At 60.0% G+C, this 56,430-nt stretch carries 58 protein-coding genes and 2 pseudogenes; 31 read left to right on the top strand and 29 right to left on the bottom strand.

Translation table 11 applies throughout. From position 1 onward, the window contains the following. Window positions 1–463: 463 nt before the first annotated feature. On the top strand, window positions 464–649 hold the full coding sequence (locus GJB56_RS31175) for a hypothetical protein (RefSeq protein WP_154606768.1): 186 nt from the start codon (window positions 464–466) through the stop codon (window positions 647–649). A 144-nt stretch (window positions 650–793) separates the two neighbouring features. On the opposite strand, the gene GJB56_RS31170 is transcribed toward GJB56_RS31175, so the two are convergent. The 10 genes from GJB56_RS31170 to GJB56_RS31125 form a co-directional block, all read right to left on the bottom strand. Next, a complete protein-coding gene (locus GJB56_RS31170; protein ID WP_162793462.1) occupies window positions 794–1,660 on the bottom strand; it encodes a 3-oxoacyl-[acyl-carrier-protein] synthase III C-terminal domain-containing protein in 867 nt (288 codons plus the stop codon). Window positions 1,661–1,743: 83 nt separating this feature from the next. Continuing rightward, a complete protein-coding gene (locus GJB56_RS31165; protein ID WP_113684326.1) occupies window positions 1,744–3,459 on the bottom strand; it encodes a non-ribosomal peptide synthetase in 1,716 nt (571 codons plus the stop codon). A gap of 90 nt (window positions 3,460–3,549) precedes the next feature. Further along, window positions 3,550–5,028 carry an AMP-binding protein gene (locus GJB56_RS31160; protein WP_113684325.1) on the bottom strand — a complete coding sequence of 493 codons (1,479 nt, stop codon included), beginning with the start codon at window positions 5,026–5,028 and terminating at the stop codon, window positions 3,550–3,552. Next, complete coding sequence (locus tag GJB56_RS31155) at window positions 5,028–6,182, bottom strand: acyl-CoA dehydrogenase family protein (protein ID WP_113684324.1); 1,155 nt, start codon at window positions 6,180–6,182, stop codon at window positions 5,028–5,030. Before GJB56_RS31155 ends, GJB56_RS31160 begins: the two co-directional genes overlap by 1 nt. After that, window positions 6,179–6,448 carry a phosphopantetheine-binding protein gene (locus GJB56_RS31150; protein ID WP_162793461.1) on the bottom strand — a complete coding sequence of 90 codons (270 nt, stop codon included), beginning with the start codon at window positions 6,446–6,448 and terminating at the stop codon, window positions 6,179–6,181. Before GJB56_RS31150 ends, GJB56_RS31155 begins: the two co-directional genes overlap by 4 nt. A 99-nt stretch (window positions 6,449–6,547) precedes the next feature. Then, window positions 6,548–7,747, bottom strand: a complete 1,200-nt coding sequence (locus GJB56_RS31145) for an aminotransferase class I/II-fold pyridoxal phosphate-dependent enzyme (RefSeq protein WP_113684322.1) — start codon at window positions 7,745–7,747, stop codon at window positions 6,548–6,550. After that, the gene (locus GJB56_RS31140) at window positions 7,744–9,072 is read right to left on the bottom strand and encodes a peptide ligase PGM1-related protein (RefSeq protein ID WP_154606766.1); all 1,329 of its coding nucleotides are present in this window, start codon (window positions 9,070–9,072) and stop codon (window positions 7,744–7,746) included. Before GJB56_RS31140 ends, GJB56_RS31145 begins: the two co-directional genes overlap by 4 nt. A gap of 702 nt (window positions 9,073–9,774) precedes the next feature. After that, window positions 9,775–10,650 carry a 2OG-Fe dioxygenase family protein gene (locus GJB56_RS31135; protein WP_205318862.1) on the bottom strand — a complete coding sequence of 292 codons (876 nt, stop codon included), beginning with the start codon at window positions 10,648–10,650 and terminating at the stop codon, window positions 9,775–9,777. A 107-nt stretch (window positions 10,651–10,757) separates the two neighbouring features. Continuing rightward, window positions 10,758–11,978, bottom strand: a complete 1,221-nt coding sequence (locus GJB56_RS31130) for an aminotransferase class I/II-fold pyridoxal phosphate-dependent enzyme (protein ID WP_113684320.1) — start codon at window positions 11,976–11,978, stop codon at window positions 10,758–10,760. Window positions 11,979–12,079: 101 nt separating this feature from the next. Continuing rightward, window positions 12,080–12,517 (bottom strand): GFA family protein, encoded by a 438-nt coding sequence (locus tag GJB56_RS31125; protein ID WP_113684319.1) that lies wholly within the window; start codon window positions 12,515–12,517, stop codon window positions 12,080–12,082. A 555-nt stretch (window positions 12,518–13,072) separates the two neighbouring features. Here GJB56_RS31125 and GJB56_RS32185 point away from each other — a divergent pair. Both GJB56_RS32185 and GJB56_RS32180 read left to right on the top strand, forming a co-directional pair. Further along, window positions 13,073–14,602 (top strand): annotated as a pseudogene (locus GJB56_RS32185) (indolepyruvate ferredoxin oxidoreductase family protein); the annotation flags it as partial. Window positions 14,603–15,005: 403 nt separating this feature from the next. Next, window positions 15,006–16,664 carry a DUF6537 domain-containing protein gene (locus GJB56_RS32180; protein ID WP_442792735.1) on the top strand — a complete coding sequence of 553 codons (1,659 nt, stop codon included), beginning with the start codon at window positions 15,006–15,008 and terminating at the stop codon, window positions 16,662–16,664. 520 nt (window positions 16,665–17,184) lie between these two features. Here GJB56_RS32180 and dnaE read toward each other — a convergent pair. Beyond that, window positions 17,185–20,721, bottom strand: coding sequence for a DNA polymerase III subunit alpha (gene dnaE, locus GJB56_RS31115; RefSeq protein ID WP_154606765.1), 3,537 nt, complete (start codon window positions 20,719–20,721; stop codon window positions 17,185–17,187). Window positions 20,722–20,997: 276 nt separating this feature from the next. On the opposite strand from dnaE, the gene GJB56_RS31110 reads away from it, so the two are divergent. After that, on the top strand, window positions 20,998–22,326 hold the full coding sequence (locus GJB56_RS31110) for an AlbA family DNA-binding domain-containing protein (RefSeq protein WP_162793465.1): 1,329 nt from the start codon (window positions 20,998–21,000) through the stop codon (window positions 22,324–22,326). Between the two features lie 314 nt (window positions 22,327–22,640). Further along, a complete protein-coding gene (locus GJB56_RS32175) occupies window positions 22,641–22,784 on the top strand; it encodes an SOS response-associated peptidase family protein (protein WP_442792737.1) in 144 nt (47 codons plus the stop codon). A 133-nt stretch (window positions 22,785–22,917) separates the two neighbouring features. Here the strand turns inward: GJB56_RS32175 and GJB56_RS32170 are convergent, their stop codons facing one another. After that, window positions 22,918–23,022 carry a hypothetical protein gene (locus GJB56_RS32170; protein ID WP_442792736.1) on the bottom strand — a complete coding sequence of 35 codons (105 nt, stop codon included), beginning with the start codon at window positions 23,020–23,022 and terminating at the stop codon, window positions 22,918–22,920. Here GJB56_RS32170 and GJB56_RS31095 point away from each other — a divergent pair. Together GJB56_RS31095 and GJB56_RS31090 are read left to right on the top strand one after the other, a co-directional pair. Then, a complete protein-coding gene (locus GJB56_RS31095) occupies window positions 22,989–23,792 on the top strand; it encodes a hypothetical protein (protein ID WP_195849661.1) in 804 nt (267 codons plus the stop codon). The genes GJB56_RS32170 and GJB56_RS31095 overlap by 34 nt on opposite strands. Continuing rightward, window positions 23,789–24,127, top strand: a complete 339-nt coding sequence (locus GJB56_RS31090) for a hypothetical protein (RefSeq protein ID WP_113684380.1) — start codon at window positions 23,789–23,791, stop codon at window positions 24,125–24,127. The genes GJB56_RS31095 and GJB56_RS31090 overlap by 4 nt, the downstream gene beginning before the upstream one ends. Window positions 24,128–24,205: 78 nt before the next feature. Here the strand turns inward: GJB56_RS31090 and GJB56_RS31085 are convergent, their stop codons facing one another. Beyond that, window positions 24,206–24,580, bottom strand: coding sequence for a hypothetical protein (locus tag GJB56_RS31085; RefSeq protein ID WP_154606764.1), 375 nt, complete (start codon window positions 24,578–24,580; stop codon window positions 24,206–24,208). Between the two features lie 762 nt (window positions 24,581–25,342). Here GJB56_RS31085 and GJB56_RS31080 point away from each other — a divergent pair. The 13 genes from GJB56_RS31080 to GJB56_RS31030 all read left to right on the top strand — a co-directional run bounded on the left by GJB56_RS31080 (window position 25,343) and on the right by GJB56_RS31030 (window position 31,608). Next, complete coding sequence (locus tag GJB56_RS31080; RefSeq protein ID WP_113684378.1) at window positions 25,343–25,540, top strand: hypothetical protein; 198 nt, start codon at window positions 25,343–25,345, stop codon at window positions 25,538–25,540. A 33-nt stretch (window positions 25,541–25,573) separates the two neighbouring features. After that, window positions 25,574–25,780, top strand: a complete 207-nt coding sequence (locus tag GJB56_RS31075; protein WP_113684377.1) for a hypothetical protein — start codon at window positions 25,574–25,576, stop codon at window positions 25,778–25,780. Between the two features lie 33 nt (window positions 25,781–25,813). Then, a complete protein-coding gene (locus GJB56_RS31070) occupies window positions 25,814–26,068 on the top strand; it encodes a hypothetical protein (RefSeq protein ID WP_113684376.1) in 255 nt (84 codons plus the stop codon). An 86-nt stretch (window positions 26,069–26,154) separates the two neighbouring features. After that, window positions 26,155–27,717: a ParB/RepB/Spo0J family partition protein gene (locus GJB56_RS31065; protein WP_113684375.1), complete on the top strand. Its 1,563-nt coding sequence runs from the start codon at window positions 26,155–26,157 to the stop codon at window positions 27,715–27,717. A 564-nt stretch (window positions 27,718–28,281) separates the two neighbouring features. Next, the gene (gene nrdH / locus GJB56_RS31060; protein ID WP_113684374.1) at window positions 28,282–28,512 is read left to right on the top strand and encodes a glutaredoxin-like protein NrdH; all 231 of its coding nucleotides are present in this window, start codon (window positions 28,282–28,284) and stop codon (window positions 28,510–28,512) included. Between the two features lie 32 nt (window positions 28,513–28,544). Further along, window positions 28,545–28,865: a hypothetical protein gene (locus tag GJB56_RS31055; protein ID WP_113684373.1), complete on the top strand. Its 321-nt coding sequence runs from the start codon at window positions 28,545–28,547 to the stop codon at window positions 28,863–28,865. 6 nt (window positions 28,866–28,871) lie between these two features. Further along, the gene (locus GJB56_RS31050; protein ID WP_113684372.1) at window positions 28,872–29,447 is read left to right on the top strand and encodes a DnaB-like helicase N-terminal domain-containing protein; all 576 of its coding nucleotides are present in this window, start codon (window positions 28,872–28,874) and stop codon (window positions 29,445–29,447) included. After that, window positions 29,444–29,638 carry a hypothetical protein gene (locus GJB56_RS31565; RefSeq protein ID WP_162793460.1) on the top strand — a complete coding sequence of 65 codons (195 nt, stop codon included), beginning with the start codon at window positions 29,444–29,446 and terminating at the stop codon, window positions 29,636–29,638. The genes GJB56_RS31050 and GJB56_RS31565 overlap by 4 nt, the downstream gene beginning before the upstream one ends. After that, window positions 29,635–29,883 carry a hypothetical protein gene (locus GJB56_RS31045; RefSeq protein ID WP_113684371.1) on the top strand — a complete coding sequence of 83 codons (249 nt, stop codon included), beginning with the start codon at window positions 29,635–29,637 and terminating at the stop codon, window positions 29,881–29,883. Before GJB56_RS31565 ends, GJB56_RS31045 begins: the two co-directional genes overlap by 4 nt. Further along, the gene (locus GJB56_RS31560) at window positions 29,873–30,043 is read left to right on the top strand and encodes a hypothetical protein (protein WP_195849660.1); all 171 of its coding nucleotides are present in this window, start codon (window positions 29,873–29,875) and stop codon (window positions 30,041–30,043) included. The genes GJB56_RS31045 and GJB56_RS31560 overlap by 11 nt, the downstream gene beginning before the upstream one ends. A 92-nt stretch (window positions 30,044–30,135) precedes the next feature. Beyond that, a complete protein-coding gene (locus tag GJB56_RS31040; protein ID WP_154606763.1) occupies window positions 30,136–30,480 on the top strand; it encodes a hypothetical protein in 345 nt (114 codons plus the stop codon). 226 nt (window positions 30,481–30,706) lie between these two features. Continuing rightward, the gene (locus GJB56_RS31035) at window positions 30,707–31,069 is read left to right on the top strand and encodes a hypothetical protein (protein ID WP_113684369.1); all 363 of its coding nucleotides are present in this window, start codon (window positions 30,707–30,709) and stop codon (window positions 31,067–31,069) included. A gap of 50 nt (window positions 31,070–31,119) precedes the next feature. After that, window positions 31,120–31,608 carry a hypothetical protein gene (locus GJB56_RS31030; protein ID WP_154606762.1) on the top strand — a complete coding sequence of 163 codons (489 nt, stop codon included), beginning with the start codon at window positions 31,120–31,122 and terminating at the stop codon, window positions 31,606–31,608. Window positions 31,609–32,209: 601 nt separating this feature from the next. Here GJB56_RS31030 and GJB56_RS31025 read toward each other — a convergent pair. Then, window positions 32,210–33,214, bottom strand: coding sequence for a hypothetical protein (locus GJB56_RS31025; RefSeq protein WP_154606761.1), 1,005 nt, complete (start codon window positions 33,212–33,214; stop codon window positions 32,210–32,212). Window positions 33,215–33,558: 344 nt separating this feature from the next. On the opposite strand from GJB56_RS31025, the gene GJB56_RS31020 reads away from it, so the two are divergent. The 3 genes from GJB56_RS31020 to GJB56_RS31010 are packed head-to-tail and all read left to right on the top strand — an operon-like array spanning window position 33,559 to window position 35,257. Then, entirely contained in the window at window positions 33,559–33,780 is a 222-nt protein-coding gene (locus GJB56_RS31020; RefSeq protein WP_154606760.1) for a hypothetical protein, read from the top strand. Continuing rightward, the gene (locus GJB56_RS31015; RefSeq protein WP_113684366.1) at window positions 33,777–34,685 is read left to right on the top strand and encodes a Fic/DOC family protein; all 909 of its coding nucleotides are present in this window, start codon (window positions 33,777–33,779) and stop codon (window positions 34,683–34,685) included. The genes GJB56_RS31020 and GJB56_RS31015 overlap by 4 nt, the downstream gene beginning before the upstream one ends. Then, the gene (locus GJB56_RS31010; protein WP_113684365.1) at window positions 34,682–35,257 is read left to right on the top strand and encodes a recombinase family protein; all 576 of its coding nucleotides are present in this window, start codon (window positions 34,682–34,684) and stop codon (window positions 35,255–35,257) included. The genes GJB56_RS31015 and GJB56_RS31010 overlap by 4 nt, the downstream gene beginning before the upstream one ends. Before the next feature lie 31 nt (window positions 35,258–35,288). Here the strand turns inward: GJB56_RS31010 and GJB56_RS31005 are convergent, their stop codons facing one another. From GJB56_RS31005 to def, 5 genes and pseudogenes are all read right to left on the bottom strand, one after another. Beyond that, complete coding sequence (locus tag GJB56_RS31005; RefSeq protein ID WP_113684364.1) at window positions 35,289–35,945, bottom strand: hypothetical protein; 657 nt, start codon at window positions 35,943–35,945, stop codon at window positions 35,289–35,291. A gap of 25 nt (window positions 35,946–35,970) precedes the next feature. Further along, window positions 35,971–36,225 (bottom strand): hypothetical protein, encoded by a 255-nt coding sequence (locus tag GJB56_RS31000; protein ID WP_113684363.1) that lies wholly within the window; start codon window positions 36,223–36,225, stop codon window positions 35,971–35,973. 143 nt (window positions 36,226–36,368) lie between these two features. Then, on the bottom strand, window positions 36,369–37,040 hold the full coding sequence (locus tag GJB56_RS30995) for a hypothetical protein (protein ID WP_113684362.1): 672 nt from the start codon (window positions 37,038–37,040) through the stop codon (window positions 36,369–36,371). Beyond that, entirely contained in the window at window positions 37,037–37,396 is a 360-nt protein-coding gene (locus tag GJB56_RS30990) for a hypothetical protein (protein WP_154606759.1), read from the bottom strand. The genes GJB56_RS30995 and GJB56_RS30990 overlap by 4 nt, the downstream gene beginning before the upstream one ends. Before the next feature lie 479 nt (window positions 37,397–37,875). After that, window positions 37,876–38,450: pseudogene (gene def, locus GJB56_RS30985) on the bottom strand (peptide deformylase). Window positions 38,451–39,786: 1,336 nt separating this feature from the next. On the opposite strand from def, the gene GJB56_RS30980 reads away from it, so the two are divergent. The 4 genes from GJB56_RS30980 (at window position 39,787) to GJB56_RS30965 (ending at window position 42,716) form a co-directional block, all read left to right on the top strand. Beyond that, window positions 39,787–40,689, top strand: coding sequence for an ArdC-like ssDNA-binding domain-containing protein (locus tag GJB56_RS30980; RefSeq protein ID WP_113684359.1), 903 nt, complete (start codon window positions 39,787–39,789; stop codon window positions 40,687–40,689). Between the two features lie 88 nt (window positions 40,690–40,777). Continuing rightward, complete coding sequence (locus GJB56_RS30975) at window positions 40,778–41,116, top strand: hypothetical protein (protein ID WP_113684358.1); 339 nt, start codon at window positions 40,778–40,780, stop codon at window positions 41,114–41,116. Continuing rightward, the gene (locus tag GJB56_RS30970; protein WP_113684357.1) at window positions 41,110–41,427 is read left to right on the top strand and encodes a hypothetical protein; all 318 of its coding nucleotides are present in this window, start codon (window positions 41,110–41,112) and stop codon (window positions 41,425–41,427) included. The genes GJB56_RS30975 and GJB56_RS30970 overlap by 7 nt, the downstream gene beginning before the upstream one ends. Before the next feature lie 317 nt (window positions 41,428–41,744). Further along, window positions 41,745–42,716: a DUF4192 domain-containing protein gene (locus tag GJB56_RS30965; RefSeq protein WP_113684356.1), complete on the top strand. Its 972-nt coding sequence runs from the start codon at window positions 41,745–41,747 to the stop codon at window positions 42,714–42,716. Between the two features lie 145 nt (window positions 42,717–42,861). On the opposite strand, the gene GJB56_RS30960 is transcribed toward GJB56_RS30965, so the two are convergent. The 3 genes from GJB56_RS30960 to GJB56_RS30950 all read right to left on the bottom strand — a co-directional run bounded on the left by GJB56_RS30960 (window position 42,862) and on the right by GJB56_RS30950 (window position 44,232). Beyond that, complete coding sequence (locus GJB56_RS30960; protein WP_113684355.1) at window positions 42,862–43,059, bottom strand: hypothetical protein; 198 nt, start codon at window positions 43,057–43,059, stop codon at window positions 42,862–42,864. Between the two features lie 20 nt (window positions 43,060–43,079). Continuing rightward, window positions 43,080–43,589, bottom strand: coding sequence for a hypothetical protein (locus GJB56_RS31875; protein ID WP_230091278.1), 510 nt, complete (start codon window positions 43,587–43,589; stop codon window positions 43,080–43,082). 196 nt (window positions 43,590–43,785) lie between these two features. Further along, complete coding sequence (locus GJB56_RS30950) at window positions 43,786–44,232, bottom strand: hypothetical protein (protein ID WP_154606758.1); 447 nt, start codon at window positions 44,230–44,232, stop codon at window positions 43,786–43,788. Window positions 44,233–44,553: 321 nt separating this feature from the next. On the opposite strand from GJB56_RS30950, the gene mobF reads away from it, so the two are divergent. After that, window positions 44,554–49,119 carry a MobF family relaxase gene (mobF, locus tag GJB56_RS30945; protein ID WP_162793464.1) on the top strand — a complete coding sequence of 1,522 codons (4,566 nt, stop codon included), beginning with the start codon at window positions 44,554–44,556 and terminating at the stop codon, window positions 49,117–49,119. Window positions 49,120–49,167: 48 nt separating this feature from the next. Here the strand turns inward: mobF and GJB56_RS30940 are convergent, their stop codons facing one another. Further along, on the bottom strand, window positions 49,168–49,965 hold the full coding sequence (locus GJB56_RS30940) for a DUF5710 domain-containing protein (RefSeq protein ID WP_205318863.1): 798 nt from the start codon (window positions 49,963–49,965) through the stop codon (window positions 49,168–49,170). A gap of 180 nt (window positions 49,966–50,145) precedes the next feature. On the opposite strand from GJB56_RS30940, the gene GJB56_RS30935 reads away from it, so the two are divergent. Genes GJB56_RS30935 through GJB56_RS30925 form a run of 3 tightly spaced genes read left to right on the top strand, consistent with a single transcriptional unit; the run spans window position 50,146 to window position 51,469 of the window. Beyond that, the gene (locus GJB56_RS30935; RefSeq protein ID WP_162793463.1) at window positions 50,146–50,418 is read left to right on the top strand and encodes a BrnT family toxin; all 273 of its coding nucleotides are present in this window, start codon (window positions 50,146–50,148) and stop codon (window positions 50,416–50,418) included. Then, window positions 50,415–50,984, top strand: a complete 570-nt coding sequence (locus GJB56_RS30930; protein WP_154606756.1) for a CopG family antitoxin — start codon at window positions 50,415–50,417, stop codon at window positions 50,982–50,984. The genes GJB56_RS30935 and GJB56_RS30930 overlap by 4 nt, the downstream gene beginning before the upstream one ends. Next, window positions 50,984–51,469: a hypothetical protein gene (locus tag GJB56_RS30925; protein ID WP_113684351.1), complete on the top strand. Its 486-nt coding sequence runs from the start codon at window positions 50,984–50,986 to the stop codon at window positions 51,467–51,469. Before GJB56_RS30930 ends, GJB56_RS30925 begins: the two co-directional genes overlap by 1 nt. A gap of 94 nt (window positions 51,470–51,563) precedes the next feature. On the opposite strand, the gene GJB56_RS30920 is transcribed toward GJB56_RS30925, so the two are convergent. From GJB56_RS30920 to GJB56_RS30895, 6 genes are all read right to left on the bottom strand, one after another. Then, the gene (locus GJB56_RS30920) at window positions 51,564–51,800 is read right to left on the bottom strand and encodes a hypothetical protein (RefSeq protein ID WP_154606754.1); all 237 of its coding nucleotides are present in this window, start codon (window positions 51,798–51,800) and stop codon (window positions 51,564–51,566) included. Between the two features lie 221 nt (window positions 51,801–52,021). After that, window positions 52,022–52,648 (bottom strand): hypothetical protein, encoded by a 627-nt coding sequence (locus GJB56_RS30915; RefSeq protein WP_113684350.1) that lies wholly within the window; start codon window positions 52,646–52,648, stop codon window positions 52,022–52,024. Beyond that, window positions 52,648–52,920, bottom strand: a complete 273-nt coding sequence (locus tag GJB56_RS30910) for a hypothetical protein (protein WP_113684349.1) — start codon at window positions 52,918–52,920, stop codon at window positions 52,648–52,650. Before GJB56_RS30910 ends, GJB56_RS30915 begins: the two co-directional genes overlap by 1 nt. Beyond that, complete coding sequence (locus GJB56_RS30905; protein ID WP_154606753.1) at window positions 52,917–54,680, bottom strand: type IV secretory system conjugative DNA transfer family protein; 1,764 nt, start codon at window positions 54,678–54,680, stop codon at window positions 52,917–52,919. Before GJB56_RS30905 ends, GJB56_RS30910 begins: the two co-directional genes overlap by 4 nt. Continuing rightward, on the bottom strand, window positions 54,677–54,931 hold the full coding sequence (locus GJB56_RS30900) for a hypothetical protein (RefSeq protein ID WP_113684347.1): 255 nt from the start codon (window positions 54,929–54,931) through the stop codon (window positions 54,677–54,679). Before GJB56_RS30900 ends, GJB56_RS30905 begins: the two co-directional genes overlap by 4 nt. Then, a complete protein-coding gene (locus GJB56_RS30895) occupies window positions 54,928–56,430 on the bottom strand; it encodes an ATP/GTP-binding protein (RefSeq protein WP_113684346.1) in 1,503 nt (500 codons plus the stop codon). Before GJB56_RS30895 ends, GJB56_RS30900 begins: the two co-directional genes overlap by 4 nt.

Genomic DNA, 56,430 nt, shown 5'->3' with positions numbered 1-56,430 from the left:
AATGTCAGACCCCCGAACTACCATCAACACCGCGACGAGCATCAGGTCGCCACACTGACCAGACCGAAGCGAAAGCCGAAGTCCTGACCTGCACCAACCCGTGCAGATCGGTCACACGTGGCGACCTGATCCTCATTCACCACCACAAACCAGAGCTACCGCGACACCACCCGTGGTCCAGCTTGCGCAGCTCCCGCACAATCACCCGCCAGCGCACTGCGCGGGAGGTGCCCACCTACCTCACACACCCACCACCAGGTCACACACGAGAACCAAACGCCACCTTCGGTGCCGTTGCCGCTACGCAGCACCGAGTGGTCAAGAAAGTCGTCGTACAAGTCGCCCCAGAACACCATGCCGGGAACCCGACCAGTCAACCCACGCTTCGCTCTACGGGGTTGACAGCCCACCCTCGACATGGTGACAGGGGAGCGACTCTACCGACTCGCAGGAAGGCGGCACCATGACCGAAACAGCCGCTCCCACACGCTTTGTCGCGATACCCCGCACCGAAGAACACGGCGGATACGAGAACGAGTGCTTCACCCACTACGTCCAAGACAACGGCGGCCGCTACTGCCTACGCGGACCGATGGTCCAGTCGGACGCGGAATGGTTCGCGAACAAGATGAATGCACAGTTGGGCTAGCCACCCAACGAGGCCCGCACCGGATTCGGTGCGGGCCTCACTGCTGTACTTGTCGGCATGCAACTCCGGACACTCAAAACGGAAAGCATCCAAGCACGGGCCCTCTTCGAGGGCGAACTGCGATTCGTTGAGCTCCACGACTTACTAGACGACTGAGAATGCCATGCAGGCCCACGAATTGTAGCCCGCAACAATCGCAAGAACCCGATCGCCTGGTTCCAGGATGCGTTCGGAAGTCATGGTGGCGAAATTGATGAGAGCGTCCGCCGCGAAGCAATGGCCGTAGCCCGCAACCGTACCCCGGTAGGTTCGGTCGAAAGGCAGCCCCGCAGCGTTCGCGAAAACCTTCAGTGAGGACTCAACGTAATTGTTGGTGACAAGGTAGGAAAAGTCCCCCGGGCTGAGCCCTGTTTTCTCATAGAGCGCGGTGACTGCCCGCTGTACTCCTCGGGACGTTGCCATCGCCATCGCCATCCCTATCGCCATCGGTTCGGACGCTGACCTCAGAGCATGCAATCCCGCCTCGACCGCCATAGTTATCCCAAGAAACTGCAGACCATGCTCAGGGCGACGGGTAGTTACGACACACGTGGCAGCTCCGTCGCTGAGCACCCCGATGCCACTATCGAGAAGGCGTTGCCCCGGTTGACAAACATCAGCGGTGGCGACCAATGCCGTCGTGGCATCGCCGTCACGCAGGCATGCCACCGCGGTGCGCATGGCGACGGCAAAATTCGCACAGCCGGCTAGGCCGACGCCGATCAGTGGGGTGCGTTCCAGCCCAGCAGCCTGCAGAAATCGCCCTGCATCCAGTTCGTGCTCGTCGTTGCCCCAAAAAGTATCGGTAGCATAGACGACCAGATCGACGTCTGCGGTGGCGGACGAATCAAGCGTTAACCGCGCGCTGTCTACTGCTAGCTGCCACGCCGCTAGGTCGGATTGTCGAATGTTCGCCAGCCCGCCTCGCGTCAGCCGGTCCAGCGTTTCCGTCGACGGCAAGATCTCAGGCAATGACGCTATTCGGACCGACTCTCCGACTGTGAAACCTACTTGGGTCAGAAATATGCCCAATGAAGGTTCATTTTCCCCCGCGATCATCGTTTAGCGAGGTGATGGCGGCATGCGGAGGCGAGTTCCTCGATTGTCTCCGCTCCTATAAATACCTCGAACGGCAACTCGGTCGCCAATAGGCTTTCCAATTTGTTCGATACGTCGACCGCGCGCAGCGAGTCACCACCGAGGTCCGTGGTGAAGGAGTCTTGGATGCTGATGTCGTCGATATCCAGCACCTGCTGCCAGATCTGAAGTATCGCCGCTTCCATATCGTCTCGTGGTGCGACGATCGGGCGTATCCGCTCGACGGGTGAGTTTCGTGGTTTGGGAAGCGCTTGTCGGTCGACTTTGCCGTTGGCCGACAGCGGAATTTCAGGAAGGTTAATGAACCGAGCAGGAATCATATACTCGGGGAGCCGGCTCGCGAGGTGCTCGCGCAATTGCAGGCGGCTAGCCTGGCCCACAATATAGGCAACCAGTTGGTGTTGGCCATCGGATTCGTGAACCATCGCAACGGCTTGACGGATGTCCGGGTGTGAACTGAGAGTGGCCTCCACTTCGCCGAGTTCAATGCGGAATCCCCGCACCTTGGCGAGCTGATCGGCGCGTCCTGCAAATGTGAGGAGACCATCTGCGTCCTGACGGACAAGATCTCCAGTACGGAATCCCATCGCGGAAAACCGATCGGCATTGAGTTCGGCCTGGTCGAGATAACCCAGCATGACGCCGGGTCCGCTAACGTGCAACTCGCCAATTTCGCCGAGAGCCGTAGCAGTGCGGTCAGCGTTTAACACACGTACGTCGACTACGCCCTTGACCGGATAGCCCAACGGCACGGGACGTTCTTCGCCTGGCTCGCAACGCCAATGGGAGACAAGCGGTACCTCACTGCCTCCGAAAACATTGTGCAGTGCAGTACCTGGCAGAACCTTGAAGAACTGCTGCTGCAAGGCTGGCGATAGGGCTTCGCCTCCACTGAGAACATGGCGCATCCCAGCGCAACTGGCGGCCTCACGCTGTTCTAGGAACAGGCGCATAACCGATGGTATGAAGGTCCCAATGGTGATCTGCTTGCGAGCCGTCACTCTCGTTAGGTAGCCGATGTCGGCTTGTCTGCCCGGAGGAACAACCACCGTGCTGCCGCCGGTCAGTAGCGGCCAAAGCAGGCCATGCAGGAGAGCTATGAAGTTGACCGACATCTTGAGTAGATGACGATCGTTGGGGCCGACGCCGAATATATCGCGGATCCACGGTATCTGAACCGCGCAGTTCTCATGCGAAAGAATCACCTGCTTCGGCAGACCAGTGGAGCCCGAGGTGCTGAATATGAAAGCTGCATCCTTCGGTGCTATGACAACTTGCGGCGCAGTCGTTGATACTCGATCGGACACCTCGAAGTGTGGGTGCGCGAAGGCGAGCCGCTTAGCTACGGCATCAGGCGCGATAAGCGCTACAGCGGCCGCGTTCATCAAGATTGCCTGAGTGCGCTCCGGTGGATCTTCTGGGCTTAGTGGCAAGCAGACGGCACCTGCCTTGAGGATACCGAATATCGCCGCTGCGTACTCGACTGAGCGGTCAAGGCAGACGCCTACCGCGTCGCCTCGCTCGACACCACGTTCGATCAGCGCTTCGGCCACCGCATTGGCGCGAGCGTCGAATTCCGCGTATGTGACGGTATTCTCGTCAATATGAATTGCATCGAGGTTCGCATACGTCCTCGACGCGACCGCGAATAGGTCTGTAATCGTTGCAGCCACGGGGGCATCCTCTCAGAGTGTCTGACCGAACAAGAGCCGTCGAGGCTTGCTGAATCGATCAGCAGGCTCGCGTGACAATGCACAAGCCCCTTAGGCCACGAGCTCGGTGGCGCGCTTCTTGTAATAGCCGCGATCGATCTTGCCGCTGGCGTTAAGTCGTGGCTCGTCAACGACGACCAGATGCTTCGGACACATGTAGGCAGGCAACACATCCCCAAGCAGGAGGAGCGGGTCCCTAGCCGACTGCGCCGGCGCTGGCGACACGAACGCGACGATCATATTTCTCCGCTGGACCGCAACTGCGGTGCTCACTCCGAGCGAGGTACGGATCATCTGTTCCACCTCGGCTGGTTCCACCCTGAAGCCGCCCACCTGGAGTTGATCGTCGAGCCTGCCAAGGTAGGTGAGACCATCAACGCCGGACCTGACTAGGTCGCCGGTTCTGTACCAGCGTCCGCCCGGCGCCTCCGCATCCGTGAATGCCATCTCATTGTGGCTAGGGTCCAGGTACCCTCCGAACATCTGCCCGCCCCGCAGCAGAAGCTCACCGGTATCGGCTGGGCGACCCGCGGTATCGACGACAGCGACCTCAACTCCCTCGAACGAGTGCCCGATGGGAACAGTGGGTCCGTCCACGGGATAGTCGGAGCGGAATGTGAACGCGGTGCAGAACATCGTCAGCTCAGTTGGACCGTAATTGTTGATGACGGCAGAGTTAGGTGCGGCCCGCGACCATGCGACGGCCGCGTCGACCGTTAAGGCCTCGCCGCAGAATATGCTGATCCTCAAGCCGGGCAGGCAACCTGGATCTAGCCTCCCTGCATCGTTTGCCAGGCCGATCGCCGACGGCACCGACACCCACGTGGTAATCCCGTAGCGGGCCACGAACTTCGCCGGATCAGCCATGGCGAATATAGAGGCCGGTACGATGGCACATCCTTGCGCCCAAGCCAGAAACAACGACGCCAGAGAAAGGTCGAAAGTCAGGTCGCAGGTCTGAGCTGACCGATCAGGCGGGGACATCGGGTAACGAGCGAGCGCGGCGTTGAGAAACGAGTCCACGTTGGCATGTGAGATCGGCACGCCCTTCGGGGTCCCCGAAGAACCGGATGTGAAGAGCACATACGCGATTTCAGAACGTCGTTGATCGAGTTCAGCCGCGCTGACCGGGACCTGTGCGCTGAGATCCACCCATAGCACCGGAACCGGGTGGACAGCGAGAATTGCAGCGACCAACTCCCGGCTGGCCGTCACATCGGCGATGAGCATCCCCACTCCGGTCGCGGTCATCATGCTGGCATTACGCACGGCGGGGAACATCGGATTGATTGGGACGAATATACTGTCGGCATATAATGCCGCGAGGGCACCGATATAGCCTGTTGCGCTGCGTCCCGAGAGCACTGCGACCGCAGCTGGGCGGCTCCCGTCTTGAGAGCGCAATTGCCCAGCCCAGTGTCGAGCGAGCGCGTCAACCTCGGCGAACGACCATGAGCGATTCGGCTCCACGATGGCTGGTTCGTCCCGATGGTTAGCCAGCGCGGCTAAGAATCGGTCCTCCAGCCGCATCAAAACGTCCTCCCGACGAGCATGAGTTGCGCACTATTGCCGTGAATTCGATCGTTGTTAACCATCAGAGCAGCGCCGTGCGCATCGCGCAAAATTCGGGCCACGCTGTACTCACCATCGCAGCGATAACCGGCGATACCACAGATCGACATAGCCGCTGTCGCGATCTCCATCACTAGTGATGATGCGGAGACCTTAAGGCTGTTGAATTCGACTACCGTCGCAAAGCGTGTCAGCTCCTCGGGGAAGCCGGCGAGCTCCTTGAAACGACCGACGCCGGAGCTTACGAGTGCCCGCATCTGATGCAGCAGGGCTGTGGCCTCGGCGAGCCGTAGCGCGCCCGGCGGTGACACCGATGGCTTCCTGCGGGCGGACGCCTGGACAAATAGCCGTGCTTTGGCGATGGCCTCCTCTGCCATGCCCAGCCACGCTGCCGCCCAAAGGATATGGGCTACGGGCAGCATTGTCTGGGCGCTGATGACGGCATATGGGGTGGACATGACGGCATCCGTGTTGCCTTCTGCCTGCAGTACGTAACCGTGGCTGCACGTTCCGCGCATACCGAGCACATCCCAGTCGACATTCTGCTCCAAGGTGACGCCGTCGCGGTCGCAGATTACCAGGACCTGCTCCTGCGGAGTGCTGGCCACGTCGCGCCGGGCAGTCACCAGAATAATGTCGGCGTGCCGACCGTACGAGATGACAGGGGCCTGCTTCTCCAGCCGGAAGCGGGAGCCGTCGCGCTCGACGAAGCAAGAACTCGTACGCACGTCGCCCCCTATACTCGCCTCCGTGGTCGCCGATGCAACCAACAGTTCACCGGCTGCGATACGTCGCAGCGCGTGCTGTACTGCCTCGTCCTCGGAGTGCCGGACTAGCGAGGCGACCTGGCTTTGGTGCATCGCAAAGATCAAGCCGGTGGAACCGCACTTTCGAGAGAGAGCGGTAGTCGTCCGCGCCAACATAGCGATGTCCTGGTCGCCGCCGCCGAACTCGGCCGGGATGCCCGCGGACAGTAATCGCCCGCTTCGCAGCGCGCTCACTGCGGCAATCGGGAACTGCCCCTCACGATCCACCTGCTCCGCGTGTGCAGCGGCGACGTCGACAGCGGCTGCAACAACCTCTGCGGGCTCACGCACCGTGTCGGTGGTCATGAAGCGGTGTCCAGATCCGGACGCAAGGTTGCGACGGCGGCGACGAGGGCAGCGGGTGTTTCGAAGGTCTCTGCAGTTAAAAACCCGTCCGGAAATACCATGTCGAACTGATGCTCCAATTGAATCGCTACCTGGACCATACCCAATGAGTCTAATCCGAAGCGCGAAAGAGGTTCGTGCTGGTCGATAACCACGGCGTCGCCGATGTTCGGCAGTTGCACGCGGAGGATCCGGTCTAGGGCTGAGGTGACAGATTCATTGGACACGGTTTGCATTCCTTCCATATAGCCGCATGACGTCAATACTAAGACTTTGTCGCGGTGATAATTCGAATAATTGCCAGTGCTTACTTACTCTGCTCGCCACTATGTCTGATTCACGAGATCAGATATTCGTTTCAGTGCCTGCAAAAGAACCGGTTGTGACGTAGCAAAACTGATGCGGATATGGTCACCAAAATCTGATCCATATTTACTGCCATCGTCCACAGTTACGCGCGCGCCAATTGAAATATACGACGAAAGGTCATGGAAAGGTACGTCCCTAGGGATGTACGCACCGAGTCCAACCCAGGCTGCAAACGACGCATCAGGGATGACATACGCACTGCGTGGCAAGCGCTCTGATATGAACTCCGAAAGCACATGACGATTCGAATCCAGGTATTTCTGCACAGCACGCGGCCACACAGCGTTCGCGCTATAGGCGACGCCGGCTGCAATTGCGCCGAGAGTGGATGTGGCTCCGGACGCCACTGATAGGGCCGTGTGCGCATCCCACCGATCCGCCCAGCCTCGATGCGGTAACACAAGCTCGGCGCACTTAAGCCCCGAAGTGTTCCACGCCTTCGTAGTGGAGCAAAGAGTAAAGGTTTCGATTCCATAATTCTTAGCGACTAACTCAAAAGGTATATGCTCAGCAGGAGCGAAAGTCAGTGCTGAATGAACTTCGTCAGATAGAACCGAGCCGCCATTCTTAGCCACCACAGACGCCAAGCCCTCAAGTTCCGGCAAGGTGAATACGCGACCAGTTGGATTATGCGGGTTACACAATATCACCAGCGCAGGCCCGATACCATGAAGACTTGCCGATACACGTTCCGAATCGAGCCTGTAGCCGGTTTGCCAGTCCCCAAGACTCACATTTATGACTACTCTGCCGAGCGACCGAGCGGCCGCTTCAAACTTTGGATAACACGGAGAAATGATTACAATTGGCCATCGCGGGTCGACTAGGTACTGCATAATATGTACGATAGCTGTGGCTGAATCTGGGAGTAGTTTAACCACCCTTTCATCGACATCCCAGCCATGTGTGTTTGCTTGCCAGAATGTGAATGCCTTGACCGTCTCGGAGGCCCTTTGAGGTGTCAAATATCCATGAACCCCATCTTTGATCGCACGGACGACAGCCGACCGAACCTCTTCTGATGTACCGAAATCCATTTCCGATACGCCCAAACCGATATTGGTGACAGCACCCTCACTCCATTTGAGTTCGCTAGGCACAAAGTCGTCAGCATCGAAATCGTAAGACATGCCGATCGTTAACGGACCTTCACTCATTTCGGCCCGTTTAGTAGATCAATGCCAGCACGAAGCTTCTCGGTCAGACTTACAACTTCCTTCTCTGAATCAGCCAGGATTAAAGTCTCAGTCCCGCCTCCCAAATCGGACCATCCGGCGAGCGCCACGATTCCGGAGCCTGTCGCCGAACTGAACGCAAGACTTTCCCGCTCCAAGAGATCCAGCAACAACGGGAAGGCCACAGGGACTGTTCCTAGTTCGGATCGAACGTATAGGCGGTCTCTGTATGAATCGGAAGTGAGACGTCGTGCAGTCTCGTGATAGACAAGACTACCGCCCCAACGTGCATTTATTTCGTGAAAAATCAGTCGCCCGTCCAGTGTGACCAGGCCGTCCATATTTACGAAACCTCGATAACCCAAAATACGAATCACATTGAGATATCGCTCGCACCATTCTTGTGCCTCTGAGGCTAACCCAGCATCTGAGGTCGACCAAAGATCAAGGCCTACCCACCGTGGGCTCGCGCCGTCACTACAGTCAGCACTTGAGTTCTCGTCATCGACGGCGGCGTACCGGATCATCCCGGAGTCGACGAGATTAACGCTGGTATCATCAATATTGAATTCGAAAAAGAAACGCGTATCCGAACGTTCAAAACTTTCCAGAACCAGGCACCCCTCAGCGGAAGGTGAACCGTAGGCAGCCCACAATGACGAACATAAATCTGCAATTTCAGGGGCCGAGACGCGTTCTGTGACCCGCGTGCCTGGCAATTGTTCGTTGCTAGACTTCCATGTCAATCCAATATTGCCATGTCCGCCTCCGCTTCGGTCCTGCTTAAGTATGGCCATCCCAGTTAGCGGCAGGATTTCCTTTACTGCTCGCGTGAGCTCGAATTCAGTGCGCACCACCACGCCTTCAGCGCGGGGTATGCTCGATCCCGCGGCGAATCTCCGGAATGTCGACTTCAAATTAATGAGGTCGACTCCGCCCTCCAGCGCAAATCCTGATCCCAGCGGTCGAGGTACTGCAAGGGCATCAGCCAATTGGACTATGCCAGGAGTCACAACACAGGCGTACATCGACCACTCATCGGATGTAGATAATCCGCGCATCTCCTGTTTCAGATTGGCCTGAAACTCAGAACTTGCCAACTCCTTATCACTAAGCGCGTAGTCAGCCTCCAAGACACGGAAGCTGGAGGCCGAAATGCCCGTCAGCCTGCAGAAGTTGGCGATATGTCCTGCGTCCTTGAACTCAGGAACGACAAGTACATCGCCTTCCTCGACATGCCAGACAAACCGGCAACTTGTGTCACCGTCCGCCGACATACCAGCCGGAAATCCAGAAACACTCTTCACGTCCTCTGAGTAATCTGACCGAAAGTTTGCAAGAATAATCTTTGGCATCAATCAGCCTAGCTCTAGAGTTCCACCCGATGCTGCAGGACCAATATCTCGAAAATCTAGTGTCGCATGCAATCGTTTTTCACCGTCACGCGTGATCCACACCGTGTTGTGCAGTCGACCCGGTCCCGCGCTAGTAAAGTCATCCACAAACTGCACCAGACCTTCCCCTGGAAGTACTGTCTCACCTAAGAATTGCAAGTGCCCATCCACCCAGTCAGACTCGGGCGTGTGCGCAACTAAATGATTCCCTCTATCGTCGAAATATATCGATGTGAACTTTCCGAGGGCCGGCGACCACCCAAAGATATATCGACATTTTTGACCATTTGGGTGCAAACGGTTTGGCGCTTGCGTATAGTCCCACTCATACCACGACCCTCCAAGTACGGGAGATAGCTTTCCGACAAACAGCCCGTGGACGGGCTCGGATTCGCGCCCCTCCTCGTATACAACGGAATTGCAGTGCCATGTCCCGAGGAAAGGCGATAACGCTATCATCTTCGGATCTGCCGAATAGCCTGATTGATCTACTGCCGGCCCTTCGGCTGCCAGACGCTCAGCGGCGACCTTGTCAACTATCTTGCCCTCAGTGACTTTACTGGTGCGGTCGTGCATACTCACATCGAGCCTCGTTCCCTTAACTACTGAATACCGTCAACGAAGATTCACATTAAGAGGGTATTCGGAATGCGGATTCCTCTTGTCATGCTCGAATGATATATGCCCTTCAACTGCCGGCTTTCGCGTAAAGAAAATCAGCATGTCCCGACGTGCCAAATCCGATGGATCTTCTGGCATTAATGGCGAGACGCTATGTTTACGCTCGTGGTCGAAAATCATGAGCGTATCCAAGAATTCCGAATGCTGAACTTCTGCTAGTAGATATTCAGGCGCTGCTTCATTCCATCGAACACCGTTTGCTTCCTTCACATCGTGGATTCGCGTCTTAGCAGCCAACTTCTCCATGTTCCTACTTCCAAGGAACGTAGTCATCGTATGGTCTACTCCGTCGCTGTGCACACCTTCAAGTGCCGGCTCACCAATCAGACCTGGCCTGGTTATGACCCTCAGGTTGAAGAGAGTGCAAATCCAATTAGCTGTCTGATAATCAAGCGATGGACGTTGGCGGACCGCAGTCTGGTAGGTCATGTATGCCTTGAATATCAGAAGAGCACGGAAGGCTGTGTTGCCTTGAAGATCGTTCTCGATATCCGCGAATTTTCTGAGCTGCCCTGAGTCGTGCCGTTTAAAGTCTTCTGCAACCGACAGTACGAAGGGTTGCTGCACCGTCCGAATTATTTCAGATGCTTCATAATCAATATAGTACCGTCCATTTTTCGATTCGCGGAACTCCAGAGTCGGATCAGGAGCCAGATTGTCGCTAACCTCCCGCAGCTTCTCGAGATCTGATTGCGTGGCACCAAGCTTGGAGACAATATCTTGCATATCGGACCCATTGATGAAAGCAAAGCGGTCCGCGACGTATTTATCACGGATCGGCCGCAGTACATCATCTACACTTTCGAACATAACACCCTCCCTGTAGTGTCAATGGCGGTTTTGCAACATTTGAAGCCCGTGGTCTACGTGGTCTAAATCCGGGCTGCCGCTTTTAAAGACAACGGCTTTTCCGTGCTTCAATCCTTTACTACGCTCGACAGTGCATAGGCGAACTCAGCGATGGATTCAGCTGTCATTGTTGAACGAATTCTGATCCTAAGTCCTGCTTCGCCTCTGCGCACGATTGGGAAGAAGTCTGGTTCGGCATAGAATCCGAGTTTGAGCAGGTCGGCGGACACGTCGATGGCGCTCCGTTCATCCCCTACCACAATGTAGCGTATAGGCACGACATTCCCTGAGCCATTACTCGCAATCTGCGCATCAAAGTACGCCATATTATTGGCTAGATTCGCTTGCAATTCAGGAAGCTCATCAGACATATGAATTTCAATTGATTTACGGATGGCACCCAGGCCCGGTGTGTTGATCCGTTGAGACCACATCATTGGACCACTGGCGCGCTGCACAGCATAGCGGCTTTCGAGATTGCCTTGTGGACCAAATAACACAGCGCCACCTGACGCACCAAAACCCTTGTTCAGGGAGGTGACAATCATCGTCTGGCTATTTATTTCACCCAATGCTTTTAAAGCATATCCTCGGCCGTTCACCCCAACTACCGAGGTACTGTGAGCTTCGTCAAAATACAGGAATAGCCCGTACTTGTTTTGGAGCTCAATGAGCTGCTCCATCGGCGCAACTGTCCCGCCGGTGCTATAGACAGAATCACAAACGTATGCCACACGCTTATGCTTCTGACACAACCTCTCAAGGGCTTCCATGTCGTTGTGTTCAATTGTGACAACTTCAGTCTCATCGGCGCAGGCCGCTTTTAGCGACAGCATGCAAAAATGAGCTTTTTTATCGAAAGCCATCACAGGAGGGACACCGTTCGTCAACAATCCCGATGCCAGCACCGGTAGTGTCGCCCAAACGGCCGCTGCACACGAATTGAGAGTCCCAACGTCAGCCTGAAAAAGATTTCCTAGTTCTGATTCAGCCAATTCCAGCAGCGGCAGCGTCATACGCACCCGCGAAAGAGACGAATTCAGGACTCGACTTTTCGACAAAGCCTCTTGTGCCGCGAGTAGAATTCTTTCATCCTCGTCGAGACCAAGATACGAGTACGATGACATGTTCCAGGCAGTAAGACCGTCGGAGTTTCTCTTGATCTTTCCGAGCCCGACGGGCTCGAACCATCCTCCGTGTACGCCCTTTTCCAGTGCATAGTCCCAGTTGCCGGCGCTGATGCGATTCATTTTTTTGTAGTCAGCGTGTAAATGGACTTGTGTGTTCATCTAGCGGTGTAGCTCCTTCGGCTTCTGTGCGCACAACCTAGAGATTGTCCACTAGATTTCTGATACTTGACCGGCGGCGGGGAAATCGTTTCGAGTTTGACTTACTGTGTTGCGCGATGCATTCCCTTGTCGATGCTTGCCTGCCAATTTTTTCCATCGAAGTCGCACCATTCAGTCTGGGTTGCGAATGAAAGATCGATGCATCTGGCGTTTACACTGTAAGAATCGGGATTTGATTTTGGGCGATAGAACGGCATTATGCCGCAGACGACACAAAAAGTATGATCTGCTCGAAAGTCACCAAATCTGTACTCTTTCAGAAACTCACGGCCGCTTTTGAGTTCAAATCTGCTTTCGTGTACGAGGAGCTCTTGATGGCCCGACTTGTAGCAGATTCCACAATTGCATCTAGTTATTATGATAGATTTGCTAAACAGTGCTGAGAATTGCACATTTTGACAGTGACACGCCCCGTCGACCCACACATATCCATCCCTAATCAGCTCTTCGGGTGATCTGAGCTCAGGAAGTTCAGCCATCTGCAACCCCTTGTTCGTCAGTCATTTTGTGGTCGCCGCATCTTTGTCGATGATGTGCCCGATTTGCAATCCATTGGTCCCGAATCGCCCCTCCAATGGTCCCGATCGCCGCTTTTTGTCCTGATCGTCCCGATTGCCGCTTTTTGTCCTGATCGTCCCGATCGCCTCTTTTGGTTCTGATCGTCGGCATCGACTTGCGCTTAACTCTATCAACATCACCACCTCGACACGAGAATCAATGAATAGGTGCCATCCGTTCATCTTCCGTTTTCCGTGCGTATATTTACATGTGGCGGCATTGAAAATATTAGTGTTACATTTGGCTGATCGAAATATTCCCCTGGCACGTCATATTGTTGAAGACAATAGGAACCTTTATAGTACCAACAGGTCGGTATGTCAACCGGTGTGCCCTGCAGGCGTCGATACCTATCCAGGCGCTAATGTCAAGCCTGGCATGGCCCCCCCTCAAATGGCTCACCGAACGGGGTCCTTCGACGGTGAATATCAGCTGATCAGTACTGCAGGTGTAACCAGATAAGGACGGTAGCCACGATGACTGAACTGGTGTCGGGCGTAGCCCAGGCCAAGCCCTATGACCTCGATGATCGGTACCGGTCGGGATCGGGACCGGTGTTGCTGACCGGTGTTCAGGCAATTGCACGCGGCTTCGTCGAGCAGCACGTTCGCGACAACCGGGCAGGTAAGCGCATTGCCACCTTCGTCTCCGGTTACCAGGGCAGCCCACTGGGCGGCGTCGACAGGATGCTTCACGGCATGCCCAAGGTGCTCGCAGAACACGACATCACCTTCATCCCCGGCTTCAACGAGGAGCTCGCTGCCACCGCGGTATGGGGAAGCCAGACGGATCTCCCGGCCGGAACCGCGACCCACGACGGCGTGACCGGCGTCTGGTACGGCAAGGGCCCCGGCGTCGACCGCGCTACCGACACCATTCGCCACGCCAACATGTACGGCGTGAACCCCAAGGGCGGCGTCGTCCTGCTGGTGGGCGACGACCCGGCGTCGAAGTCCTCCTCCGTTCCGGCCGTCAGCGAGCGCTCGCTTGCCGCGATGGGTGTGCCGGTTCTCTTCCCACGCAATGCCGAAGAGATCATCACGATGGGTATGCACGCCGTTGCACTCTCGCGGGTGTCCGGTTGCGTCGTAGCGCTGAAGATCGTCGCCGACGTCGCCGACGGTGCCTGGACGATCGACGGCAGCATCGCGGACTTCGACATCGTGGTTCCGGAAGTGCAGTTCGAGGGCAAGCCCTTCGTCTACAAGCAGCGTCAGATGGCTGCGCCGCCGGACAGTGTCATTGCCGAGGCCGATCTGTACGGCCCGCGATGGGATCTTGTTCACGCGTACGGAACTGCCAACAATCTCGATGTGATCGAGGTCAACCCCTCGGGTGCGAAGATCGGTATCGCCGCCACCGGTACAACTTTCGACTCCGTCCGCCAAGCTCTGGCAGACCTCGGCGTCGATGATGCGGCGCTGCACCGCGCCGGGATCCGTCTCCTTCGCATCGGAATGTGCTACCCCGTCGTTGGCGAGAAGATCAGGGAGTTCGCCGAAGGTCTCGAGCAGATCGTCGTGGTCGAGGACAAGACCGCGTTCATCGAAGCTCAGATCCGGGAAGTCCTGTACGGCACCGACGATGCTCCTCGCATCATCGGCAAGCGTGACGGACAGGGCCGTCTGCTCATGCCTGCCAGTGGTGAACTGACCGCAGGCCGGTTGCTCGCCCCGTTGCGGCGCGTACTGAAGCCGCACGTCGAGCTCAAGCGCACCCTCCCTGCACCGCTGTCACTGAACGTGCTCTCCGCCAAGCGAACCGCGTACTTCTGCAGTGGGTGCCCCCACAACCGTTCCACCGCTATCCCCGAGGGTTCAATCGGCGGCGGCGGAATCGGTTGCCACACACTCGTCACCATGTCCGGCCGTGAGGACAGCGCTGTCACCGGCCTGACGCAGATGGGCGGCGAGGGCAGCCAGTGGATCGGGCAGGCACCGTTCACCGACGTGCCTCACCTGTTCCAGAACATCGGCGACGGCACCTTCTTCCACTCCGGTCAGTTGGCTGTCCAGGCGCCTGACGCAGATGGGCGGCGAGGGCAGCCAGTGGATCGGGCAGGCACCGTTCACCGACGTGCCTCACCTGTTCCAGAACATCGGCGACGGCACCTTCTTCCACTCCGGTCAGTTGGCTGTCCAGGCGTGCATCGCCGCAGGCGTGAACATCACCTACAAGTTGCTCTACAACGAAGTAGTGGCGATGACCGGTGCACAGGACGCAGAAGGTGCCCTCTCCGTTGCTCAACTCAGCCACAAGCTGACCACCGAGGGCGTCAAGCAGATCATCATCTGCGCCGACGAGCCTTCGCGCCACAACAAGCGCGCTCTGGCCAAGGGCACCAAGCTCTGGCACCGCGATCGCCTCGACGAGGCTCAGAAGGAGCTTCGCGAGATCAAGGGCGTCACAGTGTTGATCTACGACCAGCACTGTGCGGCCGACGCTCGTCGCCAGCGCAAGCGTGGCACGCTGCCCACTCGCAACACTCGCGTCGTCATCAACGAGGCAGTGTGCGAGGGCTGCGGTGACTGCGGTGTGAAGTCGAACTGCCTCTCGGTCCAGCCTGTGGACACCGAGTACGGTCGCAAGACGAAGATCGACCAGACGTCCTGCAACACGGACTACACCTGCATGGACGGCGATTGCCCCTCATTCGTGACCGTCGAACTGGTGCCGGGCAAGAAGGCTCCCAAGGCCGCACGTCCCGTCCCGCCCGTTGTCGCAGATCCCGATTTCGGACCGCTCACCAGCACGCAGAACGTGTTCCTCGCGGGCATCGGCGGCACCGGTATCGTGACCGTCAACCAGGTGCTCGCAACGGCGGCACTGCGCGCCGGCCTCGAGGTGGAGAGCCTTGACCAGATCGGCCTGAGCCAGAAGGCCGGACCGGTTGTCTCGCACCTGCGTTTCAGCTCCAGCGCGCTCGAGCCGTCCAACCGCCTCACCCCGGGCAGCGCGGATTGCATCGTCGCCTTCGACCTGCTGACCGCGACGGACAACAAGAACCTCGACTACGGCAACGCCGAGAAGACGGTCTCCATCGCATCGACGTCGCAGACGCCGACCGGAGACATGGTCTACGACAAGGCTGTTCGCTACCCCGAGGAGACGTCGCTCCTCGCCCGTCTCGACAAGGTGTCGCGCACCCTGCGCTCGTTCGACGCACTCGCCGCGGCACAGGAGTTGTTCGGTAACACCGCAGCCGCCAACTTCCTGCTGATCGGTGCTGCCTACCAGAGCGGTGGACTTCGTCTGCCGGCCGAGGCCATCGAAGAAGCGATCGGCATCAACGGCGTTGCCGTGGACGCGAACATCGCGGCATTCCGTTGGGGCCGTGCAGCAATTGCCGACACTGCAGCGTTCTCGGCCGTCACCACGCCGGCCAAGTCCGTCCGCGAACCCGTTGTCGCACCGGCTCACATGTTCGCCGGAACCACCTTCACCGGTGAAACCCTGCGACTGGTCGAACTGCGTGCGGCACAGCTCATCGAGTTCCAGTCCGTCAAGATCGCCCAGCGCTACATCGATCAGGTTCAGGCAGTCTGGACTGCTGAACGTGCCGCAACCGAGCGGACCGATTTCAGTGAAGCGGTCGCCCGCGGCCTGTTCAAGTTCACCGCGTACAAGGACGAGTACGAAGTTGCTCGCATGCTGGTCGATCCTGCCTTCATCGAAGACGTCAAGTCGCAGGTGCCGGCCGGGGAGAACCTGACCTACAAGCTCCACCCCCCGATCCTCCGAGTGATGGGCCGCAAGAAGAAGATCGGCCTCGGGCCCAAGTCGCATGTTGCACTGAAGGTTCTGGCCAAGGGCAAGAAGCTGCGCGGTACCAAGCTCGATCCCTTCGGCTACATGCACGTCCGCAAGGTCGAGCGTGAACTGCTCGCCGAGTACGAGGCCATGATCGCTGATCTCTCTCGTACGCTCGCAACCGACGGATACGATCGCGCCGTCGAGATCGCGGCACTGCCGGACGTGGTTCGCGGCTACGAGGACATCAAGCTCGGCAACATCGAGCTGTACAAGACTCGCCTGCGCGAGCTTAGAATCGAGTGTATAGATACCTAACAGCCTGGTAGGGCACCGTTGTTGAGCCACTCGGCAGCAGAAGAATCAACGCGTGTGAATACAAGCTGGCAGCGTACTCATGTGGAGTTTGGTACTCCAGCTATGAAGGACGGTGCCTGGTGTTGCATATCCTCCTTCCCATCCTCGATGACCACGAGGACACTGTTGAATTCGTTCCTGTTTAAGAGCATTCATCATAGACAAGGTTGTCGAACGACTAGATGTACCCGTTCTACAGCTAACCAGGCGAACCGAACCGACACCGACTTGATTCCTCGCAAAACGTCCTCAAGCCTCGGAGATGAACTCGGGCCCATTGTCGCACCGGAGCACCTGCGGTGGTCCGCCCCGGAAGGCGAACTCCTTCTCCCCCCTGCGATGAGGTCCTCCTCCGGGATAGACCGTTCGAGCATAGGACGCGGCCCCGAACACGCTCCCTCCCACACCCATCACTTACACAAAGAGGAGCCGAGTGAGCAGCAGCTATTCATCAAGTCATTGCCCAGTAAGTTCATGGAGTTCAACCGGCAAGGCAGCCAGGTCCGAGTAGCGCCTTCAGGTCGCCCATCAGCGCCGAGGACGGTTCGACCCGAAGGACGTCGTCGACCTTCCACAAGCTGATCTCGGTTCCGCCGATCAGCCGGACATGGACGTCGGACGTTCCCGGATGTCTGGTCAGCACCTGCTTGAGAGCACTGAGCTTGTCCTTGGTGCACTGACGGACAGGCAACGACACGGTCAAAGGGCGTGCGACCCCGATCGCCGAAATATCAGGCACCGCAAGGTCGTTGCCGATCAGCGACATCCGATCGTCTCGGATCGAAACGCGAGCCTTGACCAACACGATGGCATCCTCGGCGATGTCCATCCCGTACACGGCGTAGGCCTGCGGGAAGAACAGCACCTCGATTCCACCCACGAGGTCTTCGAGCTGCACAATGCACCAGGTCAGACCGTTCTTGTTGACCCGACGGTCCACCGAGGCAATGATTCCGCCGAGAGTTACCTGGGCACCGTCCTGAACGCCGCCTTCGAGTATCGCAGCGATGGACGTGTCGGACTGCTGGCGAAGAATGTGCTCGACTCCGTTGAGCGGATGGCCGGAGACATACAGCCCCAACATTTCTCGTTCGAGTGCCAGGCGATGCTTGGAGTCCCACTCTTCGTCAGGAATCTTGACGTCGAACACCGAGGTGATCGACTCGTCCGCCTCGGCACCGCCGAAGAGGTCGAACTGTCCGATCGCCTCTGCCTTCTTGGTGCTCATCACGGAATCGATGGCGTCGGCATGAACCAACATCAGGCCCTTGCGCGGGTGACCCAACGAGTCGAAGGCACCGGCCTTGATGAGAGATTCGGTGACCTTCTTGTTGCATGCCATCGCGTCGATCTTGCCGAGATAGTCGGAGAAATCGGTGAACTTCGATTTCTCGGTGCGCGCCTTGATGATCGAGGCAACGACGTTGGCGCCGACGTTGCGCACCGACCCCATACCGAAACGGATGTCGTCGCCGACGGTCGCGAAGTCGACGCGTGACTCGTTGACGTCCGGCGGGAGAACGGTGATGCCCAACTTGCGGCAGTCGGCGAGATAGATCGCGGACTTGTCCTTGTCGTCACCGACGGAGGTCAGCAGACCTGCCATGTACTCGGCCGGGTAGTTCGCCTTGAGGTACGCAGTCCAGTACGACACGAGTCCGTAGCCGGCGGAGTGCGACTTGTTGAACGCGTACCCGGCGAAGGGAAGGACCGTGTCCCACAGCGCCTTGATGGCCGCTTCGCTGAAGTTGTTGTCCAACATGCCCTGCCGGAAGCCGGCGTAGGCCTTTTCCAGCTCGGACAGCTTCTTCTTACCCATGGCACGACGCAGCAAGTCGGCCTGACCCAGGGTGTAACCGGCCACCTTCTGCGCCAGTTGCATGATCTGCTCCTGGTAGATGATCAGGCCGTACGTTTCCGAGAGGATCTCCGCGAGCGGCTCCTCCAACTCGGGGTGAATCGGCTTGACGTCTTCCAAGGCGTTCTTGCGCTTGGCGTACGAGATGTGGGCGTCCACACCCATCGGCCCCGGTCGATACAGCGCCAATGCGGCAACGATGTCGCCGAATCCGGTGGGCTGCATCAGTTTCAGCAACTCGCGCATACCGCCGCCGTCGAGCTGGAACACACCGAGAGTGTCGCCGCGGGCGAGCAGTTCGTATGTTGCCGCATCGTCCATCGGCAACGTGTCGAGGTCCAGATCGATGCCGCGGTTGGCTTTGATGTTCTCGAGCGTGTCGCCGATAACCGTGAGGTTTCGCAGACCGAGGAAGTCCATCTTGAGCAGACCGATGGCTTCACACGATGGGTAGTCCCAACCGGTGATGATGGCGCCGTCCTGGGCGCGCTTCCAGACCGGGATTGCGTCGGTGAGCGGTTCGGACGACATGATGACCGCGCAGGCGTGCACACCGGCGTTACGGATCAGCCCTTCCAGACCCACCGCGGTCTTGTAGATCTTCGCGACGTCCGGGCTGGAGTCGATGAGCGCTCGAACCTCGGCGGCCTCCTTGTACCGCTCGTGCTTCGGGTCGGTGATACCGGAGACCGAGATGTCCTTGGCCATGATGGGCGGCGGGAGCGCCTTGGTGATCTGATCGGCGATGGCGTAGCCCGGCTTGCCGAACTGGACGCGAGCCGAGTCCTTGATGGCAGCCTTGGTCTTGATGGTGCCGAAGGTGATGACCTGGGCGACCTTGTCGTTGCCCCACTTGTCCGTCGCGTATCGAACCATCTCGCCGCGACGGCGATCATCGAAGTCGATATCGATATCGGGCATGGACACGCGCTCGGGGTTGAGGAATCGCTCGAACAGCAACCCGTACGGGATGGGGTCGATGTTGGTGATCCCCATCGCGTAGGCCACCAACGAACCGGCTGCCGATCCACGGCCGGGCCCGACGCGGATGCCGACGTCCTTGGCGTGGTTGATCAGGTCGCCGACCACCAGGAAGTAGGCCGGGAAGCCCATTTCGTTGATGACGCCGATCTCGTAGTCGGCGCGGGCGAGGTACTCCTGCGGAGGTCCGCTCGGGAAGCGGCGATCGAGTCCGCGCATCACCTCGGCACGCAGGAAGGTCTGCTGTGTATGACCCTCCGGGACCGGGAAGATCGGCATGCGGTCGTGGAACGCCCACACGTCCTCGTACGACTGCACACGCTCGCCGATGGCAACGGTGTTGTCGCACGCCCCCGGTACTTCGTTGTCCCAGATGGCGCGCATCTCGGCAGCGGACTTGAGATAATAGCCGGAGCCGTCCAGCTTAAGCCTGCTTGGGTCCGACAACATCTTGCCGGTCTGAATGCACAGCAGCGCCGCATGATTCGTCGCGTCTGAGTCGTGCACGTAGTGGCAGTCGTTGGTCGCCAACGGCGGGATCTCAAGCTCTCTGGAGATATCAAGCAGCCCACCTCGCACGCGCTTTTCGATCGATATTCCATGATCCATCAGCTCGATAAAATAGTTTTCCTTGCCGAAGATCTCCTGCCACTTGGCCGCCGCTTCGAGAGCCTCGCGATCGTGGCCGAGACGAAGACGCGTCTGCACCTCACCCGAAGGGCAGCCGCTGGCCGCGATGATGCCCTCGGCATGCTGGGCGATGATCTCTTCGTCCATGCGTGCGTACTTGCCGAATTGGCCTTCGATCGATGCGAGCGACGAAAGCTTGAACAGGTTACGCAGACCCGTCGCGTTCTCGGCCACCATCGTCAGATGGGTGTACGCGCCGCCGCCGGAGACGTCGTCCCCCTTCTGACCCGGATTGCCCCACTTCACGCGCTTGGTGTTGAAGCGGGATTCCGGCGCGATGTACGCCTCGATACCGATGATCGGCTTGATGCCGGCTTTCTTCGCCTCGTTGTAGAACTGGCTGGCGCCGTACATGTTTCCGTGATCGGTCATGCCGACAGCGGACATGCCTAGTCGAGCAACCTCCTCGAACATGGCGCCGACCTTGGCCGCACCGTCGAGCATCGAGTACTCGGTGTGATTATGAAGATGAACGAAGGATTCTGGCACACCATGACCCTACAGGCGAGGAAACATGAACTCGTTGGGCTCACGATCTGTGTCCACAAGCTCATGAAGGGTCAAAACACTGTTTCGGCAGCTCACGCAAAATCGGGCTGCCTCAGCGACATCACGGCCGGGGCAGATCAGCCTCCCACAATACTCACACAAGATGGTTAATTTTCGTCCGACGACATCCGTTCAGTTTTCACTCGTCGCCGACATGCATGTCTTGCCATAACAAAACACCCTGATTTGCAGGACAAGACATGCCAAAATGTCACCGTGACCCTGAACATCGCCACTGACCGTGCCTTCCGATCCGACGACGAACTTGAACAGCTGGTCAGGGCAGTTCTAGCGGCCAACAAAAACGACGAGAGCAGATGGCTGGAATGGAAGAGCAGCCACGACCTGACTACCAGCGAGGCACTATTCGCCATCGCCAAAGCCGTTCTTGGGTTCGCGAACCGAACGATCATCGACGCCAACAAAACCTGCGAGGGCACTGCCTACCTAGTCGTCGGAGCAGAGCATGATCACGGGTTAATCGGTGTCGCGGCAACGGACGGCGCACTTCTTGGTCAGAAGCTCAAGACCTACATTGGGGGAGCGGTTCGATGGACTCTCGCCTTCGTCGAGATCGATGGAAAGGCTGTCCTCGTCGTCACCGTCGATGCGCCTCGTCCAGGTGACTCTATGCACACGCTTCGTAAGAATTACGAAAAGTTCCACGCCGGCACCATCTTCGTTCGTCGCGCAGGGCGCACCGAATACGCAGGCCCCGAGGACATTCGGCTACTTGAGGAACGACTGCTCGCAGGCCAACGAACCCTCGAAATTTCCGACATTGTTGTTCGGCCCCAATGTCCTGAACCATTGTTCATTATCGATGACTCTCCGAAGAAGATCGCACAGTGGGTTGAGGCCCGACGTGCTTCGATCGAGCAGACCGTACCGGATCCGACACCATTTCAAAGCGCGATGAATCGTGACACCGGCGTATGGGACAGAAAACGCCGAAATTTCGACTCACAGGTCGACAAATATATGACTGACGTTGAACGTATTTTGCCCTTCGCCGCACGTCAGGCATTAGTTGAAAGCTCAGGGAACAAGCTGCGTGTGATGGTTCAGAACACGTCGGGCCATGCTTTGAGTTCCGTTCTAATGAGGCTTTCGTTCCCGTCAGATCTGGTCGAAGTCTTTGACGGTCACGTTGGTGGGGAGTATTCACTCCCTAGCCCACCAGTCTGGCAGAACATCGACTTCGCTCCACATTTTCCAGATCCTTTGGCCAAGTTCGAAGCATTGCAGAACCTCCAGTTCCACCTGTCGTGCGAAGATAGTCGGCTCATCTTGGAATGGAGGGTGGGGAATCTTCAAGCGGACCACCGCCTGACGTCGCCGGCTTTCACGGTGCTACCGCAGTCAATCGAAACCCAATCATTGACCGTGGAGTGGGCACTATCAAGCTCAGACCGCGAAGGCCGTCAGACCGGGACGTTTGATCTGGATGTCGATCAGAACAACTATATGCCGCTAGCGATCGCAGAGTCGCTTGACTCCGCGTTCACGCCTCTCCTGCCTGCAATGACAGGTCCTTTGTCTTAGACTTCTTCAAATCAATCGCTTTGAGCTCAACGATGCGAACTTTCTTCTGCAAATGGACTGAATATATTTCGAGGTGAATCACCCCGACTCTCCGGAGCGATTCACCATGCAAACCGTCGGCGACGAGCTCCCGCCGTCCTACAACGTCGCCCCCACATAACCCGTCCGTGTGATCCTCGAACGACCCCCACGCGACGAACCCGCCGCCGAACCCCAGCGCCAGCTCCGCACCGTCAGCTTGACCTGATCGCAATGGCCGGACTCTACGAGTTGTGGCCCGATCCCGAACTGCCCGAAGATGATCCGACAAATGGATATGGACCTGCGCAGTCCTCACCCGGCCGGCCACCGATGCCACGGGACACATACACGACAGATCCCCGCTGATCTTGCCCGAATCGTTCTGGGAGCACTGGCGCGACCCGAACCTCACCGACAAGGTGAGGTTCAGGCCATGATCAACTCCGTTCCGGAGCCGCATCTCGAACCGTACGAAGTCTCCACCGCTGTGAACTCTCCGAGAAACAACGATCCGAGATTGCTCGAGCCGGTGGCCCGACAGTAGCGATCAGGGCCTCTTTCGATACGGTTCTAATCGAACTTGTGTTCGAGTACCCTGGGTGTGCGGGAAGTACGCGCGGATCCAGGAAAGCGGGGCGACGATGAACCAACAGCCCCACTCATCAGTAACGACAGTGCTGACCAAGGCGGAAAAGCTCGAACAGTTACGCCGCAAGATAGCCTCGATCCCTGCCCGCTCCGACGTCACCGAACCCGCTACGCCGTCGGTGATGCTCAAATCCGTAGGCGAGCGCGAGCCGGCTCCGATTGTCGCCACCGCGCAATCGACCCTCCGGATGCTTCCCGTCCCTACTCCGATCGGTGACCTACTCCCACGCGGGGGACTGGCACGCGGAACCGTCGTCAGCGTCGACGGCGCAGCATCAGTCCTCATCGGCCTGCTCGCCACCGTCACCGCCGCCGGCGGACACGTCGCCATAATCGGAATGCCCGGCCTCGGACTCCTCTCCTTCCACGAGCAAGGTGGAAATCTAGCGAAGCTCGCCCTCATCCCTCAGCCAAAGGACGCCGCAATCGACTGCGCCGCAATTTTGCTGGAGGGCTTCGACGTAGTTGTCCTGGGTCTCGCCGGAGGTGGTGTGACGCCCTCTCGTGGGCGAGCGGTCGCTGCACGTGTGAGAAGTAAGGGATCACTGCTCATAGTCACTGAGGGGCAATGGGACGGTCCGGATCTGCGGATCTCGTCCCGAGTTTCCGGATACTCAGGACTATCCGCGGGGAGAGGGCGAGTGACAGGGGTCCAGCTCGACGTCGCGGCCGCCGGCAGAGGATTCCAGCAACGCACCGGACGCATGGAGGTCCGCGACGACACCGGACAACTCCGCTGGGCCTCCGTCGACGACGCCCTCGCCGCCGGGGTATCGCCATTGAGGGCGGCGCAGTGATCAACACCGACCACTGGTCCGAACGATGGCCCGCTCACCCCGTGATCAGGACATTCGACCTGCCGCGGGCAGTGAAAGTCGACATCGGCCGTGCGCTCCCGCTCGGCCGCGGGGGAGCCTCACGCGCCGATCACGTAAGCATGCGGGTGAAAACGTCCGCGCTCTACATGTCCGGATACCTCGACGGCATTCTCAAATTCTGGGCAAGGATGCACGACGGGCAATGGTTGGCCGGGGTAACCGTGCGAGTCACCGATGCCGGCGGAACTAACCTCGTAGAGATCGACATGCTCGTGACCGCGGACGCCATCGCGGAAGTGCCGGCCACCACTTGAACGGGGCAATTACGGACACGCGAAAAGGGCCGGTGAGTTATGCGCTCACCGGCCCTACGCGTACGAACTCGACCTAGGTCACCAGTTCTGGAGGATGTAGATGTTGTTGTTCCAGATCGCAGGATCGGTGAGCGAGAAGGAGATCTCGCCTCGGTGGGACGCTGTTTCCTCGACCAACTGATCGATGCTGGCGTAGACGTACTGGCCGTCGCCCTTGTAGATCGAGCCTTCGCCGAGGGCGATGCTCCAGTATTCGTTCGGAACAACCTCGAGGAAATCCGCGGCATTGGTGTCGGCAATGAATTGAGTTTCGTTCGGATCGAATCGAATGCCGACATACCCGTTGCCGGAGTACGGGGTTGCGGCAGATGCGGCACCCGCGCCGAGGAGGGCGGCAGCGCCGGCTGCGACCGGGACCAGCAGCGTAGCTACGGCCATACGTGAACGGGACATGGAAACCTCCTGTGACGCGAAGGCTGCATCGGCCGCAACCCACTTTGATGTAACTGACGGTATCGCAGAATCGAGTAACCGAACATTTGCGACAAGATGACCTCGGTCACGTGGTCGAGGGACCGGAAGTCCGGCATTTGCGCCGCTCGCACTTTATGACTAGGTGAAATGGTGGTTGCAGGCCGGGAATGTGCACACGGAAACGGGCCGCTTGCCGCTTTCTTTCCCTGTGAGTGAATTTCTGGCACTCAACCCGGTCGGTCGGACTGCCTACTCCATCCGCCTGCCCGGCGGCCCGGCCACCTGCGGTGTCCCCCGAAGAGAACTCCGCTGCGCTCCGTTCCGGAAAAGCGTCTTATTTGTTTCTCCTTCTGGCCTTCCGATTCTGACCGGCGGTGACCTGCGCGCAACCGCTGACTCCGCTTCGCTCCGGCCTTCGGCTCGAAAGACTTTTTCAACCCGCACTCGCAGGCTCGCAGAAAAACTCTTCCGCTCACCAGTTGCACTCCGGCCCCCTCATGCCGGTCCAACTCTCCTATGCCAGAAGGCGAAAAAAATTGGCGGGGAACGGGATTGGTCCCCAGTCGCGAACGAAAGGTCACCGATGAGCGACGACTACAACGCAGCAACCAGCCACTACGCCGGACTGACTTGCGGGTGCGGTGACTACTCCTGCCCTCGCATGCACAACGACGCCGCACAGTGCGTCAACGCCGAGTAGCGACAACCACCCACCAACCTCGAGCAAAGGAAAACCAACCGATGAGCACCGAGACCCCCACCCTCGCACCCGCACTGGCCGCAGTTACCTCGGCAACCGCAGCCCTCGATGCAGCGATGTTCGACCCCAACCGCGAAGGGTTCACCGACATCACCGCCCTGGTCGACGCCTTCGCCGCAGCCCGCGCCGCCGGACACCCCGAGGAGGACATCGCCGCCGCCGCCACCCCCACCAACTAGCCGACCACCAGTTACCAGCAAAGGAACACCGACATGAGCACCGCAATCATCAACCTCGAGGAAACCACACCCCGCCAATTGAGCGCCGAAGAGCGCAACGAGCAGGTTCGTCGCCTGGCGACCTGGGCCGCAGCGGAACTCGCACACGCGAAGTGCCTCCCACACGGCCGCGTCCGAAGCGGCCACCTCACCAACGCCGAGAACGCCCTCACAGACGCCTCCGCACTGCTCGCCGCATGACCGAGGACACCAACCCAACCGAAAGGGAAAACCATGTACGACTACGACCTGCACAACATCTGCGAGAAAGCAGATGCCTGGGCGAAGTTGTTCGAGACAGCCGAATATCTCGACAGCGTCGTCGAGCACAACTGCTGCTCGGAAATCGACGTGTTCGTGGAGCTGCTCATCGCGCTCGACTACCACGGCCACGCCTCCGACCTGATGGACGCACACATCGAGGCCGATAGCTGCCGAGACCGTCACCCCACGGCCGATCAAGTGATCTTGGAACCGGCCACCGCTTGAGACCGAAAACCCTACGGAAACAACACAACACCGGGCAGCTGATATCTGCCCGGTGTCGTGTCCCGAAATCTACGAGAGGCAACACCATGACCGCAACACACACCGCCCCCGCAGCACTCGAGGTCGCGCAGCTGCACCCCGACGCCCTCGACATCGGCGAGAACGTCCGCGACAGCGTCGATCTGGCGCAGACGCCCGACTTCGTCGAATCCATCCGCGAAAACGGAGTACTCGAAGCGATCAGCGCCGTCCGGACCGCAGACGGAACGATCGTCGTCCGCGACGGCCAACGCCGCACCCTCGCCGCCCGCGAAACCGGCCTGACCAGCATCCCCGTCGTGATCTACCCCGACACCGAAGGTAGTGACAAGGCCCGCGCCGTCGACCGGATCGGCAAGCAGATCACCGCCAACCGGCACCGCGAAGGGTTGACCGCAGCTCAGCACACCCGAGGTGTCGCGCAGATGCTCGAATTCGGCGCATCCATCACGAAGGTGTCGAAGACCCTCGCGATGGACAAAAAGGACGTGAAAGCCCAAGCAGCGGTGGGAAAAGCCGAGGCGGCCCGCGCAGCCCTCGACTCCGGACAGCTCGACCTCGCACACGCGGCAGTAGTGGCCGAGTTCGAGGAAGCCGGAGACACCGAAGCCGTCGAAAAGCTCCTGACCACCAGGTCTTACGACTTCGACCACGTAGCGGAGCGACTACGCGGGTTGCGCGAAGAACGGGAGGCATACGCCGCAGCCGCAGCCCCGTTCGCGGAGAAGGGATTTACGATCCTTCCGCACGATCACGTCAGTTTCGGGGAGGAGGTGCCGTCCCCGTCCGACCTGGTCACCACAGACGGCGACGAGGTCACCCCGGACATGATCGACGCAGCCCCGCAGTTCTGGGCGGTGTTCCTGGGGCAGGAAGACGCATTTTTCGACAAAGCCACCGGTGAGCGCGTCGATTACGACGATGTCGATTGGGACACCGAGGACGACGATTCCGCCGTACCCGACGAAGGGCTACGGCACGCCAACACCGTCGACTACCGGCCCGAATACCTCCCGGAATACTGGTGCACCGACCAACAAGGCGCAGGACTCGAACCGCACCCGATCATCGACGCCGTTCCCGCCGCCGCAGATGGCAGCGGAAACGACCCCGCCGAAGCAGCTCGGGCAGTGCGCGAGCAGGAAGCGAAGGACAAGCAGGAACGGCGACGAGTCCGCGAGCTGAACAAGCAGGCAGAGGCCGCGACCACCGTCCGACGCGAGTTTCTGCGCACGACCTTGCTCGCCCGCAAGACCCCGCCGAAAACGGCGGCGGCCTACGTTGCGGCCACCCTCGCCCGCGATCCCGGACTGATCTCGGAGTACAAGGCAGCGGAATCGCTCGGTGAGCTGCTCGGATTCAAGGGCTACTACCCAGGGAAAGAACTGGCCGAGCAAGTGGCGAAGGTGTGCGAGGCTCGCGCTCAGGTGCTGCTTCTCGCGCTGGTGATCGCCGCGCAAGAGTCCCGCATGGTCAAAGACGCATGGCGATCGGGGCCCAAGAACGCCGACCAGTACCTCAGTTTCCTGATGGAACAGGGCTACACCCTCGCCGCCGTCGAGGAAATCATCACCGGACAGCTCACATTCGACGAGGTCGCGATCGACTGACCCAATGAAGCGGCGATCCCCGGCCCGAAAGGGGTTGGGGATCGTCCGCCCTTCCGCCCCGCACTATCAATCCCTGGCCGGCGGTAAGAGCCACCGGCGGACCGGAAGGGCGGAATGCGGACACCACTACAGGCACTCGAGAAAGCACCCGGCCGCCGGCCACGAACCACGATAAAAGCGCAAGGAAAAGGAACTGACCCGCCCCGGTGTGAACATTCTTCTATCCCGACACTCGCGCATCAAGGCCGCGCCGAAAATAATATGCACACGCGCCACTCGCACGCTCGAACAACGGCGCTACGATATTTTTTCTCCGCTCACCTTGGCCCGCTCCCGCCGAGACCAGAATATCGGCACATATCGGGGGAAGGTGTAGAAAGTGCAGGTAGACCGCGCAAAACTAGCTGTATATGTCATGGCCGAGTGTTAGTGAATGAATCTTGGAATGATTGAAGATGTCATTAACGAAAGCGGAAACTAATCGAAGAAATACCCGTTAGAGTATTGGTTTATATTGCATTGTTCGATAGAATGAAATCAATAAAGAATCACTGACGAGGGGGAATGGCGATCACCGTATACACCAAGCCTGCATGTGTGCAATGCAATGCCACTTACCGTGCACTCGACAAAGTGGGAATCGAATACGACGTCATCGACATCACCGAAAACGCGCAGGCCCGCGATTACGTCATGAGCCTGGGATACCTGCAAGCCCCCGTCGTCGTCGCAGGGGAAAACCACTGGAGCGGATTCCGCCCCGACGAAATCAAGAAACTCACCACGGCCGCCTGACCGGCAACCGTCACCAGCGAAACGAGGACACCATGACCGCCGCAGCATTCACCTTCACCCCCGACGCAGACTTCGTCGACCGCGCACTCGACGCCGAGCTCCGCCGCGCCAGCGTATCCGTCGACCGCAAACTGCGCACCATGCTCGCCGCCCTCGACGACTCCCTCGCCAGAATCAGCGACGCACGCGAAGAACTGCACACCCTCTACACCGCACCCGACACGGACACCGCCGAAGTTGTTGCCGGCCATGACCAGGACATCGCAACCCACCTTGAGGACGCAGCCCGCAACCTCCGCGCAGCCGCCGAGATCCTGCGCAGCCACCGGCAACTCACCTCACCGCGACCCTGACCTCCCATGCCCACCGGCGACAGCAAGGATCCCGACGTGACACTCTCACTGGCCACCGTCCCCGACTTCGACGACCTCACCAGCGAAAGCGACGAGATAGACGAGTACAGCACCGCCCTCGATGTCGAAGCTCAACTCCTGTGCTCGCTGCTCTGGGCATCCGCCGAGAGCGCGAAACGTGCCGTCGCAGCTCTGACCAGCGCAGACTTCTACCGGCCCGTGAACGCGGCACTGTTCACCGCCATCTCCGAACTCGCTCTGGCCGGCAAACCCCACAACAGTGCCCACGTCTTCACCACCTTGCAGCAGGAAGGCCGCACCAGCGGGCACCTCGGGAAACAGCTCACCAAAGCGCTCACCGACATCACCACCATCGGCGTCCCGTCCGCTGAACTCGAGCACAACATCGGCGCAGTCCTCACCCAGGCATACCGCCGCGGATTCCGCGAAGCAGCACGATCCCTCGCCCAAGCCGCGGAAGAGCTCCCCGAAGACCAACTGTTCGAACACCTGCTCAGCATCGGCCGCGAACGCCGCGCAGCTTCCCAACGCCTCGCCGCCATCCGCGAAGGCCGAGCATGACAAACAAGCCAAGAGTGTTGAAACACAGCATCTTCGGTGTCCTCGCCCTCGCCGTCGCCGCCCTGGACTTCACCATCGGCACCAAACACATGATCACCGCCGGAATCATCGTCCTCACCGCCTCCGTCTACAGCTTCACCAAAGCCGCCAGACTCCGAAAAGCCCCAACCGACAGAGAGAATCGACCATGACGACCGAAAAAGACACCAGCAAACCCGGCTGGAAAGCGCACACCGTTGTCGCGCTGATCAGCCTCGCCGTAGGCATCATCTTCCTCAGCTTAGGAACAACCGTTTCCCTCATCGCCGGAACAAGCCTCCTCGGATTCGCGGTCTACCACTACGTCCTAGCCCTACGCCTCCGCCGAGAACTCAACACACCCACCGAAGAGAACTCAACACACCCACCGAAGAGAAGGGATCACCATGAGCGATGACGAACACGACGCCTGGCAGCTACACCACCATCACGGAGCCAGCTGGGAAGACGTCGGCGCCGAAATGGGATGCAGCCCCACCACCGCGCAAACCCTCGCAGCCGCCTACGAGAAACGCACCGACAGCGCCGCAGCCCAAACCCAAAACGCCCTGTTTTGACCCCGTCGACACTGCAATCTCTGTCGGACTCGCACGGCACACTCGCCGACAACAACTTTCATGAATCACCCACGAGAAGGAGGGACAACCGCATGGCTATCGCCGCGATCATCGCCGTAGCAGCACTCTTGATCTGGGGATTCGGATCGATCATCGCCCGACTCGCGGGCGCGATCGCAGTCTTCGAAGGACTGCTCCGCATCGGTTTCACCGGCAGCACACCGACCGCCTATGCAATCCTCGGCGCCGGCCTCGGAATCTGGATGACCGGACACTGGATCTGGGCGTTCAAGCACAAAGCCTGGCGCACCCGCCTCGCACTGACCGCCTATAGCCTCCCCGGACTCCACCACCTCGCACCCATCCCCACCAATCACACCCCAAACAGGCCCAGCCTGCCGCCGTATGGCCGAGCAATCATAGAGACGAAGCGATGAGCAAGGTGGACTAGCGATCGTGAAGCCGAGTCAGGGGGTTTCGTCCTCTGTTGCGTCTGCCCCAAGGGCAACCTCGGTTCATTGCGCTCGTGTCGTTGTCCCGGCGGTCGAGGTGTGAGGGCAAGCCGGTGATCCGAAACACGCTACATAAGAGCTGTCGCTGAAACGACCGGAAAAAACGTAGGATGCTCGGCATATCTCATACCAGGAAAGGGCGCACCTCGACATGGCTTCCGAAGGTTTTCCGAATACGAACTCAGACGATTCTGCGCGTTTGACCGAGCACACCATTGGCGTTGCTGAGGTTACTTTCGCTGGACTGTTTGCCCCGGATACGATCGCACAGGCAGTTGAGCAATCCTGGACGCCCGGGTTGACTAAAGATCTCTATCGGAGGCGATGGATTCTCACTAGAATTCTTGAAGAATCTAATTTGGGGTACTTCGGGAAGATTGGATTTGTGCGTGAGGATGAAGTGAACACTCTCGCGTTCGATTCAGAAAAAGGAGATTTTGTTGAGGGGCAAGCTCCTACGGGTGTTACCGTGCCGTTCTTCCTTTCGAAGGATGGAAAAATTAGTTTCAATTAATATCTAATGTAGTCCGTGAGCAGACGTTCATACGCGCTTTTAGTGAGCTCATGAAGACTGAATCCCACTTCGATTGGATTCTCACTCCGCTCGCATATGAGACAAACTATGAAAATTGGTTCCAATCAGTCGAGCGAGTAATCCGTTTCGACTTTACTTTAGATCGCCCAAATCCGCATTACGGTGACGATTATCTGATTGAACAGTTAGTGGAACAGACACATGTGGAACATCTTCGACTTGCGGGGTCAGCGCCGAGTGACGAGGGAGTGAATACTGAATCAGAGCCCTTTCGTCAGGCCCTGGACCATGTGGCCCGAAATTATGGCAGGGCAACTTTGACTGGCGTTGACGAAAATAATGATGAGACAGTCTGGACTAAGTTTAAGGGTGTCGCGTCGAGAACTCTAGCTCGTGTAAGAACACGCGGCCCTGGCCCTCAAGCAAGTGCTGACGAGCTTATGGGTGCGATATCAAATATACCCGCAGGCTCGGCTCCGATGGTTATGGACGGCGCACCCGATGAAATCGCCGGTTGACCGACTCTGGAATGCGCTGAAAAGGAACTGGGATCTCTGTGTCAGCGCTATTCTAGCAACGACTTTTTGTATAACGTCAATTCTCCGTGGGGAAAAATTGGACGGGGTTGGTCCAATTTTGATCGCGGGTATGGCAGTAGGTGCTGCTATTGGGGCGACAACGCTCGTGGCAAGCAGATGGGTTACTGACATGCTTACCAAAGATGAGTACGGTGAATTGATTCGCATGATCGATTCAAGTGAATCCAACGTGCGGAGACCCTATGAGATTGTCGCTACGGCAGCTTTCTTAACTGCATCCCTGTCAATCCTTGTGTTTGTTATCCACCGTGCCATTTCGGAAAATTTTCTTATACTATTGATGGCGATGCTACTCGGCATCGGCATGTACAGCTTCTTGGGGTCTATTACCCTCATTCGGATTACAAGAAGGCACTCCGCGAGAGCTGCGAGAATCCGGTCGCTGAAGGAGAGGAATGCGCGCGAGCGAAGAAGGAACCGTCCGGAATCTGGCCGCGATGATGGGAAACCAGACCCGTCCTGAAAGCTGTTCAGGCAAACTCCCCTCGCTATAAAATTATCGGTAAAATATTTATTTTGATTAAATATCTGATTGACCTGTCCAGTTCCCTACTCTTGTGGTCCGAATGTTAGATATTCCTCGTCGTTCAGTTTTTGCGTCTTGGGACAAATCCTTACGAACCTGAACTGGGCGTTCCCTCCCGGCTATATGAAATTCCAGTAATATTGAAATGGAGGTAGAGTCGTGAATTGATTCGAACAAACTTCTCGGCATTTCACCCGAGGCATGTAGATTTACGCCGTCAGGTGCATCAAAGTAAAATCCGCTGGCAAGTTTCCTGAATCCGGCAGTTGTTTCTTGTGGCGTCGAAAATGAAGCGCCCGTGGATAGATCTAATTCGGCCGTATCGTTGAGATTTGGAAAACTTACTACGGCCTTCATTCTATGAGCAGGGATCGTAATCGCGCGGACAGTCGAGACAAATATGAATCCGGTGAATTGAATTCGTATATTACCTGGGTCGACCTGGTTTTTTGACAGCTCTGCGTCGCTAGGCATGTGCATATAGATTTTGCAGTTAACTAATTCGATTATCGGGGCGTCAGTTTCTTCGGACATCATGAGAATAAGTTCGTGTCGGCGAGCCGTTCGAGTTCTATTTCCGGCGCGGATGGGAACCTCAAAATCGATGCCACCTTCTCCGTTGGCTGAAACTAGGTAGGGAGCTCTGCCGGTTCCGAAGTTAAGCGCGACAATATCCCCCTCGGGCGTGGGAACTACCAAATTCTGCATCTCAGGCGAAATTCTGTCCCCGAAATATTTCTCAACCTGAGGCCACCAGTTTGCCAGTTCGTTAACTGATGCCGGCACGACTTTCCCTTGCTTTTCGTTAACTCCTACGAGCCACATCGAGTCTTCGCCGCGAGCAGCGTTGCATAGGGCGGCAATCTGACGAGCAGCCTTCCGGTGGTTATCAGGCCATTCTGCTTTGCATTCGACTAGGTCGTCTTCCGCCGGACTCGAATTGATGACTCGATCGACCACGCGCAACGCGCGGATCTCAATCTGATGTGCTGTGGTCATCTGGAGATACTAGGGCTTCCGAGAGTGGGGTGCCTGCGATGACGTGAAGGGAGTGTAAATGTTGTCCTCACCCAGTGAAGTCGTTGGGCCGTAAACGATCGTATTCGGCCCACGAATCGATCCGAATCGGCGCGATTGGGCGACCATGCGAAACCGTCGACCGAAACTCATGACCGAAACTAGATCGACCGAAATTGGTGAGTAGACCGTTTTCGGTCGGTTCGATAGCATCACTCTCAACGCAGAACGACGAACACGCCGCCGGCGACCTCCGACAGAGGGTCGGCGACGTCGAAACCGCAGAAACGCGTACAGCCGCAAAACGAGAACCGGGGGAGCAGACCATGACGAATCCAGACGAGATTCCGCGTAAACCCACCCGCATCCTGACCGCAGGTGAGATCGAACGGGAAATTGCAGGCATCCGCGCCGGCCTCGAAATGGGTGGCGTCCCCTTCACCGCCGAAGCCGAAACAGCTGCTCGATCGGTACTCGCCGGGGACCTGACGGGAGACGAGGCCATCGAGCTCGCGCATGCAGCGATCCGCCGGCGGCACGGGCTGTGACCGATTCCTACCACTACCCGGGTACACAAGTACTCCGAAACAGGTTCGGCTACAAAGACCCTCAGATCCTCGCCGAGGTAGAAGGCGCGATCGCCGCTGCCCGAATGGCCGAGCTGGCAGCGAACCCGATCGACGGACACTTCGACTTCGCGCACCTGCAAGCAATCCATCGACACCTACTCGGCGACCTCTACGACTGGGCTGGTGAAATCCGCACCATCGACACCGCGCCGGGCGATCTCGGCATCCTTCACGACCCACCCGCTGCCATCCCCGGCGAACTCGATCGAGTGTTCACCGACATCAACAGCGGCGTCTACGTCAACCACCACAGCCACGAAGCGTTTGTCCAGGATCTCGCCGGACACTGGGGAGACCTGACCAGTGTCCATCCGTTCGTCGACGGAAACTCCCGTACCCAAAGGGTTTTCTTCGACCAGCTCGCCCGCGACGTGGGATGGGCAATCGAGTGGCGCGAACTCAGCGTCGACGCCGTCCAAGCTGCCCGCAACTTCGCTTACATCGATGGCGGAACCATCCTCGCCGACGTCCTAAGGCCCGCGATCAAACCTGTCACCGAAGTGCCCACGGACTCCATCGCCACCGCACCCCGCGAGAACGTCATGACCTTCCCCGAACACTGGCAAGCAATGATCGAGCACTACGACAGTATGCCCGAACAGACCTACAGCTGGGCGAGCCGGATCAAATCCGAAGCACCACAACATGAACCACCGGCGACCGAGATCCGGCCAACGCCGAAGCCGGCCACTCCGGAGCGAGAACTAGCCGACCTCGACACCACCAAGTTCCACACCCACTGGAGTCCCGAGGTCGACCACCATCTCATGAACAGCCGCACCATTCCACAACACAGCAGCAGAGAAGAAGGACCGAGACTGTGAGCATCATCGGATACGCCCGCGTCTCCACCCTCGAACAAAACCCCGAACTGCAAGAACACGCACTCCGCCAAGCCGGAGCGATCCGCATCTTCACCGACTACGAATCCGGCTCCAAGACGCAGCGCCCCCAGCTCACCGAATGCCTGAACTACCTACGCGACCATGACGGTGATGTCCTCGTCGTCTGGAAACTCGATCGCCTCGGACGATCCGTCCGCCACGTCATCGACACCGTCCACAACCTCGGCGAACGCGGCATCGCATTCCGTTCCCTCACAGAAGGATTCGACACCACCACCGCAGGTGGCGAATTCCTCTTCCACGTCATGGCAGCCCTCGCCCAAATGGAACGCCGCATGATCGTCGAACGCACCCACGCCGGCCTCGAAGCCGCCCGCCGACAAGGCCGACACGGCGGACGGCCCACCGTCATGACCCCCGAACGCACCGAACTCGCCCGCACGATGCGTGAACAGGGCAAAAGCCTCGACGCCATAGCCTCGACACTCCGTGTCGGCAGATCATCCGTCAGTCGCGCCCTCGCACCCGAGAGGGTCGGCGAGACGCAGTAATCCTCACACGAACCAAACACAAGCCGAACCGTCAAAACCGACGCGGTACCGCCCCTGTTTCCGCGACCTTGCGCTCCATTCGAGCTAACCGATCAGCAGGTTTCCGATGAACCGCAGTCCCTTCGGCCGTGGGATCGACGACAGAAGCCCTCAAGAACGACAGAATCGGCTCAGAACCCCCGTGGGCCAACGCATAATCGTCAGCCATGTCCTCTTCCTTCCGTAGAGCCGACGCGTTCCACGACAACCACACATAACCCAACAGTCCAGTCACGGAGAGAAGCGCGACAGCCCACCCTGAATGGGAGAGCAGGAACCACATACCGGCCACGGCCGCGACGATCCACAACCCCTGAGAGATCCGTTTCCGCAGCATAGGGCCTGGGTCGGCCCGGTGGCCCAACTCATGCAACACGATTGCGTCCGCAATCTGAGTGTTGATGATCCCGGTCGCCACCTCTCGCGGATGAAACACCAACTCGTCTGTCTCGCAGTAATACATCGCAGGAGTAGACGCACCCGACCCGGCCACATTCGCCGTCCGCAGCGCACTGAACGAAACCCGCGGCGAACCCTGCTGTCCCGCCACCCCAGCCAGATACGCCACGCGGTCAATCAACCAGGCCCGCGCATCCTCCGTGGTGGCAAACGAAACCACAAAATCGTCACTCGGCATGGCCTCAGTCATTCACCCAACATAGACGGGCTGTGCGCTACCACCACACCGCCAACACACCCACCGCTAAGGCCGCGGCTGCGATAACCGCCGTGCCGCCGACACCCATCGACGCGCGTAATTTGAATCGCCCCTGCACCTTCGCATGACCCCAGAGAGCCACTGCGAGAGCGATCACCAACAACCACAAGGCATGATCCCGAATCACATCCCACAGAGGTTCCAGTGAGAACAACTCCGCGCCATCATGATCAGAGGCCGGCATGTACGTCTGAGCAAATATGGTCGTCATGCGTGCGACAGTAAGCCAGAAAAGTCAAGAAGCAGTGCACTTTTCACGCGACAATGAGGTTGCGCACCCCCTACGGGGGTGCGCACATTCTAACAAGAACCGATCCGCTCGGGCGTGTCGCACACTCCAGACACCAGCACAAATCAGATAGTTGCTTCCGAACGCTCAACCGCAATCCTTGGTGTGCGTACCAAAAACGGCTTCAATCGCTTACCCGTCAGCATCCTGCACAGGTCCTCAGGCGCTCCAACGAACCCGAACTTCCGAATGTAACTACGCCGCAGTGAATCCGAAGCGGCCAACGCCACCAAAGTCACACCGAACTCATCAGCAAGACCACCCACCACACCCGCAACCTCGTCCGCAGAGTTGGCAGTCGCCTCCGTCATCGGCCACCGCGAAAAACTCCGAACCTCGAACACCCCGGGCACCTCATCTCTCGGCACCACCCGCAGCGACGCGGAACTATCCGAGCTTTCCAGGCAGAAACCCGGCGAAAACACCGAGGCCAACGGCCAAATCACCAGCAACACCGCCGCGAAAGACAGCGCCGCAACCCCGCCGAGCTGCACCGCAGCTTGCAACGTCAAGCCCAGGGCAACGAGACCCGGAACCCACCCCACGAGGACCAGTAAGAACAGCAGTGATCGGAGACGCTTCTGCCGCTCGAACGGACTCCGCCCAAAACCCCACATCGCAGCCACGAACTCGCGCCAGCACATCATCAGACGCCGGGCCCGGCCGACACTCCGACCAGCAATGACTGAGGCAAACGCCGCACTGTCAGCACCCTCGGCGTACCGCGCCGCCGTCACGATTCGATCCATCCGGAACCGGCGATAATCCCCAACACCACCGCGCACCCGACATAGACGACGAAAACGGCCGTTCCAATCCCATTGAGCAGCGGGAAAGGCAGCGGCCCCGACGCCGCCAGCTGCGCCGCACTCGCTTTCGCGCTCGCAAACGCGGCGTCGGCAAAAGCCCACGCACTCAAGCATGCACCACCGACCACCGCAAACGGCCAGGGCGACCGCTCCGACGCCGCCACAATTACACCGACCACCGCGACGCCGACCGACACCGCTGACACCATCATCAAAACCGGCCACCAATCTCCGGAACTCGACGCAGACGGCAAAGCGACGATAAAGGACCCAGACCCAATCATTTGAAACCCCTTGTAGTAGATAGACCAAAGCCCTGCACAACGACAATTCGAATGTGCTCAATTCCCGATGAATGTCATTATGCACAGCTTTGCGACTGACCGCGACCCCACTTTGCATCGGATTGAATCCCCAGCTCAAGGCATGAAACTGGTTCATAAATACGCCGTTCCATGTGGCCGCGACTCGATCGCGCCAACACAAGTGGTCCCAATTTTAATAACAATGAAGCCGCCAAAACTGTGTCTAAAAAATAACTGACTTCCGTGTCCGAAAAATAACTGAAAAATATTTCTTCGGCTATTTATGTCGCACAGTAATTAATGCATTCGCTAGGACAGCCGTGCGCGGCCGGAATAGGTTCCCAAGTGCAGACGACGAACACAACGAAGCCTCAAGGTAGCTCCCGAAGAAGTCACCCAACTCGGCCAAGCCAGCTGAATCTCGAACAAAACTCGGCCGCGACCGGTCTACATCGAGGCTAGGAAGCGGGCAACGCCGGCCAATCGGCTGCGTATTGGTCCGAGACCTCGTCGTGGTCGCGATAGAGATGCTTGCGTTTACGTGTCGAGAGCCGGTCGCCGAAGACAATGCCGTTGATGTGGTCAGTCTCGTGTTGGAAGCAGCGCCCAAGGGTGCCACCAGCAGTGATTTCGATCGAGTTGCCGTACTGATCGTGTCCACGACAGGTGGAGAAGGAGGGGCGCGCGAGGTCAGTGAAGGCGCCGGGAAGGGACAGACAGCCTTCGCAGTACTCGACGAGCTGCCGGTCTATCCCTTCAGGAAGGTCGACAACCGGATTGCAGACGACGCCCGTGCGCCGTTTCCCTACCTCGTCGGCGCAGTCGTAAATGAACACCGCAAGGTCAACGCCTACCTGTTGAGCTGCCAGTCCAGCACCATCCGCAGCAATGTTGGTAGCGAACATGTCCGCCAACAGTTCTTGGAGATCGCTGCCGAAACCTGTCACCGGTCGCGCCGGCGCATGAAGCACAGGGAACCCCAGCGAACGATCGGCCGTGCGGTACCCAGGCGGAGAAGTTCAGAGACAGGCATGGCAGTCATTTTCCGCTCAACTTGCGCGGGATGCCAACGCGAAAGCGGAACTGCCTGATTGACGATGCAGGGCTGCAACATTCAACGCGTATGTGACGTGCATCACGCCGACGCGCTGAGGGGATGGTGCGCTGAACAGGGGCGACCTGGGAATTTCAACGATGTAACCCACAACATCTCGCGTTAGGTGTTTCTGTCGGCCACTAGCGGTAGTGTCATGAGCACTGAGAGACCACAATGCGGGAGGTTTTCGAACCAACTGACGAGAGGTCAATCAGCCCTGAGAAAAGGGGAGAGTCGCTTTCGAGCCCCTTCCACCCTTGATAGTGATCCACCCAGAACTGAGCCAGACCCCACCGTGGGGAATGGCGACGGGAAGGGAGGGAACGCCTTGAACCCGGACTCAGATAGAGACTCAGACGAGTCTCAAACCGACAGTAACCTGATCAAGCTTTTGAATCAGACTGCTGTCATGCTCACCGCAGTATCCATGTACTGCGACGCTACAAACAGCAATGCCACCTTGATGCTTGGCACCAAGATGGCCGCTGGAATGCTTCGGATGATCGTTATCGTTTTGCGCCGACCGATCATCAGAAGGTGAAGACGCAGGCGGTTCCTCAGGTGTTAGCGCACCGTGGAGCCGCCTGTTTTCAGTTGTACAACGAACGAACCTGCTCGAAAATGCCCAACAAGCCCGTCCGCAGACTCTAACCCCATCACGGCCCGTGACGGAAGCCTGAGCAAAACAAACTACAACGCAAATCGACAATTATCGCCGCTTCGCAGCACCTGGATCCTGACGAAACAACGCTGGGCCTGCGTAAACGCAACATGCTGGACCGCGCGGTTGCATCACATCTCACAATCTGCCACAGGCCACCGACAAGAACATCAGCGCTACCGCGACACCAAGCGTGGGCCACTTCCGTCGCTCCCGCACAATCACCACCCGACCCAACGAGTGGGAGGTGCGACCGCCGAGTCCTTCGCCGGCGGTCTGTTGGCGCCTGCCCGGCGGCCGGCCACCTACCGGTGTCCTCCGAATAGAACTCCGCTGCGCTCCGTCCTGATGAAGAGCGTTGATTTGTTTGTCCTTCTGGCCTTCCGATTCTCGTCGGCGGCGACCTACACGCAACCCCTGGCGGCGATGCCGGCCGATGGCTCCGAGAAATTTTCTCAACCCGCACTCGCACGCTCGCAGAGAAATTTTCCCGGCCCAGGGGTGGCACTCCGGCCCCCTCATGCCGACGCGATTCTCCTTTGCCAGAAGGGCAAAAAAATTGGCGGCCACCGAGCAGGGGGACGCCACCGGATCAGCGGAGGCCGAAAAGTTATGGGCGCACAGGCGAAGGCCACGGCAGACAAGAGCGCAGCGCGACGCGAGCAGGCCGCAGCACTGCACGAGAGCATCACCGCGAAGGTCGCCCAGCTCACCGACACCGATGCATGGGCCGCCTACCTGACCGCCGCAGCAGCGTTCCACGCGTACAGCTTCAACAACGTCATGTTGATTTTCTCGCAGGCTCCGGACGCCAGCCAGGTCGCCGGATTCCGCAAGTGGCAGGAACTCGGACGCCAGGTCCGCAAGGGCGAAAAGTCGATCAAGATTTTCGGCTACTCGACCAAGAAGATCACCGAAACCGACACCGAGACCGGAGAGGAAACTACCCGCCGAGCAGCACGGTTCCCGATCCTGTCCGTGTTCGACATCGCCCAAACCGACCCGATCGAAGGACACCCCGCCGCAGCAGCCGAGACCATCAGCACCCGACTGCAAGGCGAAGACCCCGCCGCCATCTACACCCGCATCGCGCAGGTGATGACGGAACAGGGATGGACCGTAACCCGCGAGCACATCGCCGGAGAAACGAACGGCCGCACCAGCCTCGACGGATCACGCCGCATCATCGTCGACGACACGATCAGCGACGCCCAAGCCGCGAAAACGATGATTCACGAAGCCGCCCACGCGCTCATGCACGCCAGCGGAGACATCGACCCCGCCGAGCTGCACCGAGGCCGCGCCGAAGTGGAAGCCGAATCCGTCGCCTACGTCCTGGCCGGACTACTCGGACTCGACACCACCGACTACAGCATCGGCTACATCGCCGGATGGGGAAACGGAGACCTCGAGGTCATCACCGACACCGCCCGCGCAGTCCTGGCGACCGTCCACACCCTCGCCGAGGCACTCGAACCCGACGCCGACGAAGCCGAGGACACCGCAGCCGCCTAGACGGCAGCACCCCGCAAACACAGGTGCGACACCGGGCGGTAAGAGGCCGCCCGGTGTCGCACCCGAAAGTCTACGAAAGGGCAACGACATGAGCACCACGACCGACGAGCTGCGCGCCGACACGATGTACAGCAACACCATCGACACCGCGTACCCCGCGATCACACCCTCAGGAATGGCGGCCGCCGAGATCCTCGAGACACTGACCGCAAAGATCACCGCCGCCACGAGCGCGGTAGGGATGCAAGCGGAAATCGGGTGGCTCATCCTCGCGCACGAAGTGACCGCCCGCGAAGCCGTCGCCCTGCTCGCCGTCGCCACCCGCCGCGCCTCCGACGCCGGACGGATCGCACCCTCACGCGTGGATCGTGTCTACGGCCGAGTCGAGCGCGCCGCCACACCGTACGGAATCCGATTCCGATGGTGAGCGCCCCGAAGGCAGAGACGATGGTGGATCCGCAGATGTTCACCGGATGCGTTCTCGCGGGATGCTCGAACATCGTGGCCGAGGACGGAGAAATCTGCTCGCAGTGCCGCCGCATCTTCGGCGACATGATCAGGCACGTATCCGAGCGAGAGCGCGCCGAGATCACTGACCACCCACGGCCCGCCGCGACCGCAGCGCAGCAGTTGACCCGACGCAATCAACGATGCTGGCTGTGCGAGCAACGCCGCACCTGTACCCGCGTCGGTGGTCAGTGGGAGTGCCGCGACTGCACGCTGCCGGCGGAAAGATGACGCCTGCCCGGCGGCCGGCCACCTTCGGTGTCCCCCGAAATGAACTCCGCTGCGCTCCGTTCTGTGAACAGCATTGATTTGTTTTCACTTCTGGCCTTCCGATTCTCGTCGGCGGTGACCTGCGCGCAACCCCTGGCGGCGCAAGCGCCGGCCGTTGGCTCCGAGAAATTTTCGCCACTCGCAAGCTCCCGTCAAAATTTTCTCGGCCCAGGGGTGGCACTCCGGCCCCCTCATGCCGACGCGATTCTCCTTTGCCAGAAGGCGAAAAAAATTGGCGGGGCACGAGGCCCGGTCACTTTCACAGCAAGGGGAACGACATGCAGAACATCCGTTTGAGGACCGCCACCGACGTCTTGGCCGCAATCCCGGCATTGCTCGGATTCGTCCCCGTCAATTCCGTCGTGATGATCGCTCTCACCGGATCACCGGCCACGCTCGCGTTCGTTGCGCGCACCGACGTCATCGGTGCCGACGCGGCAGCCGACTACAGCGCCGCACTCGAGCAAGCCGCAGTCACGTCCGTTATCTGGGTTGTCGTCGGCGCCGGTCCGGTAGCCGCCGCCGGACTCGATCAGATCGAGGCAGCGCAGCGCGAGCTCGACAGCAGGGGAATCCACAGCGTCCGCACCCTTGTCGCCGAGTCTCTCGAAATCGGAGCGGAGTGGTTCGACACCAACGGCGAGGAGAGCGGACGCACCGCCGACCCGATCCTCTCGGAGGTCAGCATGAACCGAATCATGAGCGGACGTCAGACCTCGAGCAGCCGCGCCGACATCGAAGCCCGTTACCGCGAGGACACGGCCGCCGACATGGACGCAGCCCGCGCCACCGCAGCCGAGCAGGGCGAGGACTTCGCACGAAACACGATCACGGAAATCGCCGCAGTCGTACGCAATTTCGAGGTTCCCAGTCTCGACCTCGCCGCCCGCGCCGGATTGTGCGCGGCAGCGGACCCGCACCACCGGGACGCCATGATCGGAATCGTCACGATCAGCCCGCAAGCCGCAGCGGACGCCTTCGGAACCATCGCCACGCACCTACGCGGAAACTACCGAGTCCAGGCCCTCACCCTTGCCGGGTTGGCCGCATACGTCGACGGCGACGGAGCCGCCGCCGGAATTGCGCTCGACGCTGCTAGCGCCATCGGCGTCGACCCCAGCCTCACGACGTTGCTCAAGCTGCTCGACGCGTCCCGCACGGCCGGAATCAAGCCGGAGGCGATCGCCGAACTTGCCACCATCGGCGTCGAGGTAGCGCGTTCGATGGGAATCGACCTCGACACCGAATAGCCGAACGGACAAAAACGCGGCCCCGACTCAACTCGAGAGAGTCGGGGCCGCCCCCGTACGTGGTGGTGGTTGCTCGGGCATCGAGCCCTTACAACCACTGCGCCGCAAAGCGCGAACCGGCGAACCGAGCCGCGTCGTGCGTCGGTCAGTGGAAGAGCTCGTCCGGATCGCCCGCCGCCGGAAACGCGATGTCGATACGCGGAGTCTGCGCCACCGACGTTCCGGTCAAACCTTCGACGACCGCAACGAGATCCGCGTCGGTGATCTTTTGCGTGTGCTTCGTTGCCTGGTATGCCGCCGCTTCCACTGCGGACCGCTCCCGCGGAGTGAAGTTCTCGCTCATTTTCTCGTGCCTTTCGCTCGTCAAAAGAGTGTCGGAGTGTCCGTGCGAAGCAACGCGGATTCCACCGCGTCTGCGTCCCATCCATTGCGCAACGCATCCCGCAGAGCCTTCGATCGCGCCGCACGGGCGGCGCGATCCGGGCCGTACCAATGCCAGCTCTGCCCCCGGCCGCCGCCGCGCCCCTTCGCGCTCATCCCTGCAAGATTCTGCGATTGCGTACCCGCAACCACATGTGGACGTCCGGCGATGCTCGTCGTGGCCCGGACACAGATCGGGTTGTCGCACACTTCGTGGATCGCGAACTCGGAATCGGTCAACGGCCGACCGAGTTCGAGCATCAATGCGTACCGATGCGGGCGCACGACTCGCTGCCGCCCATCGCGCATCAGCCAAAATCTTCCGTACCCGTCATCGGAAATACTGCCGGTCCAAAAATGGCAATCTCGCTCGCCAGGGCCGCGCACGATGAACCGCTCGAATCGTTCCCGTTCCGGGTCTCCGAGCGCCGGAAGCGTTAGGACGTCCGCCATCAGAACGAACTCCTAACGCTTGTGAGAGTTGCCGACGAGTCGGCCGCGGTTTCCCCCAACCGGGGACAGCGATATCCCTCATGTGGATGCCCGAGATTTCTGTTCCCGCTCCGCTCGATCTCAGGCAACACACAATCGGTCGCTGACACCCAACCGGGGAAAACCGCGAAGGCCGACATTGATTCGCTGGTCGCTTCTACGACGCCAGCGCGGCAGGATCAGTCGGCGAAGTCGAAGCCGGTGCCGGTGACGAATCTTCCGTCGACGCAGTCTTATCAGCGGGAGCCTTCTCCGATTTCTGTTTCGGTTTGGTCGACCGCAGCAATTTGTTGACCTCAGTTGTCGTCAGGCCGGTCAGCTGCGCGATGCTCGCCACCGTTTCGCCGCGAGATTTGAGATCCGCAATCGCAGCCGCACCGGAACGATCCGCGTCGGCGATCTTGGTGTCGGTTTCTTCGCGGATGCGCTCGATACGCACTCGCGCATCGTCCGCGATCTTCTCTCGCGACTCCTGCGCCTTGAAGAATCGGACGAGATCGTCCTCGACCTTCTTCAATCGCTCTTGCTCTTCCGCGAGACGGGCGGCATTCGCTGCGCGTGCCCGTTCCCTCGCGCTGATCGTGGATGTGTTTGAGGACGCCATGCCGCAAACCTTACCGCCGGCAGCGGCGATCGGCCATCAATTGTTCCCCGTCCACCTAACGGTTCCCGGCTCAAAAACTCGGGCCAACCACCACAACTCCACTGAACCTTTTCACACATCACCATGTCAAACCATCAATCCATCCAGCTCATCCATATTTTCAAACACTTCGCTTCCCTCAGCACCAGCAGTTCGTTCCTCACCAAATGCACTTCGCTTCCCTCAGCACCAGCAGTTCGTTCCTCACCAAATGCACTTCGTTTCACTCAGCCAAACCCCCCAAATTCAGACACACCTCTTGCTGAATTTCAGACTTTGGGGGTGTCTGCCCTCCACCAGGCCGCCTGCGGCGACTATGGTGGCCTTGTGATGACGCTCCACGTACTGCACGCGGGCGATGGCTACGAGTACCTGACAAAGCAGGTCGCCACCGCAGACCGCGAGCTGGAGCACGGCCAAGAACTCACCGACTACTACACCGCCCACGGCACCCCGCCGGGCACCTGGTTCGGCGCAGGACTGACCGACCTGGCGCGCATGGACGCCGACGCAGCAGTCGATCCCGCGGACCGGATCAGTACCGGGGAGACCGTCTCCGAACCGCAGATGAAGGCACTCTTCGGCGAGGGAATGCACCCCAACGCTGACGCGATGATCGAGGACTTCATCGCCGCCGGCGCCAATCCCGACGCCGCCGTCAAAGCCGCCCGGCTCGGACGCAAGTTCCCCAAGTTCACCAACGACATCCCGCTCCTGACCGAGCACCGTGCCGCGCTCGAACAGTTCGCCGCCGACAACGGACGTCGACCGTCGAAAGCCGATTCAGCTGCGCTCATGGAGAGCGTCGGAACCCGACTGTTCGAGCAGACCCACGGACGATCAGCCGAAGACAATCGCGAGTTGTGGTCGTGGATCAGCGCCCAGAAATCCCGCGTCCGCCAACCCGTCGCAGGACAGGATCTGGTGTTCACACCACCCAAGAGTGTGTCGACAATGTGGGCACTCGCCGACGATGCCACCCGTCACGAGATCGAACGTATCCAGCACGAAACCGTCACAAGCACGCTCAGTTGGATCGAAAAGGAAGCCTGCTTCACCCGTACTGGCGCCACCAGCCAGGAAGTGCACGACACCACCGGCATGGTCGCCACCCTCTACAACCACTACGACTCCCGTGCCGGGGATCCGAACCTGCACACCCACGCCGTCGTATCCATCAAGGTCTGCACCGAGCACGACGGAAAATGGCGCGCTCTCGACGGCTCCACCCTGCACCGCTACGCCGTCGCAGCGTCCCAGCGCTACAACGCTGAGATCATGGCGAAGCTCCACACCGAACTCGGATTCGACCTCACCACTCGATCCACCGGCCGAGGCCGCCAGGACATCGTCGAGCTGGCCGCAGTCCCCCAAGAGCTGTGCGAAATGTTCTCCTCACGCCGCACCCAGATCGAAGCCCGCCGCGATCAACTCGTCGCGGACTACCGCGCCTCACACGGCCGTATGCCCTCCCCCAAAGCGATGTACGCGCTCTACCAGCAAGCGAACCTCGACACCCGCGCCGGCAAGCAAGAACCGGAAACATTGCGCGAAATGCAGCACAACTGGGTCACCCGATCCGCCCAAATTCTCGGCACGCCCGAACACGTCGACGGCCTCGCACAACACTGGCGCAACATCCAAGACGCCCACGCCACAGGAACTCTCAGCCCGACGACCATGCGCGCCGCTGACAGCGTCGACGTCGAAGCTGCCCGCGTGCTCGAACGCCTCGAGAACGTCCGCGCAAGCTGGGCGATCACCCACATTCACAGCGCCGTCGAAGCGAATTTCGCGGCCGTCACCTTCCCCGACGACAGCGCCCGCCGAGAGGCAATCGAGGCCGTCACCGCCCACGTTCTGACCGAGTCCGTGCACATGCCGGCCGCCGATCTTCCGCCGGCCCCCGAGGTACTGCGCCGCCGCAACGGTGAGTTCATCCTGGAACGCCACGGCGCCGCACTGCACACCTCCGAAGGTGTCATCGCCGCCGAGCAATCCATGCTCGACGCCACCGGAACGCCGACCGCCTACATCGCGACGCAAGCCGGACTCGACAAGGTCGTCGAGAAGATCGCCCGCACGAGCGATCACCCACTCAACGCCGGACAGCGCGAGCTTGCCGAGCATTTCGTCGGCGCAGGAACGCTCCTCGCCGTCGGTATCGGCCCGGCCGGCACCGGCAAGACGACGTCGATGAAAGCGGTCACCGACACCTGGACCGCCGCCGGATACGAGGTCATCGCGCTCGCACCGTCCGCCGTCGCGGCCGAAACCCTGGGCGAAGAAATCGGCACCACCGCCCACACCCTCGCAACCTTGACGTACCCGTGGCGCGGACTCGAAAACTACGAACCACGCAGCCTCCCCGAGCACATCGAGATCCTCGCCGGGGCGATGCTGCTCGTCGACGAAGCCTCCCTGGCCTCGACCAAAGACCTCGCCGCCATCACCGAAATCGCCGCAGCCAAGGGCGCCGTGGTCCGTCTACTCGGTGACCCGAACCAGCTCGACGCCGTCGAAACCGGTGGAGCGTTGCGACTGCTCGCCGAAGAAACCAACGCACCCGAACTCACGGTCGTCGTGCGCTTCGGCGAAGACACCGAACAAGCCGAGAACTCCCTCGCCCTGCGGCACGGCGACGAGAGCAGCCTGGAGCTGTTCTACTCCCGCGGATGGGTACACGACGGCACCGCCGCCGAGATGAAAGACGCCGCCGCAACCGCCTACCTCGCCGACATCGACGCCGGCAAATCCTCGATTGTCATGCTCTCCACCCGTGACGACGTCCGCGAAGTGAACCTCGCGATCCAAGCGCACTACCGCGCCGCTGGCACCGCCAAAGCCGAACACACCGTGACCCTGTCCGACGACCTCGACGCCGGAGTCGGTGACATCGTCCTGACCCGCAAGAACAAGCGCGGCCTACGCACCAAGGGCGGCCGCCGCCGCAACATGTTCGTCCGCAACGGCGACCTGTGGACCGTCACCGCCGTCAACGAGAACGGCTCACTGAACCTGCGCAGCAAAACCCACGAGGGCACGATCACCCTGCCCGCCCGGTACGTGAAGCGGAACACCGAACTCGGCTACGCCGCCACCGTGCACCGCAGCCAAGGCATCACCGTCGACACCTCCCACACCACCGTCGGACACAGCACCAACCGGCCAGGCCTCTACGTCGCCACCACCCGCGGCCGCACCGAGAACCACCTGTACGTCCCCGTCGAACCCGGCGTCACCCAAGACACCGAAGGGATGCACCTCTCCGAGATCCAGACTCCGAACTCCCGCGAAGTCCTCACCCTCATCCTCGCCAACGACAACGGCCACAAAGCTGCCATCACCGAGATCCGAGACGCACTCGAGCACGCCCGCAGCCCGCAGCGACTTCGCGAGGCGTACCACGCCGCGCACAGCAGGTTGCGCGACCGCTGGCTCGACGACGTCCTCGACCGGGCGCTGCCCGCAGCACTACTCGCGACGATCGCCGCCGAAAACCCCGGCAGCCTCGCCGCGCTCCGCACCACACTCGGACAGGCACACGACCGAGGAGACAGCGCCCGGCGCATCCTCAACGACGCACTCGCAACAGGCGAACTCCATACAGCCCGCGACGTTGCCCGAGTTCTGAACTCCCGCATCATCGAAGCCACCCAAGCCGCAGCAGAAGCGGCAGCCGGGCGTTCCGACACAGCGCTCCCCCCGCTGCCCCCGCGCACCACCAGCACCGACAAAGAACTCGACGACTATGCCCGCATCGTCGCCGATCGCTACGCCACGGCCCGGCCGGAACACGAGCGCACCGACGGCATCGGCGCGACCATCCGCCGGTACGACGAGACGCGGGCGCAGCTCGACACCACCCGCATCCACCGACCCGTGCGGGAAGCGTTCGAACCCGAGATCGCCGAACGGATCCTCGCCGAAGCCGGTGTGCAGCGACTGGGCCGCCACCTGCGCAAAGCAGCGCTCGCCGGGATCGCACCCGAGGCAGTTCTGTCCTGGCACGCGCAGCAACTCGCAGCGCGCGGCGAAGACGTCACCGCCGCGAACCTGATCAAAGACATGGCACCAGCCATCACCGCAGCAACAGAGAAGACGAACACCCGCTGGGCAGCCGCACACGACGAGATCCTGCGCGAGCACTTCCCTCTCGCGGTCGCCGCCGCCGAACGTACCGAAGACCCGCGGTGGAACGCAGCAGTAGGCCGTATCCGTGAACTCGTCACCCACGCCGGTTTCGACGTCGACGAACTGTGCCGCACGATCGAGACCGCCGCGCACTCCACCGCACACGTCACCGGCATCACCGACGCACTCGACACCATCGCGCCGGCGGCATCAGAGCCTGTCGACCCCGCAGCACCGCACTGGGTGCCCTCCCCCGACCTCGACGCCCACCTCGTCGACCCCAACCTTGCTGAGCAGCTGGAGACCACCTACACCGACATCGCGGCCGAACACACCGCGAACACCCGGCGCATCGGTACCGACGATGCTCGCGGCAACGACCCCGAACTGCGCTTCACCGAGCACCTCGAAGCCCGGCCCGAAGCCGCCGAGATGGCAGCGCAGTGGGATCGCACCGCAGCCGAGATCCAGGCATACCGGGACCGCTACAACATCACCGACACCACCTCAGTGGCCGGCGACCGCCCCGAGAACAAAGCCGACATCGCACCCTTCAACACCGTCCACCGCGACATCGACACCCTCCGCGAACGCATGGACGAGCACCGCGAAGAACAACGCCGCGCCGAGCGCCAGCAGGCGACGATCGAACACCACCACACCATCGCCCAACACGTCGAACACGAACAAAAACGCCGCGGACCGCGTCTGTGACAGCCGACAGGCTGGCGTTTCGTCAGACGACGGAGGGGTCGGGCGATCTCAGCGTGATCGCCACCATGCCGCGATCCGATCGCGCCATCTAGGCGCAGTGACCACCGGGGCAGCGGTGGTCGGGAGAACTACCTGTTGTGGTTGCTGGACTTGTGTCGCGGTGGGTCGGCCGCTTGCGATGATCCGGCGGTCAGCCGGCGCCGGAGGTCGACGGACCTGAACCCCGACGTCGGTGAGGATGCTCAGATCGAGAGTCCATTCCCCAATGGAGCGGGCTCGCCACTCATCGAATGCGGCAGCAACATGGCGGCGCGCCTGCGGACGCGTCATTCCGGTCACCGCTGTCAGGTGCCGGAACGCTTGCTCTTCATTGCCTTTGATCTGCGCGAATCCGAAGTGCGTCACCTGGTGGCAGGGAGTGCAGAGACAGATGAGCCGGCCCAGGCGTTGCACTTTGGTAGGCCAGTCGTACGTCCATCTCTCGTGCACTTCGAGCCACCGCTGCGACGCTCGGTCTTCCGGGAAGCCGCAGATTTCGCACTGCATCCCGGCGCGCCGCGTGACCATGCGGCGCAGTCTTTCCCAATCCTTCGGTTCGACGCAGTAGCGGACATTGGTGAACCAACACGTATCAGGGACGAGGTCGACGAACAGACCATGACCGAGTGACCGGTCTTCACCCGGCAGGATCTCCGGAATGTCGGGTAGCGCGACCCATCGCGACAGGCCCGCCATCTCGACTCGGGGCGCATACCATCGCTTGGCTGACGGATCCCACCTCGCGCCGCCGGCCTTCGCCAGATCCTTCTCTACGTACGGAACATCCAGCCATATTCGACCCACCACCGCCGACACCCCCCTCTGCACTACTCGACAAGTCGAACCCTACCGATCGCCCATGGCTGTCCGACGAGACTGCGCACACGGGACGGAATGAGTGCAGACGAGCTGCTCCCCGTACCAGAGCCAACGCGAGGGAAAAGAATCAATAAACACCGCGAGTACGAATCGCGTTACACTTGAGTGGTGCTCCCCCCTATCACGTGGAACGAGGCGAGCGAGGATCACATCGCACAACGCCACAACGTCCTACCTCAGGAGGTGGAGCAGGTCTTTTACGGTCACCCGAGGCGGCAAGTTCCAGGAAAAAATGGAACAACACTTTTATATGGACAGACAGATGCAGGGCGCTATCTGCTCGTGGTGACTGCCCCCTCCAACGACGGTGGGACGTTCATCGTCACAGCCAGAGAGATGACCGACACCGAAAGGAAAACCTTCCAGAAGAGAGGTAAATGACTATGGACCCCACGAAGATGGCCGAACTGCGCGACTACTACGACGACGCCGATACCAGTGCACTCATCGAGGAGTCCATCCTCGATGAAACCGTCGACCAAGCACCGATGGTGGGTATCACCGTGCGATTGCCTGCCGCAGTCCTCAACAGAGTCCGCGAACAGGCAGGCGAGCGCGGAATCAAGACGACCGCACTGATCCGAGAATGGGTCGAGGACTCTGTCGCCGACGAAACAGATGACGACAGCATGGTCAGATTCTCTGACGTGAAGAAGCTCTTCGCTCGTGCCGTGCCAGCGGCAACCGAACAACAGAATGTCCACGAAGGCGCGGTCACAACCATCAAGGATTTTCCGAAGCAGGTAGATCCTGAGCACCAGAACCGGATACCGAATCTGTACGGTCCGCGTCTCGACCAGATCGTGCACGGTCCTACCCCCACCCTCCATAATTTTCAGGTTCAGATTCTTGATCTGCAAATATCGGGCGTCTGGCATGGGGATCGTCTCGCCATGTCCGATGGGCACCTGATAAGCACCGCGAGACAATCGACGGGAAGGAAATGATGGACGCACCCAGCGAGACCGATGCTGTAGACGACTATCGGGACGAAAACTTCGACATCCCGCAACAGGACCCCGCTCTCGAAGTGTTGGTCGAGGTAATCAACGCTCTGCGTGAAACCGAGATCGGCATCACCCTCCACGCATCGGGACTTATCGTGTCCGGAATGCTCATTTCCGGCCGCCGGTACTTCGAGTTGCTCATCGAGAGTCTCGAAAGCTCGTCATCGGAAGGCGTTGCGACGTTCGGGCAGCTCTTTAACCCGTTCAGAGATCGCTACATAGAGGACGCGCTCGCCGGCGAATCGACAGAGGAAGAAGCGCACACCACGCTCAGGCCTGTCGGATTCATACATATGCGCGACGCACAAACATTCAGTCCGACTGGCCATGCCCTACCCGGGACTCTCTGGAGGGCGCGTTTGACCGAAATCACTGGATGGTCGATCGGTAGTTACGGCAGGATTCCTTCGAACGGCGAGCAATAGATCGTATAACGCGAGCGCGGCGTCTCGATCGAGCTGCACGTCGGAGGGTGCGGGCCCATTCCAAGCTTGGATTGGGCCCGCACCTTTTGCATCACTAACTCAGGTCGGTGAATTTTGAAGTGGCGAGCCACCGGAGCGTGAGGCCGAAACCCAGCCAGAGCACGACGAACGCGCCGACCGCCCACTGGCCTGGTGTCTCCTGTGCAATCAGCGATGCTGCGACGAACAGGGCGAGAAAAATCAATCCGGACCGGATGAACATTCCGCTCATGCGGGCTAGTGTCCGGATCAAAGGAAAATCCATCCGCCCGAGGGGGTCGTGCTCCTGCATGGCAGTCCACCAATCTGAATCAAGTTGTGTTGCACAGCATCCTACGAAAAAGAGGGTGTGTCCGCCACAGCGCGGCGCGCAGGCCCCAGGCGGGACAACCCACGAATCGCCGCAACCGTGGCGGACACGAGAAACATCAACTACCCCGCGGCCCGGACTCTCGAACGGTGGGCGAGACCGCCCGAAGGGTTTGGGGCTGTTGATGCTTCGGCTTGAGAGGGCTATTCGACGGGCCGATATGTTTCGGTGTCGTCGTCGAATTCCCACCGGTCGCCGTCGATCTCGACGGCCGTGAAATCGTCGGAAGGATCTTCGGCGGCCGCGCGGCCGCCGTCGATCATCTCGAGAACCTGATCCATCGTCAGCGCAGTCACCTTCCCTGCTGCACTATCGACTAATCCGACGACCTGATCGACCAGCGGTGCGGGCGCGGTCTCGGGTCGGGGGTCGGTGTCGGCGGCGACGAATTCCGCGAAATCCGGGCCGATCTTCGGGTCGTTCGGCTGGTAGCCGCACTCTCCGCCACGGCATTCCTCGTTGAAGCCCATCTTGGGCAGCCGAGAGATCATCGGCCACAGCACCTGGTTGTGCCAGGCGGCCATACCGCCGTGATACGGGTTCTTCTTCAGCTGCTGGTACACCTCACGGTGCGCCCACATCGCCGCCGTCAGCTCTTCGACCATCGGATCATGTTTGTACCAACACGATCGGATCTGCTGCCCACCGACGTTGTACCGCCGACGCAGCCACTCGACCCACTGTCCGAGCTCGAGCCACAACTCCGCAGCAGCCTCGCGATCCAGGTGGCGCCAATCAGCCGGACCGGGTTGGTATACCGGAATACTCATCACGCACCACCCCCTTGATGGAGCAGGCGCACCGAAGCTGCGCACGGTTCGCACGAATCACGGTGCCGCACATTCCGTAAACCGTCGGACAGAGTGAAGAGACCGTCGTTGTACGTTACTTCCGGATCACGAACGAGTGCGCCGGCCGGGGAAACGACGATGATCGGGCGCTCGTACACCCCGCTGGAGCCGACGCCAATCCACAACGCGGAATCCCCGGACGCCCAGTGGTCTGCGCACTCCCACGGTGAGGCCTCAGGTTCCCTGCTCATAGTTCGGCTTTCGCGCAGAAGGTATCGAACGCCGACTGATTCGCCCGCACCCGCTTCGAAAGATCCGGAACATCCCACACCGACGGCAGCCGCACCTTCATCGGCCTGGCATTGCGGTAGATCATCAGCGCTTGATCCTCCGGCATTTCACGAATCTCGTTGAGTGCCATCACCGGAACGCTGCGCGGTGCCGAACGCGGGTCCAGGCTGATGTATTCGTCGCGGCTACCCATCAACCGTGAGAGCGCCGACAATTCACCCTCGTCACCAAGACCTGACAAGTAGATCCGTGCCGGGGAATCACTCGACAACCGCTGCCCATCGATGCGGCCCCAACGCTTCTCGTTCTGCAAGGCGCTGTGCACGAACGCCCAGATCTGGATTCCGCGGCCGCCCGAGTCCGTGATCAGATCCGGCATGTGCGGAATCGCCGCGACATTGTTCATTTCGTCGAGGACCATCCGCAACGGCGGATCGATCTTGTCGTCCTCGTTGCCCAGCCCGTGTGTCTTCGCGATGTGATAGAGCTCGGCCGAGAGCACAGTGGTGAACGCGGCCGCCGAAGCGCTGTGTCCTTCCGAGACCAGATACACGGTGTTCTTGCCCTCGGTCATCAACGCATGTAGATCCGCGGACTCGCTACGGGGGACGTTGATCGCGCTCATCAACTTCGGGGACGCCAACGGTTCGAGCAGCCGCGCGCACGCGCTGACCACGTCATCGGAGGAGTCGGACTGTGAGTCCAAGGCTTGCTCGAGTTCGGCGTGCCAGTCCGGAAGGTCCTGCTCGAGAACATCGCGGACGAGTTGGACGTTGCGCGAGGACGCCCAGATCCGCAGGTCGATCATGTTCTTGTTCTTGACGGCCGCGGAGTAGAGGTAGCCGCGCATGAGCATCGCGGCCTTGCCGTTCCAATAGCCGGAATTGCTGGTGTCGTCCATCGGCATGGCCTGGACCAGTGCTTCCGCACGCCGCTTGGCGACTTCCGGATCCTCGCACCCGTCGAGAATCGACCACCGCATCGGATTGGGGATCGCGGTCAGCCCCTCCGGGTCGAAGACCTCGACGTGCCCGACTTCCCGGCGCTGCGCCCACGTGGAGCGCAACAGATCGCCGCGGGTCGAGGTAGCGACGACCGGGCCGACGGCGTCGGTGACGCCCTTCCAGCAGACACGCCACGTCTTACCCGCACCAGTCGGTCCAGTGCAGGTCAGCCCGTCGCGGTACTGGAGGAACACGCCCTCGCCTTTGTGGTCGTAGAGCTCCGCGACTCGTGTGGTCTCGACAGCGGCATCGATGCGGCGCACCGGAACGTCCTTGAGTGAGAGGCGGGTCGCTTTCGCCTTCCGGACGGCTGCCTTTTCGCTGATACCGGTTCGGGCGAGTTCGGTACGGTCAGCGAACCCGGACTCTCGTACCCGCCGAGCAGCGGCGCGTTTCATCTGCTGCCCGGAAAAGAACAGCCCACACCACAAGCACAACGCCGCAACGATCGCGATGGAAACCCACGTCAACACCGGTCCGCCCGGCCGAGAGCCCTCCGGCCACGCGAGAGCGGGATCGCCCGGATTCCGGAACAGCCCTTCGAATACGTCGAGAACTCCGTACACACCGGTAGGGAGAGCGCCGCCATGACCCGACACGACACCTGAGATGTATCCGCCGACAACGACGCTGGTGACGACCGAAACAACGAGACCGACAATGGGAAGCACGCCAGGCGGAACCATCGGCTTCGTAGGACGCTGGGTTGTACTCACGACTTGTCTCCTTCGATCGGGTCGGACATCACAAGCTCGGACCGCGAGAGTGTGGTGTGGGTGGATGCCGTATTGGATGGCCGGCCCCGCGGTGACAGGGGCGGCCTACGGCCGCTGGACCTGCGTCGCGTTACCAGAACCCACATCATGAGCGCGCAGGCCGCTACCGACCCGACGGCCAGAATGGTGAAGGCGACGAGCGGCGGCACGGGAAGCGCCGTGAGGCGATCCGGAGCGTCTGTGGCGATCATGCTGCCTCTCCCTTGATCACTTCGTCGGTGTTGGTGAGTTCGATTTCAAGATCGGAACGGACGTGCTGCATGAGAATCGGGTCGGCGCTGCCGTACTTGACCAGGCAATGTCCTTTCGCCAGGGACATGATGATTTCCGTCGACCCGGCAGGCAGGTGGTACATGCGAGCTGTTTCCTCCGCATCCTCGACACGGTCCTGCCCGTACAAGAAGACGATTCCAGCTTCTTTCATCAGCGCACGCGCGGGAGAGTCGACCGGGAGGTCCGAGATGTGGTGGAACGCCGAAACCGTCGAAAGACCGAGGCCACGAGAGAGTTTCATGTTCTCGCGGAACACCTTTCCGGTCGAGCCGTCGGCGACGTGCCAGCCTTCCTCGATCAGCAGTAGCGTTTGCATGTGCTTGGCGGAGCGGGTTGCGAGAACGTTCGCGAGCCAGGTGTTGATCACGGTCATGATGACCCGCAACGCCGGCCCCTTGTTAGGGAGGGCCGAAACGTCGAAGTGCACGAACGAATGATCGAGTGCCTCGCGGACCTCCGGGGAAGTAGCGCCGTCGACGAGGCCCTTGAGGTCTCCTTCGCACAGTTCTTGCAGCGCGAGACCAGGATTGAGGCCCCAACGGCGCGAATCCTCGGCGTGCAGTGAGCCGAAGATGTTGCCGCTGCCGGGGCTCGCTTCGAGCAGCTCCGCGGCGAGTTCGCGCAACGTCGGTTCGCGGTTCTCCGCATCGGCGCGTTCGTTGACGGACTTGAGTGCTTGGCGCACAGCTGCTTTTTCCGTCTCGACGAGGGAACGACCCATCGTGTCTTCGATGACGGCACCGACCAGCGCTTCCTGGCCGGCCGGGGAAACACCGTCCGTACGCTGGGTTCCGCTCGCGATAGCCGGATCGAGCAGATTGATCCGGACACCGTCACCGCCGGCGAGGAATCGGATCGAACGGGCACCCATCGCCTCTGCGATACCGGAATACTCGCCGCCCTTGTTGCCTTGGCGCTTCTTGTCGATGACGACGCACTGCCGGTTGTTCGCCAAGGCGAGTTGCCGGATGCAGAACGCGGTTTTGATCAGCGACGACTTCGCCTTGCCGATGTCGCCGACGATGGCGACGTTGATGTTCTCGATTTCCGAGCCGTAGAGCGCGAACGGGTCGGTGATCACCATCGACTGATTGATCTTGTTCAGCCCGGTCATGAGTCCTTCGTGACGCACCGAGCGGCGCATCGTGGCCAGGTTCAGCGCTTCACCTTGCCGGGTGGTGGTCCACGCGCCTTCCGCCCGCACCTCGTACCAGCCCCACCGGTCCAACCATCGGTTGCGTTTGGGGGCAGGCCGACGGGTGGTGATCCTGTCGGAGGCGTGGACCGCTTGCGCGACTGCGACTTCCTCCGCGCTCTCGACCTGGACTTTCTTCTTCCCGAGGCTGGGTGTGAGGGTCCACCGGTGGGACTTCTTGTGGCCGCGACGGTGCGCGGTGCTCTGTTCTGTCTTCGTCAT

It is taken from the genome of Rhodococcus sp. AQ5-07 (assembly GCF_009707305.1).
In the GTDB taxonomy this organism is placed as follows: Bacteria; Actinomycetota; Actinomycetes; order Mycobacteriales; family Mycobacteriaceae; genus Rhodococcus_F; species Rhodococcus_F erythropolis.
Note: the sequence above shows the minus strand (reverse complement) of the source record. Positions and strands in the feature narration are given on the sequence as shown.

What these genes read in the sequence shown, in the direction of transcription:
- GJB56_RS31145 (WP_113684322.1), bottom strand. Translation starts at nt 7,747, where the DNA reads ATGAGTGAAGGTCCGTTAACGATCGGCATGTCTTACGATTTCGATGCT.
- GJB56_RS31065 (WP_113684375.1), top strand. Translation starts at nt 26,155, where the DNA reads ATGACCGCAACACACACCGCCCCCGCAGCACTCGAGGTCGCGCAGCTG.
- GJB56_RS31050 (WP_113684372.1), top strand. Translation starts at nt 28,872, where the DNA reads ATGCCCACCGGCGACAGCAAGGATCCCGACGTGACACTCTCACTGGCC.
- GJB56_RS31030 (WP_154606762.1), top strand. Translation starts at nt 31,120, where the DNA reads ATGAAGACTGAATCCCACTTCGATTGGATTCTCACTCCGCTCGCATAT.
- GJB56_RS31095 (WP_195849661.1), top strand. Translation starts at nt 22,989, where the DNA reads ATGAACCAACAGCCCCACTCATCAGTAACGACAGTGCTGACCAAGGCG.
- GJB56_RS31160 (WP_113684325.1), bottom strand. Translation starts at nt 5,028, where the DNA reads ATGCGGCTGGAGGACCGATTCTTAGCCGCGCTGGCTAACCATCGGGAC.
- GJB56_RS30980 (WP_113684359.1), top strand. Translation starts at nt 39,787, where the DNA reads ATGGGCGCACAGGCGAAGGCCACGGCAGACAAGAGCGCAGCGCGACGC.
- GJB56_RS31175 (WP_154606768.1), top strand. Translation starts at nt 464, where the DNA reads ATGACCGAAACAGCCGCTCCCACACGCTTTGTCGCGATACCCCGCACC.
- GJB56_RS31000 (WP_113684363.1), bottom strand. Translation starts at nt 36,225, where the DNA reads ATGACGACCATATTTGCTCAGACGTACATGCCGGCCTCTGATCATGAT.
- GJB56_RS31080 (WP_113684378.1), top strand. Translation starts at nt 25,343, where the DNA reads ATGAGCACCGAGACCCCCACCCTCGCACCCGCACTGGCCGCAGTTACC.
- GJB56_RS30895 (WP_113684346.1), bottom strand. Translation starts at nt 56,430, where the DNA reads ATGACGAAGACAGAACAGAGCACCGCGCACCGTCGCGGCCACAAGAAG.
- GJB56_RS30910 (WP_113684349.1), bottom strand. Translation starts at nt 52,920, where the DNA reads ATGAGCAGGGAACCTGAGGCCTCACCGTGGGAGTGCGCAGACCACTGG.
- nrdH (WP_113684374.1), top strand. Translation starts at nt 28,282, where the DNA reads ATGGCGATCACCGTATACACCAAGCCTGCATGTGTGCAATGCAATGCC.
- GJB56_RS31075 (WP_113684377.1), top strand. Translation starts at nt 25,574, where the DNA reads ATGAGCACCGCAATCATCAACCTCGAGGAAACCACACCCCGCCAATTG.
- GJB56_RS30975 (WP_113684358.1), top strand. Translation starts at nt 40,778, where the DNA reads ATGAGCACCACGACCGACGAGCTGCGCGCCGACACGATGTACAGCAAC.
- GJB56_RS31005 (WP_113684364.1), bottom strand. Translation starts at nt 35,945, where the DNA reads ATGACTGAGGCCATGCCGAGTGACGATTTTGTGGTTTCGTTTGCCACC.
- GJB56_RS30900 (WP_113684347.1), bottom strand. Translation starts at nt 54,931, where the DNA reads ATGATCGCCACAGACGCTCCGGATCGCCTCACGGCGCTTCCCGTGCCG.
- GJB56_RS30965 (WP_113684356.1), top strand. Translation starts at nt 41,745, where the DNA reads ATGCAGAACATCCGTTTGAGGACCGCCACCGACGTCTTGGCCGCAATC.
- GJB56_RS30930 (WP_154606756.1), top strand. Translation starts at nt 50,415, where the DNA reads ATGACTATGGACCCCACGAAGATGGCCGAACTGCGCGACTACTACGAC.
- GJB56_RS31560 (WP_195849660.1), top strand. Translation starts at nt 29,873, where the DNA reads ATGAGCGATGACGAACACGACGCCTGGCAGCTACACCACCATCACGGA.
- GJB56_RS31125 (WP_113684319.1), bottom strand. Translation starts at nt 12,517, where the DNA reads ATGGCTGAACTTCCTGAGCTCAGATCACCCGAAGAGCTGATTAGGGAT.
- GJB56_RS31085 (WP_154606764.1), bottom strand. Translation starts at nt 24,580, where the DNA reads ATGTCCCGTTCACGTATGGCCGTAGCTACGCTGCTGGTCCCGGTCGCA.
- GJB56_RS31035 (WP_113684369.1), top strand. Translation starts at nt 30,707, where the DNA reads ATGGCTTCCGAAGGTTTTCCGAATACGAACTCAGACGATTCTGCGCGT.
- GJB56_RS30970 (WP_113684357.1), top strand. Translation starts at nt 41,110, where the DNA reads ATGGTGAGCGCCCCGAAGGCAGAGACGATGGTGGATCCGCAGATGTTC.
- GJB56_RS30990 (WP_154606759.1), bottom strand. Translation starts at nt 37,396, where the DNA reads ATGATTGGGTCTGGGTCCTTTATCGTCGCTTTGCCGTCTGCGTCGAGT.
- GJB56_RS31055 (WP_113684373.1), top strand. Translation starts at nt 28,545, where the DNA reads ATGACCGCCGCAGCATTCACCTTCACCCCCGACGCAGACTTCGTCGAC.
- GJB56_RS30925 (WP_113684351.1), top strand. Translation starts at nt 50,984, where the DNA reads ATGGACGCACCCAGCGAGACCGATGCTGTAGACGACTATCGGGACGAA.
- GJB56_RS31155 (WP_113684324.1), bottom strand. Translation starts at nt 6,182, where the DNA reads ATGACCACCGACACGGTGCGTGAGCCCGCAGAGGTTGTTGCAGCCGCT.
- GJB56_RS31020 (WP_154606760.1), top strand. Translation starts at nt 33,559, where the DNA reads ATGACGAATCCAGACGAGATTCCGCGTAAACCCACCCGCATCCTGACC.
- GJB56_RS30915 (WP_113684350.1), bottom strand. Translation starts at nt 52,648, where the DNA reads ATGAGTATTCCGGTATACCAACCCGGTCCGGCTGATTGGCGCCACCTG.
- GJB56_RS31565 (WP_162793460.1), top strand. Translation starts at nt 29,444, where the DNA reads ATGACAAACAAGCCAAGAGTGTTGAAACACAGCATCTTCGGTGTCCTC.
- GJB56_RS31875 (WP_230091278.1), bottom strand. Translation starts at nt 43,589, where the DNA reads ATGGCGGACGTCCTAACGCTTCCGGCGCTCGGAGACCCGGAACGGGAA.
- GJB56_RS30920 (WP_154606754.1), bottom strand. Translation starts at nt 51,800, where the DNA reads ATGCAGGAGCACGACCCCCTCGGGCGGATGGATTTTCCTTTGATCCGG.
- GJB56_RS30950 (WP_154606758.1), bottom strand. Translation starts at nt 44,232, where the DNA reads ATGGCGTCCTCAAACACATCCACGATCAGCGCGAGGGAACGGGCACGC.
- GJB56_RS30960 (WP_113684355.1), bottom strand. Translation starts at nt 43,059, where the DNA reads ATGAGCGAGAACTTCACTCCGCGGGAGCGGTCCGCAGTGGAAGCGGCG.
- GJB56_RS31070 (WP_113684376.1), top strand. Translation starts at nt 25,814, where the DNA reads ATGTACGACTACGACCTGCACAACATCTGCGAGAAAGCAGATGCCTGG.
- GJB56_RS31135 (WP_205318862.1), bottom strand. Translation starts at nt 10,650, where the DNA reads ATGTTCGAAAGTGTAGATGATGTACTGCGGCCGATCCGTGATAAATAC.
- GJB56_RS31045 (WP_113684371.1), top strand. Translation starts at nt 29,635, where the DNA reads ATGACGACCGAAAAAGACACCAGCAAACCCGGCTGGAAAGCGCACACC.
- GJB56_RS31130 (WP_113684320.1), bottom strand. Translation starts at nt 11,978, where the DNA reads ATGAACACACAAGTCCATTTACACGCTGACTACAAAAAAATGAATCGC.
- GJB56_RS31040 (WP_154606763.1), top strand. Translation starts at nt 30,136, where the DNA reads ATGGCTATCGCCGCGATCATCGCCGTAGCAGCACTCTTGATCTGGGGA.
- GJB56_RS31025 (WP_154606761.1), bottom strand. Translation starts at nt 33,214, where the DNA reads ATGACCACAGCACATCAGATTGAGATCCGCGCGTTGCGCGTGGTCGAT.